The following is a 45,080-nucleotide window of genomic DNA, read 5'->3' as shown; positions in this document are numbered from 1 at the left end:
TGGCTGGATCTGTAGTAAAATGAAAGTGCTCTTGCATGGGGGATCTCTCCTTTCGAATGTTGGGTGACACTTTCATTCTACTGGAGATCCGCCAGCAAGGGCTATTTTTATGCTTGATCAAGTTTATCTAGCACCACGGGTGAAATAAAAAATTCTTTCTTTCAGCCCTGCTAGGGTGCGAAATGTGAGGTGAAATTTCATCAAAAAGGGGCTTTTGCGTCAGCCCCTTTTCGCTTGCGTTGATTTTATTTCCCCCACTCCTCCGGATTCTCCCGCCATTTTCGCAATGTCGCCAAGTCGTGCTCGCTGACGGCGCCAAGGCGGACGGCCGTTTCGATGAGGGTGTTGTAGTCCGTAAGCGTGTAGGCAGGCAAATTCTCTTCGGCAAACGCCTGTTTCGCTTTTTCGAGCCCGTATGTGAAAATGGCGGCGACGCCCAGCACCTCGCAGCCCGCCTCTTTCAAGGCGCGGACGGCCGCAAGCGAGCTGCCGCCCGTCGAGATCAAGTCTTCGATAACGACCACGCGCTGGCCCGGTTCGGCTTGGCCTTCAATTTGTTTTCCTTTGCCGTGCGCTTTCGCCTGGCTGCGGACGTAGCACATCGGCAGCCCGAGCCGTTCGCTCACCCAAGCGGCGTGCGGGATGCCGGCGGTTGCGGTGCCGGCGATGAGATCCGCTTCGGGAAACTGGGTGCGGATGAGTTCGGCGAGGCCGGCGGCGATCAGGCGGCGCACGTCGGGGTAAGCGAGCGTCAGGCGGTTGTCGCAGTAAATCGGCGATTTCAAGCCCGAAGACCATGTAAACGGTTCGTTCGGCTGCAGGGCGACCGCCCCGATTTGAAGCAGTTTGGCGGCGATGTCGTGTTTCATTCTTTCTCTCCTCCGTTCCATTCGTGCTGCAGGCGGGCATACGTCCTGAGCGGATCGGCGGCGCGGGTGAGGCTGCGGCCGATGACGATGTAGTCAGAACCAAGCGCACGCGCTTTCCTTGGGGTGACGACGCGCACTTGGTCGTGCGCTGCCTCATCGGCAAAGCGGATGCCCGGGGTGACGGCGAGGAACGAGGCGCCGCACCGTTCTTTGATGAGCGGCGCTTCGTTCGCCGAGCAGACGACGCCGTCAAGGCCGCTTTCGTTCGCCAAGGCGGCGTAATGGGCGACTGTTTCCGCAAGCGGGCGGGAAATCCACAGCTCCTCATGAAGCATTCGCTCGTCCGTGCTTGTCAGCTGGGTGACGGCGATGCAGCGCGGTCGGGCGGCGCCGCTTGGCGTGCCGGCGTCAAGCCCCTCGATCGCCGCTTCCATCATGCGCCGGCCGCCGGCGGCGTGGACGTTCACCAAATCGGCGCCGACACGGGCGAGCCCTTTCATCGCCTGTTTCACCGTATTTGGGATGTCGTGCAGTTTTAAGTCTAAAAAGACGGCATGTCCTTGTTCTTTGAGAAACGCGACGATGGCTGGACCTTCCTGATAGTACAGCTCCATGCCGACTTTGACGAACAGCGGCGTTCCGGCAAACGGCCGCAAAAACCGCTCCACCTCTTGTTTTGATGGGAAATCAAGCGCGACAATGAACGGCGTGTGCACCGGTCTTCCAGCTCCTTCCTATGCATTCGGAAATGTGGCCGATCCCGAGGTCGTCCAACAGCGCCGGCAGGTCGTTGATGATCGTCGGGCAGACGAACGGATCGACGAAGTTGGCTGTGCCGACCGCAACCGCGCTCGCGCCGGCGTAGAAAAACTCGAGCACGTCTTCCGCCGTTTGCACACCGCCCATGCCGATGATCGGAATCGACACCGCTTGGCTCACTTCATAAATCATGCGAATGGCGATTGGCTTGACCGCCGGGCCAGATAAGCCGCCGGTGCCGTTGGCCAAAACGGGCCGGCCTGTTTTCACGTCGATGCGCATGCCAACGAGCGTGTTGATCATCGTCAAGCCATCGGCGCCCGCTTGTTCAATGGCTTTCGCCATCGCGACGATGTCGGTGACGTTCGGAGACAGCTTCACGTAAACCGGCACGGCGGACACTTCTTTGACAAGCCGCGTCAGTTCCGCGGCCACGTCCGGCACGGTGCCGAACGCAATCCCGCCTTTTTTCACGTTTGGGCAGGAAATGTTGAGCTCTAACGCATGGACATTGGGCGCTTTGGAAATCGCTTCGGCTACCTCGACGTACTCTTCCACCGTCGAGCCAGCGATGTTGGCGATGATCGGTACGTCAAACTGTTCAAGCCACGGCAGTTCTTCTTCGAGCACTTTGTCAAGGCCGGGGTTTTGCAGGCCGATGGCGTTTAACATCCCGCCCGGCGTTTCTGCCACCCTTGGTGTCGGGTTGCCAAAGCGCGGCTCTTTTGTCGTCGCCTTGATCATAATGGCGCCTAACACGCTTAAATCGTAAAACCGGGCGTACTCGCGGCCAAATCCAAAACAGCCGGACGCCGGCATGATCGGGTTTTTGAGCGAAAGACCCGGCAGTTCGACCGCAAGCCGGTTCATAGCACCACCTCCCCGGCCCGAAACACCGGGCCGTCGCTGCATACTTTTTTATACGCCGTCTCGCTCCCTGGCACATGGCAGACGCAGGCGAAACACGCCCCGACGCCGCAGCCCATCCGCTCCTCGAGCGACACGTACACCGGCCGGTTCGGAAACCGTTCCGCAAGCGCCCGAAGCATCGGCTTCGGACCGCAGGCGTACAAGACGTCAAACTCAAGCGAACGCGCTTCGATCACATCGGTGACGCGCCCGGCCGTTCCGTGCGAGCCGTCATCGGTCGCGACATGCGTCTCGCCGAACGCGGCAAATTCCTCTTCGTAAAAGACCGCCGCTTTCGTTTGAAACCCGAGCACGCTCACCACTTTGACGCCGCGCTTTGTGAGCTGTTTCGCCAGTTCATAGAGCGGCGGGACGCCGATGCCGCCGCCGACCAGCAGCGCGCGGCCGCCGGCCGGCGCGGCCTCGAGCGGAAAGCCGTTGCCGAGCGGGCCGAGCACATCGACCGCATCGCCCGGCTGTTTTTGCGCCAACAGCGCGGTGCCTTTTCCTTCCTGGCGGTAGATGATCGTGCACTGTCCGCGCTCCCGATCGATATGGCAAAGGCTGAGCGGGCGGCGCAAAAGCGGATCGGCCGTTGCCGCTACCTTCACATGGACGAACTGGCCCGGCTGTTTCATCTGTTGCACGAGGCGACCAGCAAGCGTCAATTCATACGTCCGCTCGGCGATCCGCCGCTGGCTTGCGACCGTCATTCGTTCGCGGCCGATCATGAGCGCACCAGCCCTTCCGTCATCGCTGTCGTTGAAAACGTCATCGATTCGAGCACTTGCAGCATCGCCCGGGCCGTATCGAGCGACGTCAAGCACGGGATGCCGTTTTCGACCGCTTCGCGGCGGATGCGGAAGCCGTCGCTTTCCGGCTGCTTCCCTTTCGTCAGCGTGTTGATGACGACTTGCGCCTTCCCTTGGCGGATGACATCCAAAATGTTCGGTGACGCCGAGTGGATTTTATTGACGACCGTCACCGGAATGCCGGCCGCTTTCAACGTTTCCGCCGTGCCGTTCGTCGCCAACAGCTGGTAGCCGATGTCGGCAAAGCGGCGCGCCAGCTCGACGGCTTCTTCTTTGTCTTTGTCGGCCACCGTCAACAACACCGCCCCATGCGGCTGGATCTGGATGCCGGAGGCGACGAGCCCCTTATAGAGCGCTTTTTCAAACGTCACGTCTTTGCCGATCACTTCGCCGGTCGATTTCATTTCCGGGCCGAGCGAAATGTCGACGTTGCGCAATTTCGCAAACGAGAACACCGGCACTTTCACGTACACGCCGGGGCGCACCGGGCAGACGCCCGTCTCATAACCCATGTCGGCGAGCTTCGCCCCTAAAATGGCTTTCGTGGCGAGATTCGCCATCGGCACGCCGGTGATTTTGCTTAAAAACGGCACCGTGCGGCTTGAGCGCGGGTTCACTTCCAAGACGTAGACGTCGCTGCCTGCGACGACGAACTGGATGTTCAACAGCCCGACAATATGCAGCCCGCGCGCCAGTTTCACCGTATAGTCGGTAATTTTTGCGATGACGTCATCGCTTAACGTTTGCGGCGGATAGACGGCGATCGAGTCGCCGGAATGGACGCCGGCCCGTTCGATATGTTCCATGATCCCCGGAATGACGACCGTCTCGCCGTCGGCGATGGCGTCGACTTCGACTTCCTTGCCGGTGATGTACCGGTCAACGAGCACCGGGTGCTGCGGATTGACGCGCACGGCATGTTCCATGTAATGAAGCAGCTCTTCGCGGTTGTAGACAATTTCCATCGCCCGGCCGCCGAGCACGTACGATGGGCGGACGAGCACCGGATAGCCGATTTCTTCGGCGATGGCAACCGCTTCTTCGACCGAAACAGCCGTTTTGCCGGCCGGTTTCGGAATGCCAAGCTCTGAGAGCGCCTGTTCAAATTTGTCGCGGTCTTCGGCACGGTCCAAATCTTCAAGCGTCGTCCCAAGCAAGCGGACGCCGCGCGCTTCGAGTTCCGCCGCCAAGTTGATGGCCGTCTGACCGCCGAATTGGACGATGACGCCGACCGGCTGTTCGAGGTCGATGACATGCATCACATCTTCAGCCGTCAACGGTTCGAAATACAGTTTGTCCGATGTGCTGAAATCGGTCGAGACCGTTTCCGGGTTGTTGTTGATGATGATCGCCTCGTAGCCGGCTTGTTTGATCGCAAAGACGCAATGGACGGTCGCGTAGTCAAACTCAATCCCTTGGCCGATGCGGATCGGGCCGGAACCAAGCACGATGACACTCGGTTTTTCCGTCACGATCGATTCATTTTCTTCCTCGTACGTGCTGTAGTAGTACGGCGTTTCCGACGTGAACTCGGCCGCGCACGTATCGACCATTTTGTACACCGGCACGATGCCTTCCTGGCGGCGCAGCGCGTAAACGTCGCGCTCCGTTTTGTTCCATAATGCCGCTATCGCCGCATCGGAGAAGCCGAGCCCCTTCGCTTTTTTTAACACGTCAAGGTCGTCCGGGTGGTTTTTCAAGACCGTTTCCATCTCAATAATGTTTTGAATCTTATGCAGGAAAAAGCGGTCAATTTGGCTCCATTCATGCAACGTATCGACCGTCACCCCGCGGCGGAGCGCCTCGGCGATGTAAAAGAGCCGCTCATCGCCCGCCTTGCGGATCCGTTTTTCCATCACGTCGTCGGCGGCCGTTTTCGCCTCGTTCAATTCCAGATGATGCACCCCGATCTCGAGCGAACGAACCGCTTTTAACAGCGATTCTTCAAACGTCCGGCCGATCGCCATCACTTCGCCGGTCGCTTTCATTTGCGTGCCAAGGCGGCGGTTCGCCGATTCAAATTTGTCAAACGGAAAGCGCGGAATTTTCGTGACGACATAATCGAGCGCCGGCTCGAAGCAGGCGTACGTTTTCCCGGTGACCGGGTTGATCATTTCATCAAGCGTCAACCCGACGGCGATTTTCGCCGCCAGTTTCGCGATCGGATACCCCGTTGCTTTGGACGCCAACGCCGACGAGCGGCTGACGCGCGGGTTCACTTCAATGACGTAATAGCGGAAGCTGTCCGGGTCAAGCGCCAGCTGGACGTTGCAGCCGCCTTCGATGCCAAGCGCGCGGATGATCTTAAGCGACGCGTTGCGGAGCAGCTGATACTCGCGGTCGCTTAACGTCTGGCTCGGGGCGACGACGATCGAATCACCCGTATGAATGCCGACCGGATCGATGTTTTCCATGTTGCAGACGACGATCGCGTTGTCGTTGGCGTCGCGCATCACTTCGTATTCGATTTCCTTGTAGCCGGCGATGCTCCGTTCAAGCAAGCATTGGTGCACCGGACTCAGCTTCAGGCCGGTTGACACAATCTCGACAAGCTCTTCTTCGTTCGTGCAAATGCCCCCGCCCGTGCCGCCGAGCGTGAACGCCGGACGGACGATGACCGGATAGCCGATTTGTTCGACAAAGGCGTACGCTTCCTCCAAGCTGTGAATAATCGCGCTTTCCGGCACCGGCTCGCCAAGCTCGTTCATGAGGGCGCGGAACTGTTCGCGGTCTTCCGCTTTTTCGATTGCTTCAAGCTTCGTGCCGAGAATTTCGACGCCGCACTCCTCGAGCACCCCGGCTTTGGCCAGCTCCACCGCCAAGTTAAGGCCCGTTTGGCCGCCGAGCGTCGGCAAAATCGCGTCCGGCCGCTCTTTGCGGATGATGCGGGCGACAAAATCGAGCGTCAGCGGCTCCATATAGACTTTATCGGCGATTTCCGTATCGGTCATGATCGTCGCCGGGTTTGAGTTCACCAGAATGACTTTGTATCCTTCTTCTTTTAGGGCTAAGCACGCTTGCGTCCCTGCGTAGTCGAACTCGGCCGCCTGGCCGATGACGATCGGCCCCGAGCCGATGACTAAAATCGTTTCAATGTCGCGGCGTTTAGGCATGGATGACTTCTCCTTTCTTGTTGAACTGGCGGATGAGCGCCAAAAACTCGTCAAACAGCGAATTCGCATCTTCCGGCCCCGGCGACGCTTCCGGATGGTATTGCACCGTAAACGCCGGGAAATCGAGATGGCGGAGCCCTTCGACCGTGCCGTCGTTTAAGGCGACATGCGTCACTTCAAGACGCGTGCCGGCAAGCGATTCATGCGTGACCGTATAACCATGGTTTTGCGCCGTGATGGCGACTTTGTCGGTGCGCAAGTCTTTGACCGGATGGTTCGAGCCGCGATGGCCGAATTTCATCTTCTCCATATTCGCCCCGCATGCCAAGGCGAACAGCTGATGGCCGAGGCAGATGCCAAAGAGCGGCGCTTTGCCCAAGATCCCGCGGATCATCTCGATCGCTTCCGGCACGTCTTTCGGGTCGCCCGGTCCATTGGAAAGCATGACCCCATCCGGATGCCAGCTCAATACGTCTTCCGCCGTCGCATTGTACGGCAACACGATGACATCGCAGTTTCGCTTGTTCAGTTCGCGCAAAATGCCGTGCTTCATCCCAAAGTCGATCAAGACGACGCGCTCGCCGCGCCCCGGGCTTGGGTAGGCGCTTTTTGTTGAGACGCGCCGCACTTGGTCGCGCGGCCACTCCATCGCCCGCAGCTTGGCTGCTGCTTCCGCCGGATGGACATCCAGCCCGCAAATCATTCCTTTCAGCGTTCCGTGCTGGCGGATGACCCGTGTCAGTTTGCGCGTGTCAATGCCCGCGAGTCCCGGAATGTCTTTTTCTTTTAAATACTCATCCAGCGTCAGTTCGCCGCGCCAGTTGGACGGCATGAGGCACGCTTCTTTGACGATGAATCCGTGCACGGACGGGCGGATCGCTTCAAAGTCGTCGCGGTTGATGCCGTAGTTGCCGATCAATGGATACGTCATCGTCACAATTTGCCCGCAATACGACGGGTCGGTCAAAATTTCTTGATACCCGGTCATGCCGGTGTTAAAGACGACTTCGCCGGTCGTCTCTTTCGTGCTGCCAAACGCTTCGCCGACAAAAAACGAACCGTCTTCCAAAATGAGCTGCCGTTTCATGTCATTCTCTTCCTTTCTTCCATACGAGTGTTCCGCCGACAAACGTCATCACCGGCCAGCCTTGGCATTTCCAGCCGGCAAACGGCGTATTTTTCCCTTTTGAGGCAAACGTCTCGGGATCAATCGCTTCTTCCGTTTCCAAATCGATGACCGCAATGTCCGCCGGCGCCCCGACGGCAAGCCGTCCGGCCTTAAGGCCAAAACATTGCGCCGGCTTGATCGTCAGCCAGTCGACAAGCTGCTTTAATGTAAACACGCCTGTTTTGACGAAATGGGTATATAAGAGCGGAAACGCCGTCTCGAGCCCGACGATGCCAAACGGCGCCGCCTCGATGCCTTTCGCTTTTTCCACTGCTGTATGCGGCGCATGATCCGTAGCGATAAAATCGATCGTGCCATCGAGCAGGCCCTCAATGAGCGCCTCGCGGTCCGCGCGGCTGCGCAGTGGCGGGTTCATTTTGTAGTTTGCATCCAACCCTGGAATGTCTTCGTCGCACAAGAGCAAATGGTGCGGCGTCACTTCGGCCGTGACGCGGATGCCCGCCCGCTTCGCGTCGCGGACGGCGCGCACCGACTCTTTCGTGCTGATATGGCAGACGTGATAATGGCATCCGGCTGCCTCGGCAAGCAAGACGTCGCGGGCGATGTGCACCGCCTCGCAGACGGATGGAATGCCGGCGAGCCCATGCCGGCGGGCGAACTCGCCGTCATGCACCGCTCCGCCGTTTGTCAGCGTGTCGTCCTCGCAATGGGCAACGATCGCCATATCGAGCGCCGCCGCCTGTTTCATCGCTTCAAACATCATCCCGGCCGACTGGACGCCGACGCCGTCATCGGTAAAGGCGAACGCCCCTGCTTCTTTTAGTGCCGCAAAATCGGTCAGCTCCTCCCCTTTTTGCCCAATCGTGATCGCCGCGTACGGAAGCACGTTGACGCGCGCCGTTTCGCGGATGCGGGCTTGCAGCCATTCCATCTGCTCTTTCCGGTCCGGCACCGGATTTGTGTTCGGCATGGCGGCAACCGTCGTAAAACCGCCTTTCGCCGCGGCGAGCGTGCCCGTTTCAATCGTTTCTTTCGCCTCGCCGCCTGGTTCGCGCAAATGAACGTGCAAGTCAATCAAGCCGGGAGCGATGAGACGGCCGCCGACGTCGATCACGTCCTCCCCATCCGCTTCGAGCGGCTGTTCATACAGGATCGCCGCAATGGTTCCGTGTTCCATTTTGAGATGTGTCCGCACCAATTTCCCATCTTCATTGAACGACATGCCATTTTTCAGCCATACGTCCATGCTCCATTCTCCCTTCCATTGCCCGTTTTAAGACAGCCATCCGGACGTAGACGCCGTTTTCCATTTGTTTAAAAATGCGCGATGCCTTCGCTTCGACAAGTTCGCTGGCGATTTCGACCCCGCGGTTGACCGGCGCCGGGTGCAAGATGATGGCGCCCGATTTCATCCGCCGCGCCCGCTCAAGCGTCAGCCCGTACCGCGCATGGTACTCTTCTTTTGTCAGCCCCATCGTTTCCGCATGGCGTTCATGTTGGATGCGTAACAGCATTACGACATCGGCGCGGGCGATGGCCTCGTCGACTTCGACATACGTCCCGTACGGATTCGTTTCATCTTTCCACTCCGCCGGTCCGGAAAACAGGACGTTCGCGCCCAATCGTGTCAACACTTCCGCATTGGAGCGGGCGACGCGGCTATGACGGATGTCGCCGATGATCGCCACCGTCAAGCCAGTGAAGGCGCCAAACTCTTGGCGGATCGTCAATAAATCCAAGAGCGACTGGGTCGGATGGTGCCCGCAGCCGTCACCGGCGTTGATGATCGGAATGCCGACCGCATGGCGGAGCGCTTCGAAATACGCATCTTCGTGATGGCGGATGACAACCGCATCGACGCCGATCGCCTCAAGCGTCCGTACGGTATCGTACAGCGTCTCCCCTTTTTGCACGCTCGAGCGTTCCGGGTCAAATGGAATGACATGAAGCCCAAGCTTCCGTTCCGCCATCTCGAAGCTGCATTTCGTGCGCGTGCTCGGTTCGAAAAACAAGTTGGCGACGTACATCGGCGCGGCCGGGCGCCAAGCGCGGCCGCGGCGGAACGCTTCCGCTTCATCAAGCAGCCGGGTGATGTCGGAAAGCGGCAGTTCGCTCAATGTAAAAAGATGGGTCATTGGCCTCTCTCCCTTTCTTTTTTTTGCAAAAAAACACCTTGCCGGCTGGGCAAGGTGTGACGATCGGCGCATGGCAGAACCGGAGAAGGTGCACTCCGGCCCTGGATGCGCCTGTTTTCACACCTTTTTAAGCCTCACGGGACTTAATTAAAAGGTGTTTTGTATTCGATTTAGGCAACATCGCCGCTATCGTTTTCAGCTTCAAATAAGTTTTCCTCTTCTTGCGGACGCCCCGGCAGCACTAAGTTGAGCAGGACGCCGACAATGGCCGAGAGCGCCATCCCGGTGATTTGGAAGCTGTCGCTGATTTTCAGCACCGCTCCGCCGATGCCGATGACCAAGATGACCGAGGCGATGACTAAATTGCGCGTCTGGCCGAAATCGACGCGGCTGTCGATCAACATGCGCAGTCCGGACGAGGCGATGATGCCAAACAGCAAGATCGACACACCGCCCATGACCGGCGTCGGAATCGAGCTGATCAGCGCCGTGATTTTGCCGACGAAGCCGAAAGCGATCGCGATGACCGCCGCGCCGGCCAGCACGTAGACACTGTAGACGCGGGTGATCGCCAGCACACCGATGTTTTCCCCGTACGTCGTTTTCGGCGGACCGCCAAGCAAGGCGGAGATCATCGTCGCCGTTCCGTCCCCTAAAATCGAGCGGTGCAGCCCCGGTTTTTGAATGAGGTCGCGGCCGACGACTTTGCTTAACACAAGCTGGTGGCCGATATGCTCGGACAAGGTGACGATCGCCACCGGCACCATGAGCATGACGATCTCGGCAGTGATGCGCACCGGATAATCGGCAAACGGAATCAAGAAATCCGGCCATTCGAACCATTTCGCCGCCGCCACTTTCGACAAGTCAACCAGTCCGACAGCGAGGGCGTAAACGTAGCCGACAACGATGCCGACAAGCACCGGAATCAAGCTCAACATGCCGCGCGCAAGCACCGAGCAGACGATCGTGGCCGCGAGCGTCACAAGCACCACCGAGAAATGAAGCAGGCTGTATTTGCCGTCCGGGCCGTTCATCGCCATCCCGACCGCCGTGCCGGCTAAGCCGAGACCGATGACGATGATGACCGGACCGACGACAACCGGCGGCAGCAGCTTCATCACCCAGCGGTAGCCGGCTTTTTTAATGATGAGGGCGACAACCCCGTACACCAATCCGGCGAGGAAGCTGCCAATCATCGCCGCTCCCGGGCCGCCGGCCGTTTTCGCCGCGATGATCGGCGCGATGTAGGCGAACGAGGAGCCAAGATACGCCGGCACCTGCCATTTCGTAATGAGCAAAAACGCCAATGTTCCAAGCCCGCTTGTCAGCAAGGCGATCGACGGATCCAACCCGACTAAGTACGGCACTAAAATCGTCGCCCCAAACATGGCGAACAAATGCTGCAAGCTTAACGTCACCCATTGCCCCACAGTCGGGCGGTCTTGAATATCCAACACCGGTTTGTTCATCTTTCGCCTCTCCTTTCGCCAAATGAGCGAAGTTCGTTTTTTAGTGTGCACAAAAACACCCTCTTTGCCCATGAAGGCGCAAAGAGGGTGCAGAAACGCCCGAAACGATTCCGCCCCTTTTGCAGCCTCACGGGACTGCGCTTAAAAGGGAGCTGTTTTATTTCTCATGAATCGACACTTGGTCAACGCCGTCCACTTCGGAAAGCTCGACGACAATCAGCTCCGAACGGGAGGTCGGCACGTTTTTGCCGACGAAATCAGCGCGGATCGGCAGTTCCCTGTGGCCGCGGTCGACAAGCACGGCGAGCTGGATGCGCGACGGGCGGCCCAAATCCATGACCGCATCCATCGCCGCCCGCACCGTCCGGCCGGTAAACAGCACATCATCGACTAAAATGACATTCCGCTCGCTCACCGGAAACGGCACATTCGTTCCTTTCACAAGCGGTTCATGGTCGTCCGTCTTCACGGTCAAATCGTCGCGGTACAAGGTGATGTCAAGCTCACCGACGGGAACGGACGCCCCTTCAATTTGCTCGATCCGCTCCGCCAAGCGGCGCGCCAAGTAAATGCCGCGCGTTTTAATTCCGACAAGCACGCAGCCGTCAATGCCTTTGTTTCGTTCGATGATTTCGTGGGCGATGCGCGTCAAAGCGCGGCGAATCGCCTGTTCGTCCATCACGACCGCCTTTTGCATTCCGTCCACCTCCTAACAGCGCATGCACGCCGCGGCCAGCGTGTTTCCGCAGGCGGCGCGCCAACCAGGCCGTTCCCGCCTGTTTTCATAAAAAATCCCCCGCCTGTGAAGCGGGGGATGGCGCGCTTATCGCCAAACAAGATGGGCATACATCGCCCTTCTTTGTCATTCCGACCCCTTTTCAGCCTCACAGGACTGAACTTAAAGGTTCCTGTTCACCTGTTTTCATTGTAAAGGGGGCGTGTTCGTTTGTCAATCGTTTTTTCGCAGCCAGTCAAGCAGCTCGGCAAACTCCGGCGGCAGTGGCGCTTCGAATTCCAAATACTCGCCGCTTCTCGGATGACGGAAGCCGAGCACCCCGGCGTGCAGCGCCTGGCCGTCGATGGCGAGCGTTTTTTTCGGCCCGTATTGCGGGTCGCCAGCGAGCGGGTAGCCGATGTATTTCATATGGACGCGAATTTGGTGCGTCCGCCCCGTTTCCAGCTGGCACTCCACATACGTATAATGGCGAAACCGCTCGAGCACGCGGAAATGGGTGACCGCTTCCTTCCCGTTTTCTTCGGTGACGGCCATTTTCTTTCGATCGCGCTTGTCGCGGCCGATCGGGGCATCGATCGTGCCATAATCGTGCGGAATGACGCCGTGGACGATGGCCTTGTAGCGGCGCGTCACCGTTTTGTTCACCAGCTGCTCGACGAGCGAGCGGTGGGCGGCGTCGTTTTTCGCCACCATCAATAGTCCTGATGTGTCTTTGTCAATGCGATGGACGATGCCGGGGCGAAGCACGCCGTTGATCCAGGACAAGTCGCGGCAATGGGCGAGAAGCGCATTCACCAGCGTGCCGCGCATATGCCCGGGCGCCGGGTGGACGACCATGCCGCGCGGTTTGTTGACGACAAGGACATCCTCATCCTCATAATAAATGTCAAGCGGAATCGGCTCCGGCTCGACCTCGAGCGGCTCCGGCTCCGGCGGTGAAACGGCGACCGCGTCGCCTGCCTCGCATTTGTAGTTCGCCTTGACCGTCTCGCCATTGACGGTCACAAGCCCGCTTTTGATCCATTGCTGCACTTGCGAACGCGACCATTCGTCATTTAGCGCCGCGATCACTTTATCGATCCGCTCGCCGTCATATTCGTCTTCGATGTGAAACGTGATCGTGTCCATCTACTCATTCCCTTTCTCTGGTGTCGCGAAAAAAAACATATGGACAAACAGCAAGATGACGCCGACGGTCAGCGCCGAGTCGGCGATATTGAACACCGGAAAGCTGTACGTGCCGATGTACGTATGAATAAAGTCGACCACTTCTTTCCGGAATACGCGGTCGATAAAATTGCCGATCGCCCCGCCGAGCATCAGCCCAAGCCCCACGCCGGCCAGGCGCTCGGAAGGCTTCAGGCGGCGGATGTAAATCACGATCGCCGCCACGACGATCACCGTAATTAAATAAAAGAGCCAAAACTGCCCTTCTAGTATGCCCCACGCCGCGCCGCGATTGCGGTGCGACGTAATGTAGAGCACGTTGTCGATGATCGGGATGCTTTCCCCAAGCCGCATATAGCGGACGACAAGCCATTTCGTCCATTGATCGAGGATGATGACCGCCGCCGCGAGCCAATAGTATGCCACCGTGCCAAATCCCCCTGTCCTTCTCATTCATCCTTTTTGCATTGTAGCATAATTCGCCATGGTAAACAAATGAAGCGGCAAGGCTACCTTGGGGCAGCCTGCCGCTTTTCGTTACGCTGAATAATGTTCATTCACGATATGTGCGCAGCGCGGGCAAAGCGTCGGGTGGGATGGATCTTGTCCGACAGCTGGAGTCACCGTCCAGCACCGCTCGCACGTCTCGCCTTCCGCCGGGCGGACGAGGACGGCCACGTGGTCGAGCCGCTCGGCTTCGGCCGGCGCGGCGTCATACGGCTCATCGGCAACGGAAAACGCGGAAACGATGAGAAGCTGGCGCAAGTCGGCATTAAGCGACGCCAACAGCTTCCGCGCCTCGTCTTTCGGGTAGACGGTGACGCTCGCGGTCAGCGATTTGCCGATCACTTTTTCGTTGCGCGCGTTCTCGAGCGCTTTTAATATATCATCGCGCACATTCATAAACGCATCCCATTTCGAAAGCAGCGCTTCTTCGCCGTCGATTGCGATCGGCTCTGGCATATCGGTGAGCTGGATGCTTTCGACGTTTTCTCTTCGATTCGGGATATGCTCCCACACTTCATCGGCCGTGTGCGGCAAAATCGGCGCGATGAGCTTCGCCAATGCGACGACCGTTTCATACAATACGGTCTGCACGGCGCGGCGGGCGCGCGAGTCGGCCGCTTCGATGTACAAAATGTCTTTCGCCATATCCAAGTAAAACGCGCTCAGCTCGACGGTGCAGAAATGGTTCATCTCATGATAAACAGCAGCAAAATCATAGCTGTCATACGCCTTTTTCACTTTAGCGATGAGTTTATTTAATTTCGCTAACATGTAGCGGTCGACTTCGCCCAGCTCCCCGACCGGCACGGCGTTTTCGCTCGGGTCAAAATCGAATAAGTTGCCGAGCATAAAGCGGAACGTGTTGCGGATTTTTCGGTACACTTCCGACACTTGTTTTAAAATATGGTCGGAGATGCGCACGTCCGCTTGGTAGTCGACCGACGCGACCCAAAGGCGCAAAATATCAGCGCCGAACTGTTCCATTACTTTCGCCGGCACGACGACGTTGCCGAGCGACTTGCTCATTTTCCGCCCTTCGCCGTCCAAGACAAAGCCGTGGCTCAACACGCCTTTGTACGGCGCTTTGCCGGTGACGGCAACGGCGGTGGACAGCGATGAGTTGAACCAGCCGCGATATTGGTCGGACCCTTCCAAGTACAGATCAGCCGGGCGCGCGAGATCATCGCGTTCGACCAACACGGCTTGGTGCGACGAACCGGAGTCAAACCAGACGTCCATAATGTCCGTTTCTTTCGTAAAGATGCCGTTCGGCCTTGACGGATGAGTGAATCCTTCCGGCAGCAAGTCTTTCGCCTCGCGTTCAAACCAGACGTTCGACCCGTATTGGCGGAACAAGTTCGACACATGCTCAATCGTCTCATCGGTGATGATCGGTTCACCGTTTTCGCCGTAAAAGACCGGAATCGGCACCCCCCAGGCGCGTTGGCGGGAAATGCACCAGTCGCCGCGGTCGCGCACCATGTTGTGGATGCGGATTTCCCCCCACTCCGGAATCCATTTCGTTTCCTTAATCGCTTGAAGCAGCTCGCTGCGGATTTTATCGATCGACGCAAACCATTGCGTTGTCGCCCGGAAAATCGTTGGCTGCTTCGTCCGCCAGTCGTGCGGATACGAGTGGGTGATAAACCCAAGCTTCAGCAAAGCGCCGGCTTCCTCAAGCTTCTGTGTAATCGCCTTGTTGGCGTCTTCGTAAAACATTCCTTCAAACCCCGGCGCTTCGCTCGTCATATAGCCGCGCTCGTCGACCGGGCAAAGAACGGGAAGCCCGTATTTTTGCCCGACGAGAAAGTCGTCTTCCCCGTGGCCCGGCGCCGTATGGACGCAGCCCGTGCCGGCGTCGGTCGTGACGTGTTCGCCGCAGACGACAAGCGAGTCGCGCTCATAAAACGGATGTCTCGCCACGACGTATTCAAGCTCGTTTCCTTTGACCGTTTTGACGACCGACCATGCGTCCCAACCGATTTCTTTCGCCACCGATTCCGCCAAGGCGGCGGCGACGACATACCGTTTTCCGCTGACATCGACAACATGGTAATCCAAATCCGGATGAACCGCGATCGCCAAGTTCGCCGGAATCGTCCACGGCGTCGTCGTCCAAATGACGATTCGCTCATCGCCCTCAAGCACGCCTTTGCCGTCTTTCACCGGGAAGGCGACATAAATCGACGGCGAACGCTTGTCTTTATATTCGATTTCCGCTTCAGCGAGCGCCGATTCGCTTGACGGGGACCAATAGACCGGCTTCAACCCTTTGTAAATGAGCCCTTTTTTCGCCATTTCGCCGAACACTTTAATTTGCTGGGCTTCGTACTCCGGCTTGAGCGTAATGTACGGGTTGTCCCAGTCGCCGCGCACGCCGAGCCGCTTAAACTGCCGGCGCTGGTTGTCGATTTGCTCGTACGCGTATTGCTCGCACAACTTGCGAAACTCGGCGACGCTCATCGATTTGCGGTCGACGCCTTGCTTCGCGAGCGCCGTTTCGATCGGCAAGCCGTGCGTATCCCAGCCCGGCACGTACGGCGCGCAATAGCCGCTCATCGATTTGTAGCGGACGATGATGTCTTTTAAAATTTTGTTCAGCGCATGGCCCATATGAATATCCCCGTTGGCATACGGCGGGCCGTCATGCAGCACGAACAACGGACGCCCTTTCGTCCGCTCCTGCACTTTCCGGTAAATGTCCATTTCCTCCCATTTTTTTTGCATCTCCGGCTCCCGCTTCGGCAAGTTGCCGCGCATCGGGAACTCGGTTTGCGGCATAAGCAGCGTCTCTTTGTAATCCATCCTTGCTCCTCCTTCGAACGCTAGATTCCAAATAAAAAACCGTTCTCCCCCGGCAAGGGACGAGAACGGTCTCGCGGTACCACCCTTCTTGGCCATGCAAACGACGCACAGCCCACTTTTCATTCGTAACGGGAATGACGCGCCATGGCCTACTGGATGTTCGGCATGGAACTCCAGGGTGATGTTCACTCTTGCGCCGATGCCAGGCTTCCACCATCCCCAGCTCGCTGCGACCGGTCGTTCAAGAGCTACTATCCCTTTCATCGTCGATGACTATTTCGCTATTCATCCTGAAAAAAGCCAACCGCCTCCCACGGCGGCTGGTGCAGTGATTTTTGCCAATGATTATACCCGACATGGCCTCGGTTCGTCAAGGCTGAGACAACGGCTCTTTCACCTCTTCTTCGAGATCAGGCGTCTCGTATTCCATCAACTCGTCCCAGTCACGGCTGTTGATCATATCGAGCTGCGCCTCAACGAGCATGCGGAAGCGAGCGCGGAACACTTTCGACTGCCGCTTGAGTTCTTCGACTTCCAACGCGATTTTCCGCGATTTGGCCAACGCGTCGCCGATGATGCGCTCCGCGTTTTTCTCCGCTTCTTTAATGATCAGCTTCGCCTCTTTTTGTGCGTTGCGCTTCACTTCTTCCGCTGCTTCCTGAGCCACAAGAATCGACTTATTTAACGTTTCTTCAATGTTGGAAAAGTAATTCAATTTTTCCGTCAGTTCGGCCACTTTTTCCTCCAGCTGCTTTTTTTCACGGATGAGCATTTCGTAATCTTTAATAATTTGATCCAAAAACTCATTCACTTCATCTTCGTCATACCCGCGAAATCCGCGGCTGAATTCCTTATTGTGAATATCCAATGGCGTTAACGGCACAATGGCCACCTCCGTCTCCATCATTCCTTTTCTTCCTTCATTCGACACGATCAGCCCATTTCCTGCTGCGATTCGATTATTTTTGACGGCCCAGCCGGATGCGCCAGCGTTCTTTTTTCGTCATCCCCTCGACGGAAAACAGCTTGCAGCGACCAAACCCGCGCGCCGACAGGACATCGCCCGGCCCGCATACAAATTCGGGCTTGTCCACCACCTTCCAGTTCACTTTGACGAGCCCGCTTTCAATGAGCGTCTTCGCTTTCTCGCGCGCGAGGCGGAACGCCTGGGCAAGCACCGCATCGAGCCTTAGAGAAGACACCGTGACCGTTCCTTCCTCCCACGTTTCGGCAAGCGGCATGGCAGCTGACAGCGGCAACAGCTCAAGCGAAACCGGCGCTTTGCCGATCGTCCCGACATGGAGGCGAATGTAATCGGCCACCTCGGCGGCGGCAAAAAATTGGATCTCTCCTCCTTGGACGAGAATGTCGCCGAACTTGCCCCGCCGCAAGCCGAGCGACATGAGCGCTCCTAAGACGTCGCGGTGTTCAAGGGAAACGAATTTGCCTGGATAGCGGACAGCGAACAAGGCGATGTCATAATCCTCCTCATTCGGTTCGAAATACGGCGGATACAAAAGCGCCCGCTTCCGCTCGACAAACAAAGCGCCGCCGAAAAAGGACACGCGCACGTCTCCGTCGCTGCCGACGATGCTTTGCACGATTTGCTGCTCGCGCGGATCAAGAAAATCGGTCAGCTTCGGAGCGTACTGACGTTCTACCATTTCCTTCCATTCTATTACATGATCGATGAATTGATGTTCCTCTTTGCGGAAGTGCTGATACAGCTCCATTCCCATTCACCTTGCCTCATAAAGAAAGGAACCCGGAACGGATTCCTCCCGCTATTCCGCCCGCCTGCGCCGGGCCAAACGACGCGCGTTCCGTCCGGCTGCTAAAACTGCGCTTCGAGGATGTCAAACAACGCATACAGCCCTCTTGTCGCAAATTCAAGGACAATAAAGGCGATGATCGGAGAGATGTCAATGATGCCAAGCGGCGGAATGACACGCCGAAACGGTTCCAAATACGGCTCGCAAATGGCGGCAAGCATTTGTCCGAACCGCGTTTCGCGCGCATGCGGAAACCAAGACATCAAAATGTAAATGATCAAAGCGTACGAATATACTTGAATCAAGGTCGTTAAAAACGTAAGCACATAATCCAACGACTACCACCTCTTTATCGGTCTGTCATCCTCGCCGTCAAGCGAAATCGCGCCGCTGACGTCGACGTTGTCCGGGGTGCACAAAAAGATTTTCGTGCCAACTTGCTGAATGTCGCCGCCAATGGCGTACACCGTGCCGCTTAAAAAGTCGACGATCCGCTTCGCCTGCTCATGCTGGATGCGCTGCAAATTGACGATGACCGCCCGCCGGCTTTTTAAATGATCGGCGATTTCCTGCGCCTCCGCATACACCCGCGGCTCAGCGAGCACGACTTTCGCCGATTTTTGCACGCTTTGCAAGCTGACGACGTTCGCCTTGTTTGCCGCCTTCAGCAGCGGCGCCTCCTCTTCCGGCTGCGGCGCTTCGTATTCTTCTTCATAGTCTTCGTAATCTTCTTCTAAAAAATAATCGCGAAATTTTTTCATCAACCCCATCAAGTTCACCTCCTACAATGATCCGACAAGCGCGCTGCCGATGCGCACAAACGTCGCCCCTTCCTCAATGGCGATCTCGTAATCGTTCGACATGCCCATCGACAGCTCCGTGCACGGCGCATGCGGCCAGCGGAGCGCCTGAACGCGCTCTTTCAAGACCCGCAATTGCCGGAAGCAGGCGCGCAATACCGCCTCGTCATCCGTATGCGGGGCCATCGTCATCAATCCGACGACCTCAAGGTGCGAAAACGAACGGAGCTGATCGATGAACGGGACGGTCTCGTCAGGAGAGAGGCCGTGCTTCGTCGCTTCTCCCGATACATTCACTTGCACAAAACATTTCACCGGCCGCACCGCCCGCTTTTCAATTTCTTTCGCCAGCGACAGGCGATCAAGCGAATGGATGTAATCGACTTTATCGATAATGTCCTTCACCTTGCGCGACTGAAGCGTCCCGATAAAATGCCACACCGCCCGGTCCCCGATCCGTTCATACTTTTCAAGCAGCTGGCCGGCGCGGTTTTCGCCGAGGTCGGCAATGCCGGCGTCAAGCACATGAAGCGCCCTTTCGGCATCAATATATTTCGTGACAGCAACGATGCGTACGTCGGCCGGATTGCGGCCGACGCGGGCGCAAGCCGCCTCGATGCGCTGGCGAACGGCTGCCAAGTTGTCGCGTACGGTCATGCTGTTTCCTCCCTTCGGCCGATAAACGCCAACATCCGCCCTGTCGTCCCACGGTCGCGGCGGTGGGAAAAAAACAACGTCTCCTCACAGCTTGTACAGCGTTCCGACACATAAATATGGCAGTCTGGAATCCCGGCGGCCGCAAGCTGCAGCCGGTTGGCCTCTTTTAAATCAAGCGCATACTGCCCTTGGCTTGTTTCGCGCCACGGCAACGGGCCGCCCGCAGGAAGAGTCGGACGCAGGCCATCGATCACCCGGTCATCAACCGTGTAACAGCATGGGCCAATGGCCGGTCCAATCGCGGCATAGATGTCGGACGGGGCAATGTGTTCGCGCTCCTGCCAAAGCCGCACCATGTTTTGGACAATGCCGCCCGCCGTCCCCCGCCAGCCGGCGTGGGCAAGGCCGACTAGGCCCGCCGATGGCGCGATAAAATAGACAGGCACACAATCGGCAAAACAAAGTGCGAGCAATACCCCCGCCTTATCCGTATACAGCCCGTCAGCCCCCCGGACCGCTGCAGCGAAGTCGTGCGCCCCGCTCCCCCGATCGCCTTTCGTCACTTTCCGAATCACGGCGCCGTGCACTTGCTCACAGCACACCCAATGATCGAGCGGAACAGAAAGCCATTCAGCCAGACGGCGGCGGTTGTTGACGACATGCATGCGATCGTCGCCGACATGCAGCCCCATATTCAGCGAGGCGAACGGCCCTTCGCTTTCTCCGCCTTGTTTCGTTGTCAACCCGGCGACTGCTCCGGCAAACGGGGGCGCCCCGCAGCGGAGCCATCCTTGAGCTTCTTGTTGAAAAATGTCCGGCATTCGCGTCAACCTCACGCTGTTTTTGTAGGTTTTTATCACTTTTTTTCCTATTTTATCATAGTTTGTTCGTTTGTGATAACCTTTATTTGCGATTTTGTCGAAACATTGGTGCAATCCCGCCACTCAATATGCCGCTCATTGCGCGGGCCGCTCAGTCGGCATCATGCAGGCGGACTAAAATGACATCCGCTCCGATTTTGACGATGTTTTGCCACGGAATGACGACCGCTTCTTCACGCCCGAACAACCCGAGCATCTTTCCGGAGCCTAAAATAATGAGCGAACGGATTTTGCCTGTATCTAAATCGATGTCAATATCCCCGATGTTGCCAAGCTTCTTCCCGTTGGCCACATTGACGACATCTTTCGTTTGAAACTCAGAAATTCTCATCACGGTTCAGTCCCCCGCCTTTCCTCTCCTCTTTTTTCATCTATATGCACCGCCCAACCGGTTATGTGCCAAAGAAAAAAGGCTGCCCGAGCAGCCGTTCACACTTGGATGTTTTTATTCATTTGCCGGATCGCTGCCTTTTCAAGCCTGGACACTTGCGCCTGGGAAATGCCGATTTCCTCGGCGACTTCCATTTGCGTCTTTCCTTGGAAAAACCGTTTGCGGATAATCATTTTCTCTCGCTCATTCAACCGCCGCAGCCCTTCTTTTAAAGCGATTTCTTCGATCCATTGGATGTCGCGGTTGCGCTCGTCGCTAAGCTGGTCCATCACATAAATCGGATCGCCGCCGTCGTTGTATATCGGTTCAAATAAGGAAACAGGGTCTTGAATGGCATCAAGGGCAAACACCACTTCCTCGTGGGCGACGCCGAGTTCCCGCGCAATATCTTTCGTCGACGGCTCTTTCGCCGTCTCGCTCATGAGCCGTTCCCGCACTTGCAGCGCTTTGTAAGCGATGTCGCGCAGCGAGCGCGAGACGCGAATTGGATTGTTATCGCGCAAGTAACGGCGGATTTCGCCAATGATCATCGGCACCGCATAAGTGGAAAATTTCACATTTTGGTTAAGGTCAAAATTATCAATCGATTTCATGAGTCCGATGCAGCCAACTTGAAATAAATCATCAACAAACTCGCCGCGGTTGTTAAAGCGTTGAATGACGCTTAACACGAGGCGTAAGTTTCCGTTTACCAATTTTTCCCTTGCTTCTAAATCCCCTTCATGCATCCGGCGAAACAGCTCCCGCATTTCCTCGTTGTTGAGGACGGGAAGCTTTGAAGTGTCTACACCGCAAATTTCGACTTTGTTCCTCGTCAAGTTGTTCCCTCCCATCAGGAGATGCTAAGTCGTCAGTTTTCAGTATCTCCCTAGGAGGGAAAAATATGCACAGCCTGTCCGAGCGAAAAAAAGCGGCGGAGCGTCCACTCCCGCCGCTTGCTACATCATTTTGTTGAACTCTTTGCGCAACCGTTTAATGATCCGCTTCTCGAGCCGCGATATGTACGATTGCGAAATGCCGAGCAAGTCAGCGACATCTTTTTGCGTTTTTTCCTCCCCTCCTGACAAACCAAAGCGCAATTCCATAATCTGCTTTTCACGGTCGCTCAGCTGGTGCAAGGCGTTTAGCAGCAGCCGCCGGTCGACGTCCGCCTCCAAATCCTTTGTAATGACGTCGTCTTCCGTTCCCAGCACGTCGGACAGCAGCAGCTCATTGCCGTCCCAATCGATATTGAGCGGTTCGTCAAACGACACTTCCGCCCGCACTTTATTGTTGCGGCGCAAATACATTAAAATTTCGTTTTCAATGCAGCGTGATGCATAAGTCGCCAGCTTGATTTTTTTCTCCGGGTTAAACGTATTGACCGCTTTGATTAAGCCGATCGTTCCAATGCTGATCAAATCTTCGATGTGAATGCCGGTGTTTTCAAACTTGCGCGCAATGTAGACGACAAGCCGCAAATTGCGTTCAATGAGCAGCGACCGCGCCGTCTCATCACCGGTGGCCAGCCGTTCGATCAACTGCTCTTCCTCTTCTTTCGTCAACGGCGGCGGAAGCGCCTCGCTGCCGCCGATATAGTAAATTTCGTCGGCCTTCAACCCAAGTTTGGCCAGCAGCTTATACAGCCAATACATGAACCGAAGTTTCCATCTTTTCATCAAAATCCCCCTTCTAAACGGATAAAACGCGAGTATGATATAGTAACGACCTATGAAGCGGTCAGCTTTCTTCCCGCCTGCACCATTTTCGGGTGGATGATGCAATCGTATTCTCCGTCGGCTGAAAGCGGGTCTGCACTTAAGGCCATAAGCCCATGTTTCACCTCAAGCCACTCGTTTTCGTATGACAGCGCGATGCGGTCTAGTTTTACCGCCATCATCATTTGCGGGCCGCTGCCCACTGCGCGGTATGGAATGAGACGAAGACGATGGGCCCACTGTTCGGGCGGGTCGTCAACCGTCATGGCTGCCATATAGGCCATCAGCTCTTCGGGCAGCACGTCCTTCGCTTTTTCCCGGTCCACGATCATCACCGGCGTTTTGGACACTGGGTCAAACAGCTGGTTGCCGCTGTCGATGAGCCCTCTTAGGGCAAGGGGCCGGCCTTCCCAAACAGCAATGACATCTACAATATGTTCGAAGCGCAATTTTTTCTCGCGAATCTGTTCCACACGGCGGCGGGAAAAAAGCCACAACACCGGAAACCCGACGAGGACAAACAGCCAGCTTACCGGGTCGCCCGCCCCGGGGGGATGCATCATCAATAATCCGTTCTGCACGGACAGTTGCTCGGCGAAAAAATAATGAACCGCCAGCATGCCGCCCCCGACAGCGAACGTGGCAAAGTAAAACGCCAGCATGTTCTCGATCATATAGCGCGGCCGCTTAAAGCCAAAAGCGGAGAGCACAATCAAGATCGAGGCGGCCATTTTGGCAAGCGGGTGCTGGGCGATGGCGGACAACGGGGTGAACAGCAGCACCACAAGCAGCGACCCGATCAACGCTCCGGCCAACAGCCGCCACCAGACGATCGGGCGCTTAAGCATGAGCGCTGTCAGCCAAAGAAGCATTGCATCAAAACAGACGTTCAAAAGCCAAATGACATCAAGATACACAACCAACCGGCAAGCCCCTCCCCCGCCCCATCGGCTTTTGTCTGAAACAAGTATATAGCATATCCCGTTGGAAAGTCTGTCAATTGGTGGTGGTGAAAAACAGAATGTTTTGTCAAAGCGAGGGGAAACGTGCGAACGAGGAAAACCGCCCTTTGAAGCGCGGGGCGAGGGCAAAAAAAGAAGGCATGAACACGGCTTGTTCATGCCCGATAGCTCCTCAACGGCGACGGTTGCGGTTACGCAAGAACGCCGGAATATCGAGCGGGTCTTCCGCCTGCCCGGACCGGAGCGCCGCATAATCTTGCGCCGGTTCTTCGCGCTTTTCCCGCTTCGGCGCCGGCGTCACTTTCGGCGCCGTCCCGATGCCGGCGCGCGGCGGCCGCGGCTGCGAAGCAACGTTTTCGTTAAACCCGGTCGCGATGACAGTGACGACAATTTCGTCTTTTAAGTCTTCGTTGATGACCGAGCCGAAAATCATATTCACTTCTTGATCGGCCGCCGAAGCGACGATGTCGGCGGCCTCCTGCACTTCGTACAAACTTAAGTTCATGCCGCCGGTGATGTTCATGAGCACGCCTTGCGCCCCGTCGATCGACGTCTCCAACAGCGGGCTGGAAATGGCTTTTTTGGCTGCCTCCGCCGCTCGGTTTTCGCCGCTGGCAATCCCGATGCCCATCAGCGCCGAGCCTTTGTTGGACATGATCGTTTTCACATCGGCGAAGTCAAGGTTGATCAACCCCGGCACAGCGATCAAATCGGAAATGCCTTGCACCCCTTGGCGCAGCACATTGTCCGCTTCGCGGAACGCCTCAAGCATCGGCGTATTTTTGTCAACAATCTCAAGCAACCGGTCGTTCGGAATGACGATGAGCGTATCGACCGCCTCTTTCATGGCGGCGATGCCGCTTGCGGCCTGCGTCGCCCGCTTCCGCCCTTCAAACGTAAACGGGCGCGTGACGACACCGACCGTGAGCGCTCCTAATTCGCGGGCGATTTGGGCGATGACGGGCGCCGCCCCAGTTCCCGTGCCGCCGCCCATGCCAGCGGTGACAAACACCATATCGGCGCCGCGAAGCGCTTCTTCAATTTGCTCTTTGCTCTCCTCAGCTGCTTTTTTTCCAACTTCTGGGTTCGCTCCCGCACCCAAGCCGCGTGTCAGCTTCGCCCCGATTTGCAGTTTCGTCGGCGCCTTCGACAAATTGAGCGCCTGTGCATCGGTATTGACGGCAATAAATTCAACGCCTTGCACTCCGTGTTCAATCATCCGATTGACGGCGTTGTTGCCGCCGCCCCCGACCCCAATCACCTTGATCGTTGCCAACTGATCGACTGTTGTCTCAAACTCCAACATGGCCAAATCCTCCTAAAATTTCAATCTCTATTCAAAGAAAGAACCGAAAAATTTCTTGACCTTCTTCCCGAAATGGTCTTCTTTCTTTTTCGGTTTCGATGGTTGTTTTGGCGCCGGGTGCTCGGCCGGCTCCGCCGCGGCCGCCGCCGGGACGGTTTTCCCTTGCAGCTGCGCCTGCCGGTAGGCGAACTTGAGCAGGCCGACGCCGATCGTGTATTGCGGGTCGCGCACGCCGATGTAATCCGGCATGGCAACACGGACGCTCGTCCCTAGGACGACGTGAGCCAACTCCAACACTCCCGGCATATTCGCCACGCCGCCGGTCAGCACATAGCCGCCCGGAAGGTCGCGAAAGCCAAGCCGGCGCACTTCATGTTGAACCATTTGCAAAATTTCCTCCATCCTCGCCTCAATAATATCGGCGATCTCAAGCTGGCTGAACTGCTGGTGTTGATCGCTGCCTATGACCGGCACGCTGAACACTTCTTCGTCCGAAGCGTAGTCGTAAAACGCATACCCGTGCTTCAATTTGATTTTTTCCGCATCCTCCGTTGTTGTCCGCAGCCCGATGGCCAAATCTTTTGTAATATGCTCCCCGCCGACCGGCAGTGAAGAGACAGCTTGCAACGCCCCTTGCTCAAAGACAGCGACCGTTGTCGAACCGCCGCCCAGATCGACGAGCGCGGCGCCCAAGTGCCGCTCATCGTCGGATAATGCCAGCAAACCGGCCGCTAACGGCTGGAGGCAAATGTCGCTGATTTCCAAACCGGCACGTTCCACACAGCGAAGGAGATTATGTAAAATCGTCTTCGCTCCGGTCACCATCGTCCCTTCCATCTCCAAGCGGACGCCGATCATGCCGCGTGGGTCGTGGATGCCGTCTAAGCCGTCGACGATAAACTGGCGCGGAACGACGCTGATAATTTCCCGGTCCGGCGGGATGGAAACGACTTGCGCCGCATCGATGACGCGGGCAACGTCTTCATCGCTGATTTCGCGGTTTTCGCTGGCAACTGCAACGATGCCATGGCAGTCATGCAGCTGAATATGGCTTCCCGCCACCCCGACAATCACGCGGCGGATCGAAAGGCCGACCATCCGTTCCGCTTGTTCGACCGCGCGCTTGATCGATTGCACCGTTTTATCTATATCAACAATCGCGCCTTTTTTGAGCCCTTCTGATTTCACATTGCCGATTCCGATAATGTTAATCGAGCTGCCCAACATTTCCCCGATGATGACTTTGACGCTCGATGTTCCGACATCCAGGCTAACGACGATCTCATTGCTGCTCATCTTTTGGCATCTGCCTACTAAAAACGCGCCGATGTCAGCCGACGTTTCAGTAAGCAGCGACACCTCCTTTTTCGGCTGAAATTTCCCTGTCCATCTCTTCGTCTATATCCAGCTCGCGATTTTCGCAAGAACATCGCATTTTGTTTTACTCCATATAATTCAACACAGGAAGACACTTTCCTCTCTTCCGCTTAACTTTTTTCGCGATTTTCCCGCCGCTCCGCCCATTCGGCAAGCCAAAGGCGACGGATGATGGCAATGTTTTGAAACAGGCGGACGCCAAACGCGAAGACGGCCGCCAAATACAAGTCTACACCAAGATGCACCCCAAGAAAAGTCAAAGTTGTGGCAAGGATGATATTGAAAAAAAACCCGGTTATAAATACTGTTTCGTCGTACGTTCCTTGTAAATGGGCGCGCCATCCCCCTATTAATGTATCAAAGGCGGCCAAAATGGCAATCGACAAATAACTGGAATACTGATCGGGAACTTCCCAGCCGGCCAGGACGCCGACGGCAAACCCGAGCAACAATCCGAGAAGCGGAAGCCACATGCTATTTCTCCTCCTTGCCGGCGCTCGTCGTCTCCATGTATTTTACCTCCAGCCGCTCGGTTGACGGCGGAATGGCGATCATCGGTTTCGGCTTGGAAATCGAAAGCTCCAAGTTTTCGACGATGAAATCATCCCGAATCGGCGAAACCGTCAAACCGCTATACAGCTTGTCCGCATCGTCCGCGATCGCCTTCACCTCAACCGGCAGCTGAAGCGGCCGGCGACCGACTTTCGTCACCCCGTTGACATCGCGAATCGCCGTCTGGTTCGTCAGCCGCTCGTCGCTAATGGCGATTTCCTTTGCTCCATATTTGTTCAATTCATTTACCAACCGCTGCAGCAGCTCCGGCGACACCGTTTGGGCGACCGGACCGACGTAGCCGCCAGCCGCAAACGGCGCGATCGTCAGCACCACGCCGCGCCCTTTCACCTCGGTCAGTCCGGCTTCTTCCCTAAGCTCGGCGACCGTCTCCTCGAGCGCCGCCTCACCGTCTTCCTGCTCCTCGCGCCGGTAATGGCGCAATTTCGCCTCGTAGCGTTCCAGCTCCTCAAGCAGCTGCTGTTCAAGCTTCTGCTCCTTTGTCAAATCGGCGCGCAGCTCCCAAATGTCGCGCGTATCGCGCTCTTCCGAAGGCAGCGTCGTCCGCATCCCGACGGCCAGCATCAATCCGAACACGCCGGCAATCCCGGCAAAATACAGCTGTCTTTTTCGCTCCAATGCGCTTCACCGCTCCTTCCTGCCCGTTTTACGGTCTGGGCGCGAATACCGGATCGAGCGTAATCGCCTCTTGCTTTTCCACTTTTACATCGATATGGTCTTGAACAAGCTCGTCGACGACGCCGCCTGGCAGGACGAGCGCAGACGACAGCACATCTGGGTCGCCGATCGCCGAAATGACAAACGGAGCGGCATGTTGCGTCCCGTCAACCTCAATGACCGGACCGTTGCACACAATGTAGGAGCGATGGGAAATGCGCTGCCCGTTAATGGCGACCGCTTCGGCGCCGGAAATAAGCAGCTCGTGAACGATTTTCCATACGTGCTGTTCGTGAACGATATAATCAGTAGCACTCGCTTCAGAGGGGATGTAAGAGGAGTCGGAAAGCGTGACTGCTACACCCTTTCCTTTCACCCTCGCCTTTCCAACATACATGCGCAGCTGTTCTGCCTCTTTCGCCAGCCCGGCTTCGTTCGTCTGCCGGTCGGCCAGTTTTTTTTCCCAAGCGGCCAGTTCGTCTTGCTTTTCGACAAGCTGTTGCTTTAACGACCGGTTTTCCTTTTGCAAAGCGATCAGCGCCGAGCGAAACTCGTATTCCCTTTTCCACCCGCTGTCGCTCCATTCGCGGCGGGATGGATCGTTTTTGGCATGTTGGTAGGAAAACCCGAGCATGGCGCCGAATAAAAAGCAAATAAAAGTAAGGAGGATGCGGCTATGGGCTTGTTGTCTCATCGTCGTCCTCCTTTTTCGGCGGCTCGTACGGGACAAAGTAGCTGCCGACTTCGAGGTGAATGACCCCTTTGACATTTCGGTCAAGCTCGGCGACAATCGCCGGATAATGCGACAGCTTGTCCGCAAAACGATGAATCGTCGCACTTACCTCATACCCGTCGTTCATGTAGACGATGACGCGGTCTTCATACTCACTGTTCGGCTTGTAGTGAATTTCCGACATGGCGCCAAGCACCGGCGCCGGCAGTTCCGCCAGCTGTCCAGTCATCTCGGCGATGGCGTCGCCGTTTTTCCAACCGACGAGCACAGGCGCATCGCTCGGGGCTGTTTTCACCGCTTCCAGTTTTAACAGCCGTCCGTTCTCAAGCAGCGGGAAAAATGTTTGCCGGTCGTAGACATAAGCGATCCGCCGCCATTCGTGGACGCGGATGACAATCGTGTTCGGCAGCCTCTTTTCCACGGTTGCCTCTTTAATTTCCGGATGGCGGGCGATCCTCGTTGCCACACTTTGTTCGTTCACTTTCCAAAAGCTTGTCCGCTTCGTAATGCCGCTCAAGCTGATGATGCGCTCCGCCGGCAAATGGCGGTTTCCGCTCACCTCCACATGCCTGACGGCGCTTAACGGCGATTGGAAGTAAAGAACGCACAAAATAAACAGAAAAAAGAAGGACAAATACAAAATCAGCCGACGGTTCGCTTTTTGGCGGCGACGCTCTTTCAGTTTTGGGACGCGGTCTTCAAGAACAACAACCTTTCCCTTTTCCATTGCCTTCCCCGCTTTCCTGCCCGCGGGCAGCTCCATGGCTGCGCTCGAATAAAAACAAACGGCATCCGCTGCCGTTTTCTTGTTCTTTGCACTTGTTTTCATTATATCACAAATAGATCGCGAGAGAGACCGTTTTTTATAACATTTGCCGGCACTGTTTGACGGCAAGCCGCCCGAACAAACAAAAACAGCGGACGCCGCCGCCTGCCTAATAGCGGGCGTGTCTGCTAATATTGAGCAGCACGCCGATCGCCATCAGCATCAATGTCAACGACGATCCGCCGTAGCTCAAAAACGGGAGAGTAATGCCGGTGACGGGCATCAGCCCGGTGACAACGCCGATGTTGATCATCACTTGGATGGCAATCATCGAAATGATGCCAAGCGCCAAAAAGCTGCCGTACAAATCGGGGGCGCCAAGGGCGATGCGCACGCCGCGCCAAAGAAGAAGGCTGAATAAAAGAAGGACGAGCGATCCGCCAATAAAACCGAGCTCCTCGGCCAAAATGGCGAAAATAAAATCAGTTTGCGGCTCCGGCAAATAAAAAAACTTTTGCCGGCTTTGCCCGAGCCCCAGGCCAAACAGCCCGCCCGGACCGATGGCGTACAGCGACTGGATGATTTGAAATCCGCTCCCCAACGGGTCTTCCCACGGATTCAAAAACGATGTAATCCGCTTGATTCGATACGGCGCCGATAAAACGAGGGCGGCAAACCCGGCAAGCCCCAACACCCCAAGACCCACAAAATGGCTGAGGCGGGCGCCGGCGACAAAAATCATCGCCACACATGTGCCGACCATCACGGTGCCCGTCCCTAAGTCCGGCTGCAGCATAATCATGCCGAACGCCGCAAACACGAGCGCCAGCGCCGGCAGCAATCCTTGTTTAAACGATGTAATCTTCTTTTGGTTTTCGGATAAATATTTGGCCAAAAACGCGATCATCGCCAGCTTCATAAATTCGGACGGCTGGATGGAAAACGCCCCGACGCCGATCCAGCTGCGCGATCCATTGCCCACCATGCCGACGCCTGGGATCAACACGAGTACAAGCAGCCCGAAACAAACGATGAGCAACACTTTCGACCAGTCGCGCCACGTCCAATAATCGATGTTCATCACAAAAAACATGGCGATAATGCCGACGATGGCAAAGAACAGCTGGCGCTTGACAAAGAAAAACGAATCGTGAAACTTGTATTCCGCCCAAATGGCGCTCGCGCTGTACACCATAATAAGCCCGATGGCCAAGAGCGAAAACGTTAAAAGAATCAACAAAAAATCCGGCGCAGACCTTTTCCGCGGCAATGCCCAACACCTCTATTTTGTAAACTAGAAGGAAAGGGCTGTCCCTTTCCCTCTATTTCAACTTATGCACGGCGTCGATAAAAATGTCCCCTCTCTCCTCGAAAGTTTTGTATTGATCCCAGCTGGCGCAGGCCGGAGAGAGCAAAATAACATCGCCCGGCTCGGAAAGCCGGAAGGCAACCGGGACAGCTTTTTCCACATTATCGACATATTCGATCGTTTCTATTCCCGCCTCCCGGGCGATGCGCCCGATTTTCTCCGCCGTTTGCCCGAACAATACCGCCGCTTTCACCTGCCGCAAGTACGGAAGAAGCTTGTCAAACTCATTGCCGCGGTCAAGCCCGCCGGCCAGCAAAATCACCGGTTCACCGGCAAACGCCGAAAGCGCCTTTTGCGTTGCCAAAATATTCGTCGCCTTCGAGTCGTTGTAAAACCGCCGGCCGTCGACTTCGGCTACATATTGAAGCCGATGTTTTACGCCGGCAAACGTCGTCAACACTTGAACGATCGCCTCGTTGCTGGCGCCGGCCAGCTTGGCAGCCGCCACCGCGGCCAAAATGTTTTCCACGTTGTGCTGGCCGGGGAGGACAATGTCTGCTGTCTTGATGATCGGCTCTCCGTTCCAGCAAACGGCGCCATTGTCGACGTACGCCCCTTCACCGAGCGGCTTCGTCGCCGAAAACAGCACCTTTTGCGATCGAATCGAGGCGGCGATGTCCATCACGGTCTGGTCATCCGCGTTGACGACCGCATAATCTTGTTCTGTTTGGTTGCGGAAAATATTCGCCTTCGCCGCCGCGTATGCTTCTCTTGTGCCATGGTAGTCCAAATGGGCATCAAAAATGTTAAGCAAGACGGCGATCGTAGGACGGAATTGATCAATGCCGGCAAGCTGGAACGAAGACAGTTCGGTGACGAGCCATTGGCCCGGCTTCGCTTCCTTGGCCACCTCGCAGGCGACTAAGCCGATATTGCCGGCAAGCAACGGGTCTTGGCCATCCGCCTTTAACATTTCATAAATCAATGTCGTTGTCGTCGTTTTCCCGTTCGATCCGGTAATGCCGATAAACGACGCTTCGGAAATGTGATAAGCCAGCTCCACCTCGGTCACGACCGGAAGCCCTTTTTCAAGCGCTTTTTTCACTAACGGATTCGTATACGGGATGCCCGGATTTTTCACGACGAGGTCAAACGGCTCATCGAGCAGTTCGAGCGGATGGCCGCCGCAAACAACGCGGACGCCGAGCTCTTCAAGCTGCTTCGCCTCCGCGTTTTCCGCCAACGGTTTTTGATCGTTGGCGACGACTTCCGCCCCTAATTCAACGAGCAGGCGGGCCGCTGCCGCCCCGCTTTTCGCCAATCCAATCACAAGCACACGACGATGTTGATAGAAAAGAGTCGGTTTCAATTACATCCACACCTCGATATAAATTCCTAGCATGGCAAACAACAGGCCGACGGCCCAAAACGTCACGACAACGCGCCATTCCGACCAACCGACGAGCTCATAATGATGATGGAGCGGGCTCATGCGGAAAACGCGCCTGCCGGTCGTTTTGAACGAGGCGACTTGAATGATGACAGACAGCGTTTCAATGACAAAGACGCCACCAATAATGATCAGCAGCAGCTCGAGTTTCGTTAAGACAGCGACCGCAGCGATCGCCCCGCCAAGCGCGAGCGATCCGGTATCCCCCATAAATACTTTTGCCGGATGGGCATTAAACACTAAAAAGCCGAGCACAGCGCCGACAACGGCGACGCAAAACACCGCCACATCGTACTGACCTTGATTCCAAGCCAACACGGCATACGCGCCAAAGGCGATCGCCGCCGTGCCGGCCAAAAGCCCATCGAGCCCGTCGGTCAAGTTGACAGCGTTGGAGCCGCCGACAAGCATGAGCAAAAGCAGCACCCCATAAGCCCAGCCAAGGTCAAACGACCAGCCGGTCCCGGGGATATGTACTTCCGTCGAAAAGCCGCTTTGCCGGTAGACAAAAAAGAAAACAACGGCAATGATGAGCTGGCCGATAAATTTTTGCCGGCTCGTCAACCCCAGGTTCCGCTTCATCACCACTTTGATCATATCGTCCAAAAAGCCGAGCACCCCGTAGCCAACCGTAACAAGCAGCAATAAATATGTTTCCACCGACAGGACGGACAATCTCGATGTCATCCATAACGTTGTCGCCACGATCGAAAGCAAAATCATAATGCCGCCCATTGTCGGGGTTCCCGATTTTTTTTGATGCGACTTCGGCCCTTCCTCGCGAATGCTTTGCCCAAATTTTAACCGCCGCAAAAACGGGATGAACAGCGGCGACAAAATGACGGTGACCAAAAAGGAAACAGCCATCGCAATGACAATTATTTGTTCTGGCATGAATCGTCACATCCTTTTGCCTGCCGCGCGTCCAGCCACCGTTTCTGCAACTCGGCGAGCCGGAGGGGGATTGCTTCATCAGCAGGGACATACTCCCCGCCTTCTTCCGGGAACGAAAACGAAAATTCCGTTCCCCGGCCGCCTTCCCGCAAATACCGCTCAAGCAGCGCGGCGGCCGCCGCAAGCGGCGACGGGACGAAAAAGAGCGGAAACTGATTAGGAATGTAGCGCGGCAATGGCTCTCCGATCGGCCAAAACGAAGCGATCGCCCCGTGCTCGATGGCCGTTTTCAGCGTTTCCGCCGCATCTTCAAGCGGCACGAACAGCCCTTTTTTCACCTGTTCGGCCGGATTGACAAACACCGCGTGAAAACGAATCGTTTCGTCCACAATGCCGCTCGCTTCGTTCGCAATTTTCTGCACCATTCCGTACGTAACCATCGTCATGTTCTCTCCCTCACCGCCGCTCGGGCGACAGCGCGATCGTCAAACTCAATCACATTGCCGCCGATGATTTGGTACGTTTCATGCCCCTTACCGGCAATCAACACAACATCTCCTTCTTGCGCCTGCCGGATGGCGTAGCGGATCGCCTCTTCCCGGTCAGGAATCGTCACGTACCTTCCATCTTGATCACTTACCCCCGCTTCCATATCCCGCAAAATTTGCTGCGGGTCTTCCGAGCGCGGATTGTCGGAGGTGAACACGGCGACATCCGCGTGGCGCACCGCCACCTGCGCCATAAGCGGCCGCTTCGTCCGGTCGCGGTCGCCGCCGCAGCCAATGACGACATAGACGTTCCGCTTCGCAAATTGGCGCACCGTTTTCAGCGCGTTTTCCAAACTGTCCGGCGTATGGGCATAATCTACAATGATAGTAAAATTTTGCCCTTCATCGACCGTTTCAAACCGCCCGGACACCGGCTCGACATCCCTTAAAGCCGCCGCAATCGTTTCAAGCGAAAACCCGGAGGCAAGGCAGGCAGCGGCCGCCGCAAGCATGTTATAGACGTTGAACAAGCCGACGAGCTTCGTTTCCACCACTGCCGATCCGTGCGGCGTGCACAGCCGAAAGGCCATGCCGGACGGGGTCATGGCAATCTCTTCCGCCATCACATCGCTCTTCGTGCGAATACCGTAAGTGATGATTGGTGCTGCTGTCATATGTTTATAATATTGCGAAACAGGATCATCATGATTCAAAACGGCAAATTTCGGCCGCCGCTCGTCGTAGCGGTTGCCGAGCTGGGCAAACAACAGCCCTTTGGCGTTCCGATACTCGTCCATCGTTCCGTGATAGTCAAGATGATCTTGCGTCAAGTTCGTAAACACGGCCACATCGTAATCGCAGCCATGCACCCGTCCTTGGTGAAGGGCATGCGACGACACTTCCATGGCCGCAAACTCCACGCCCTCGTCGATCATCTGTTTAAACGTGCGTTGCAAGACGAGCGACTCCGGCGTCGTATTCGCCGCCGGGTAAGAACGGGCGCCGATTTTGATCCCGACCGTGCCGATCAGCCCCGTTTTTTTGCCGGCCTTTCTCGCGATCTGGTCAATGATATGAGTCGTCGTCGTTTTTCCGTTTGTGCCCGTCACGCCAATTAAATGAAGTCGATGGGTCGGGTGCCCGTAAAACGCATCAGCCAAAATCGCCATCGCCCGCCGGCTGTCCGGCACAAGGACAAGCGGCGCGTCCACCGCGAGCGGGCGCTCAGCCACGACCGCCGCTGCTCCGCGCGCCACCGCTTGTTCCGCAAAGTCATGCCCGTCCACCGTAAATCCTTTAAGGCAAAAAAACAGCGAACCGGGCGTGACATGGCGCGAATCCATTTCGAGCGCGACAATATCCGGATTGCCCCCGCGATGCACCCAAAAACCGGGCAAGCGCGACAGCAACGTTTGCAATTTCATCCTTAGTCATCCCTTTCGCTTATAAATAGCTCGCCCTATGAGCGGACAGCGGAAAAAGGGGCGCAACCAACCCGATGAGTCATCGCATCGGCCGTCCCTTGCAAGATCGTTTACCGCTCCTCTGCCGCTTCGCGTTTCGCCAAATAAATGCGAATCGTCGAGCCTTCTTTTACTTTCACCCCGGGCTCCGGCGATTGTTCGACAATGACATCGCCCTCGCCACTAACATCTAATTTTAAGTCAAAAAACTGTTCTTGCAAATCTTTTTTTGTCATTCCGATCAAATTCGGCACCTCAATGACTCTCGGCTCATCCCATCCCCGTTCCTTCTCAAGTTGGTCTTTGCGCGGCTTCACACCCATCACCCGCAGGCTGTCTTCTATAACCTTGCCAACGATCGGCGCCGCAACCGTGCCGCCGAATTGGACCGTGCCTTTCGGATTGTCAACAGCGACGTACACGACGAGCTGCGGGTCGTCCGCCGGCGCAAAACCGATGAACGACACGATATGGTTGTTTTGCAAATAGCGGCCGCCTTGCGCTTTTTGCGCCGTTCCAGTTTTCCCGCCGACGCGGTAGCCTTCGACATACGCCTTTTTCCCTGTGCCTTGGGCGACAACGCTCTCAAGCGCATAGCGGACTTGTTTCGACGTTTCCTCGGAAATGACGCGCCGTTTCGCCTTTGGTGTATTGCGGCGTACGACTTCCCCTGTTTCCGGGTCGATCCATTCTTTGGCGATGTACGGGGTGTATAGAGTGCCGCCGTTGATCGCGGCCGATACGGCGGCGACTTGCTGGATCGGCGTCACCGACACCCCTTGGCCGAACGCAGTCGTCGCCAATTCGACCGGCCCGACCCGCTTTAAGTCAAACAAAATGCCAGTCCCTTCCCCTTGCAGGTCAATGCCGGTTTTCTCACCGAAGCCAAACTTCTTAATATAACGAAACAGCGTTTCCTTTCCGAGCCGCTCCCCCAAATCGACAAATCCCGGGTTGCACGAGTTTTGTACGACTTCCAAAAACGTTTGCTCCCCATGGCCGCCCTTTTTCCAGCAGCGGAGCGTAGCGCCGGCCACTTTAGCGTAGCCCGGATCAGAGAAGTGGTCTTTAAGGAGGTTGACTTTATGCTCCTCAAGCGCTGCAGCCAACGTAATGATTTTAAATGTCGACCCCGGTTCATACGTGCTCCAAATCGGCAAATTGCGGTTGTAAATTTCCGGAGGGACGTTGCGGTAATCGGCCGGGTCAAACGTCGGCCGGCTCGCCATCGCCAAAATTTCCCCCGTATTCGGGTTCATGGCAATGGCGATGATGCCGTCTGGATTGTATTTCGCCTCAGCAATATCGAGCTCCCGCTCTATGATCGTCTGAATGCGTGAGTCAATCGTGAGCACCAAGTTCAAGCCGTCGGTCGGCGGCGTATAGTCATCCGCCATATCGGGCATGCGCCGCCCTTTTGCATCGGAGTAAAACTGCACCGAACCGCGTTCTCCGCTCAGTTCTTTGTCATAATACAGTTCAAGCCCTGTGAGCCCTTGGTTGTCAATGCCAGTAAAGCCAAGCACATGCGATAAGTAGCTGCCAAACGGATAGTAGCGCTTCGTGTCTTCAGCAATGTACACCCCGTCCAAATCGAGCGCGCGCACGTCCGCCGCTTTCTCGTCGGAAATTTTCCGCCCTTCTTTCAAGCGGACGATCGAGGTGTTTTTTGTCATTTGTTTATAAACGGATTCGACCGAAGCGCCCAAAACCGCCGCCAGCTTTTCTGCCGCTTCCGCCGGATTTTTCACTTGCCGCGGGATGACATACACCGTCGGCGCGCTCATATTCGTCGCCAGCGGGACGCCGTTGCGGTCCAAAATTTCGCCGCGCTTCGGCTCAAATGGGATGTTCCGACCCCACAGCCCTTTCGCCCGTTCCGCTAATAGATCGCCGAGCCAAAATTGGACATAGCCGAGACGGAGATCGATAATGGCAAAAACCAAAACGCCGATCAAAAAGACGATCGTCAACCGTTTGCGCACGGTCACGTACGATACGCGCATATGGCGGAACCTCCTTCATGATGGGCTCGTTCCACTATATGCTTGTACGCTCCGTTATAGAACGGCAAAAAATCACTCGTGAGGCCCGGTCTCTTTCCGTTCAGCCGCCTCTTGTTCTTTCTTTGCCGCCATTTCTTCCCACTGGCGCGGCGGAGCCAGTTCGACGATCAAATAATCCCCTTGCCGCACTCGCGCTCCCGGGCGGATGTTTTGGCTGACGACATAGCCGGTTCCTTTCGTGCTTGGCCGCAGGCCGAGTATATGAGCCACTTTCATGGCGTCCCGCAGCGAAAACCCGCGCAAGTCCGGCATCGTCGCCGCTCCATCCGTTTTCAACACGACCCGCTCGCCGGGAAGAAGACGATCTCCGCCGCGCGGAAGCTGCCGCTCAACGTACCGGCCGGTGCCGATGACGACCGGCACATAGCCGTTTTTCTTCAACTGCTCCGCCGCCGTGACGGCTGCCTCGCCGACCAGCGAATCGAGCGCGCGTTGCGCCGCTAGTTTCGTTTCCACCGATTTTTCTTTGCTCGGTTCAATATGCAAATATTGCAGGCTGCTTTTCATCACCGTTGTAAAAATTTGCGAAACAGGCGCCGCTCCGGTTTCCGTCACATCCAACCGCGGCTGCTGAACAGCTACATACATGAGAAGGCGCGGATCATCCGCCGGCGCCATGCCTAAAAACGAGAAAATATAATTTTCCCGTCCGGTCAAATAGCCGCCGGAAGCGGATGGAATTTGCGCCGTCCCCGTTTTGCCGGCGACGCGGTAGCCGTCAATTTGGTACGGGCGGCCGGTGCCGTGCTCTGAGGTGACAACCGTTTCCAAAATTTCCCTCACCTTCCGCGCCGTTTCAGCCGTAATCGGTTCACCGACGACAGTCGGCTCGTGGTCGAGAACGACTTTGCCGCTGTCTGGATCGACCACCTTTTCAATGACGTACGGCTTCATCATTTTTCCGTCGTTGGCGATCGCTGTCGCCGCCTGGATTTGCTGAATCGGGGTCACTGACGTCCCTTGCCCGAACCCGGTCGTAATCCGTTCGATCGGATAACGGTAACGAATTTGCCCTGTCGCCTCATTCGGCAAATCAATGCCCGTTTTCTGATCGAAATGGAAACGATGCAAATACTGCAAAAACCGGTCTTCCCCGAGCTTTTCTTTCACCAAAATGGAAAAAGCGACGTTCGAAGAGCGCTGCACCCCTTCATTGAACGTAATCGTCCCCCAACCGACATCGTTATGGTCGCGGATGATGTTCGGCCCGACTTTGTATGAGCCGGAACGGTACGTTTCATTGCCGTTGTACACTCCTTCATTAATGGCGGCAGCAAGCGTAAACACCTTCATCGTCGACCCCGGCTCATACGGGTAGGAAATAGCGTCATTTAAAAAGTTCGCAATATCGCGTTTGTTCGGGTCAAAACTCGGGCGAGTCGCCATCGCTAAAATTTTTCCTGTTTTCGGATCAGCCACGATGGCGATGATCTTTTTCGGCTTGTACTGCTTTTCTACGCCGTTCATGGCGTCTTCCAAAAACGTCTGGATTTTCGCGTCAATCGTTAAATACACGTTCGCGCCGTTGTCCGGCTTTGCAATCGTGCGCTCTCTCGCCTCCGGCAGACGGAACCCCTTCGCATCGCTGGCAAACGACACATAGCCGTCTTTTTCGCGCAAATAACGGTCAAGCGATTTTTCTACTCCCATTTTGCCGACCGTTTCGTTTTTCGCATTTTTTTGCGCGTAGCCGATGACGTGCGAGGCGAACACGCCATTCGGGTAAAACCGGGCAGTGTCGCGGGTAAAGATGATGCCCGGCAAATGGAGCGCTTCAATTTTCCGCTTCAGCTCGAAGCTGATATTGCGGCCATAGGAGCCGAACTCGACTTGTTTCGCCTTTTTGGTCAAAATGCGCTCCATTTGCTCGACGTCCATGCCAAGCAGCGGAGCGAGCTTTTCCGCTGTTTCCTCTGGATCGGCGACACGGCGCGGATCATCCGGGTCCACAATGGCGGCGACTGTATACGACGGCACGTCTTGGGCTAAAATGGCGCCGTTGCGGTCAAAAATCGTCCCGCGTTTCGCTTCAATCGTGCGCGTCTGCTTATGCTGCTGCTGCGCGATCTCCGCCAGCGCTTCGCCTTCTGCTTTTCCCGTCCACTGCACTTGCACAAAGCGGGCAAACAAAAGAAAAAAGGCAAAGCTGAACACGCAAAACAAAATAAACGCCCCGCGATGGGTGTTGCGATGCTTTTTTGCCTCCATCGCCCATCAGTCCTGTACGACTTTGATGTGGTTTTCGTTGAGCGACAAACCGAGCTCTTTCGCCTTTTGCAAAATACGCTCGTACGAGCTCAGCCGCTGCACTTCGACGTACAAGTCATTATTTTCTTTCTTTTGTTCATCAATGGCCGATTCCAACTTTTGGACATCTTTATTAAGCTCATAAATTTGCACTTGGGTTGAGACGGTATGGACCGCCGCGTAAAAGACAAACAGCAAAAACGAAACGATCAACAGCTTCTCAGCCAGCGTCAGCCGAAGGCGCCGTTTTCGCTGCGGCTTCTGGCTCGGCGGCGCGGCCGGATGCTTTTGTTCGCGTGCTACTTTGACTGCCAAATGGTTCACAAGCGTTTCCCTCCTGTTTCTCCTCACCTATTTTCTCAGCCGCGCGGTAGTTTTTCAGCAATGCGGAGTTTGGCTGAACGGGCGCGGCGGTTCCGTTCCACCTCTTCAGCAGAAGGAACGACCGGTTTTTTTGTAATAATTTTCAACACAGGACGGTAGTCATTGGGGAGAACTGGAAGCCCTGGAGGCAATGGCGGGTTCTCGCTTGCTTTTTTAAACGTCTCCTTGCAAATGCGGTCTTCGAGCGAATGAAACGTAATGACGCTCACCCGTCCTCCCGGCGCCAACAAGTCAATCGCCTGCTCAAGCGCTTCGCGAAACGCCTCGAGCTCATCGTTGACTGCGATGCGGAGCGCCTGGAAAATGCGTTTGGCCGGATGTCCGCCGCTGCGGCGCGCCGGCGCTGGAATCGCCTCCTTAATGACCTCAACGAGCTCCCCGGTCGTTTCAATCGGCTTCTCGCGCCGCACCTCCTCGATTTTGCGCGCTACTTGCTTTGAAAATTTTTCTTCGCCGTACCGAAAAAAAATGCGCACAAGCTCCTCATATGGCCAACGGTTGACGATCTCCGCCGCCGTCAGCTGTTGCTTGCGGTCCATCCTCATGTCAAGCGGCGCGTCGTGCTGGTAGCTGAAGCCGCGCTCCGGCTCATCGAGCTGCGGCGATGAAACGCCCAAATCAAACAGCACGCCGTCGACGGCAGCGACGCCGCGGGCGGAAAGCTCCTCTTGCAAAAACCGGAAGTTGCGGTGCACAAACTGCACTTGCTGGCCATAACGGGCGAGCCGTTCACGCGCATACGAAATGGCGGTTTCGTCTTGATCGAAGGCAAACAGCTTTCCGCGCTTTGAGAGGCGGGAAAGCAAATAGTCGCTATGGCCGCCGCCGCCCAACGTACAATCGACATAGACGCCGTCCGGGCGGATGTTCAGTCCGTCAACCGCTTCTTTTAACAGCACCGTTGTATGTTCAAACACATGTCCACCACCTTTGCTGCTTCCAAACGCTGCTTCCTTAATTATATCGCAAAGACGGACAAAATTTTAGCTTTTTTTGTAAAAAAAACGTCCCTTTTTGTTTATTTTTGTCGGACATCCCCAGATGGAGCCATTAGTTCCAACCTCCTTTTACTTTTATTTCCAAACCCATAGCGATTGTTTTGTTACTATTTCATTCCACAAAAAAAAAATCCTGCTCGAAACAGGATTTTTCTTTTCGACTTTTTCTTTGAAAAAGCTTTATATATATACAATTTTATGCATTCCGTTTCCAGGGGCGTCGATCAGCGAAAGTTTTTTTACAAAATCAAATCCGTAACGATTCACGTAGTAAAACACGTTCCAAACCCGTTCCTGAGGCGCTCCGTTCGGCCGCAGCGCCGTTTCGACGCGCCAAAACTTGCGCCATGTCATCTCATGTTTGCGCAAAAGCGCCCGCTCCAACGTTTGCTGAAGAAACTCGATTTGTGACTCAATGATGGCGGCATTTTTCGCCACCAATCCTTCCAATCCGCGGTCAATCTCCATGCCAAGCGCGCGCAGCGGCTGATGCGCCGCCTCGATGTCGGCTTTCGCTTTCGCAAACGCCTTGGCAAGCGGAACTTCAGCCGTCTCCTTCCGCCATCGCTCCTTGGCCGCTTCGAGCCGCCCGGCCAATACGTCGGCGGCTTCGAGACCGAGATCAGCGAGATCGGTTTGCAGCGAACGGCCGACGATCGTCGCCTGCAGGCGCGGCGCCAGCGGCGGCATTTCGAATCCGAACAGCGAAAACGCCTCCTTCAACTCCGCCCAATAGGCGATTTCTCCCGGGCCGGCGACAAAAGCGAGCGTCGGCAGCAAATACTCTTGCATAAGCGGACGAGTGACAACATTGTTGCTTAAACAGTGCGGCTTCGTCTCGGCAAGCTCAAGCAGCTGCTGTTTCGCAAAGACGATATGCCCGGCCTTGTCGCGGAACGCGCCGCGCTCTTCGTCATAGTGCAAAAGCAGGCGCTCATGGCCGTTGTAATAAAACAAGTTGGCCGCGTTGGGCGCTATCTCAATGAGCGGCGCATACCCGAGCGCGCGCAGCGCCTCTTGCTGCGCCAACACGGCCGATGTCACGCTGCGATGGCAGTCAATGAGCGCGGCGAAAAAACGGCGCTCAAGAAGGCGCACCGCCGCATCGCCGGCATTCAAGACAACCAATCCGTCAGCAGCAAACAGGCGCAAGACAATCGCCGCAAAAAAGTCGACAAACGTGCGCGCCTCATCCAAACATGTCTTGAGAAAGGAAAGCAGTTCGTTCGTCGCGTCCGTCTCCCCGTACGTTTTCACGACACGTTCGATCCACGCGCCGGCAAGCTCATGATCAAGCGGGACGTCGGCTGCCATCCGCCTTTCCTTCCGCTTGTGCGGATATAGCGCTTTCCTCACTTCGCCGCCCTCTACCACATACACATGGTCGATTTCCGCGATGTCATGATCCTCGCCGGCGATCCAAAACAGCGGCACGACCGGCACGCCAAGCTTCCGTTCCTGTTCTTTGGCGAGCTGGATGATAGTGATGATTTTATAGATCGTATAAAGCGGACCGGTCAACAGCCCGGCTTGCTGTCCGCCGACAACAACGACGCTGTTCTCCTGCCGCAGCTTGTCGATATTGTGCATCGTCGCCCTGCTTGCCGAGAACCGACGGTGATAGGCGTCTAAATAATCGGCAAGCCCGCTCCGGTCGTATGTCCGTTTTTGCAAATGAGACAACCGGCGGCGAAACGCCTGATCATCAGCCCAAACGTAGTCAAACCCTTTCTCAGCCGGAAACGCGCCGGTTATGTAATCGGCCGCCAGCTTTGTCGCCGCCGGCAGCGGAATTTCGTGAACCTCCATGGCGAAAACTCCCTTTCTTATGTATTCTTTCATGAGTATAGCACGTTCGGCGCCAAGAGAAAAAAATGATTGCTCAAAGGACGGCAGCGATGCGCGCCATCATGCCATAGACGAGCAGGCCGGCGTAAAGGGACGCAAAAATGAGAAAACTGGCCCGCCAAAATAGACGAAACACCGCCGCCAGGTGAAAATCCGCCTTTTTCCGCCAGTAGCCGAGTGCGATGGCGGCGTGCAATCCGAGCAAAAAGAGAAGAAGATGGACAAAATATGACTTTCCGAACAGCACGGCAAGCAAAAAATAGACGGCGGCGATGAAAAATGCGGTCGCCGCGTTGACCGCCGCGTAAAACGCCGCCCGTTTCCGCCCGCCAAACAGGCGCATGGCCGCATAGACGAGCCAAAACAGCAGCAGCGGCAGTGTGACGAATGTCGCCAACACCGGCGCGAGCCAGTCACCCATCGCGGCTCCCCCCTTCCTTCCCTTTCAGCGCGCAATACACAAAGCGGACGAGCGGCAACGCAACGCCGCGCGCTTCCCCTTGCTTCAGCACATAGCCCAAAATGGCGTCAATTTCCGTCCGACGCCCGTTTGCCACATCCATATACATCGACGAATAGTTGTCCACCGTGTTCCGGCATATATGAACGACCCGCTCCCACGCCCGTCCGGCGTCACGAAGCGGCAACACCCGCCGCACTTCATCAAACAGCTGCGCCATCATGTCCCGATACGGCGCCACCTCAAGAAGCTCGCCGTTTTTCACTTGCAACAGCGCCGTCAACGGGTTGATGACCGCATTGACGACAAGTTTGTCGACAAGAATGCGCTCCCAATCGTTCGCCCATTCAATGGGAAACTCTCGATCTCCAGCCAGCCCGGCGGCCGCAGCAGGCGACCCATAGAAGGGGGCAAGCGTCAGTTTGCCGGCGCCTGTGTGCGCAACCGTCCGATCGTCAAGCTTGAACGCGCCGTGCTCCACAACGCCGACGACGATGTTTTTGTCAGCAAAAACAGACAGCTGTTCGAGATGGCTCATCCCGTTTTGCAAAAAAACAATCGTGCCGACGCGGCGGAACGAATCACGCTGGGAGCAGACATCCGCCACATCATATTGTTTAACCGTCACAAACACAAGCGGCTCAACGAGTTCCGTCCCGGCAAACGGCCTTGCTTGAACGGCAGTCTCCGTTGTTTTTCCTTCTTTTTTCAGGGCGACACCGCATTCAGCAAGCTGCCTCGCCTGAGACAAGCGCCTTGTATACACCGTGACCTTATGGCGCCGCCCGAGATAAGCGGCAAGAAGCAGGCCGACCGCCCCGCCGCCGACAATGCCAATGTTCACATGTCTCCCCCGCCTTCCTGCCAAATTGCGTTAGCCTTATTTTAGCAAATGTCCCCGTCATCCGTTAAGAAAAAAAAAGCCGGCCCAAAGGCCAGCTTTTATCCTTCCCCGGCGCCCTCAGCCGCCGGCTCCGTTTGTTTTTCGGCGCCCGCCACTATTTTCCGCGCCCGCTCCATAATGGCGAGCAACGTTTTATACTCCTCTTGGACGGCCACCAGCTGCTTTTGCAACGCTTCCTTTTCCATTTGCAACTTTGTCACCATTTGTTGCAGCTGCTCCATATCGTTTTTTAACGCCCGATTTTCATCCGCTGTCCGCCGGGCGTCGCGCGCTTTTTGTCCTTCCGCTTGCAAAAAAGCGAGCACTTCCGTCCATGACAGTTTGCTCTCTGCTGCCGCTTCCATCTCCGTTTGTCCCCCTCCTTCTTTTACCGATGCCGCCTCTTTTTTTCGCGTTTTCCGTTCTTGCTTTGCCTGTTCAATTTCCTCTTTATACTGCTTGCGAACGTACGAATTCCAGCGGAACCCGCACGCTGCCGCTGTCCGCGACAAGCGCCGCCCCACCTCAGCAAACGCTTCTAGCTGGGTGCCGCCCTCGCGAATATATTGAAGCACAACGTTGGCCAACAGTTCATCTTCCTCTTTCGTCCAAGCATCCTGGCGTACTCCGGTCATCTCCCTTCCCTCCTCATCGCCGCTTTGTCATTATATGTATGCGGCTAATAGAAACAGTAGAAGGAAAAAATTACTGCTTGCGAAAAAAAGGATGCAACGCCTGTTCATGTTCAACCGACCCCATAGTGCGGCGCAACGGTCGATTTCAGCGAAAAATTGCTCACGAAACCAAACTGTTCGCCATTTTTCGCCCGCTGCCGCCTTATAGGCTTCTAAAACAGCGAGCGACCGCGCGGCATAAAGGGTGAGCCGCGCCTGCCATTGCTCGCGCCAGTGGTCAGCCGCCAAGACCGCATCAGCCCACCCGCACGCTTCCATATCTTCCGCTGTCATCGGTTCAGCGCGCAGCAATAGATCGAGGGCCCGCGCGTACGGCAGTTTGCCGAACAGCATCGAGGCGCCGCCCCAGCCGGTTGTGATGCCGAGCCGCCCTTGAATGAACCCGATTCGGCTTCCTTCTTTGACAAAACGGAAATCGCAGGCCGTCGCCAGCTCGCAGCCCCTCCCATCGCGGCGCCATTGACGAGCGCGGCCGTCGGTTTCGGAAACGTCAGCAGCCGGTAGAGCACCTCCCCCATGCGCGTCAGCATCTGTTTCGCCTCAGCGCCGCGCAAAGGCCCGAACTCGTGTAAATCGCCGCCCGAGCAAAAAGCCTCATCACCAGCGCCCGTGATGGCAAATATTTTGACCCGCTCATCCGTTTCCGCCTCGCTCAGCGCTCCCTCAAGCGCCTCCATCACTACAAAATTGACTGCATTCCGTTTTTCGGGACGGCAAATCGTAAACAAGGCGACGCCGTCACGCTGCTCCATCATCGCTTCCATCAGCACTCCTCCCTCTAGAAATGTTGATTTATCAAGGCTTTTCGGCCCCTCAGGGGTGTCCAAAAAATATTTTTCGACAAAATCCCTTACATCCTTTTTCAGTTTTGTGGATATCTTACAGACCTAGGGTGCGCTTCGCGGCCACG

The 45,080-nt window shown here is 56.1% G+C and carries 42 protein-coding genes, 1 pseudogene and 1 other annotated feature; all 43 genes and pseudogenes read right to left on the bottom strand.

Going from position 1 to position 45,080, the window contains the following annotated elements; all coding sequences use genetic code 11:
- Nucleotides 1–245: 245 nt before the first annotated feature.
- On the bottom strand, nt 246–869 hold the full coding sequence (gene pyrE / locus IKE44_RS03020) for an orotate phosphoribosyltransferase (RefSeq protein WP_287464973.1): 624 nt from the start codon (nt 867–869) through the stop codon (nt 246–248).
- A complete protein-coding gene (gene pyrF / locus IKE44_RS03015; RefSeq protein WP_287464971.1) occupies nt 866–1,585 on the bottom strand; it encodes an orotidine-5'-phosphate decarboxylase in 720 nt (239 codons plus the stop codon). The genes pyrE and pyrF overlap by 4 nt, the downstream gene beginning before the upstream one ends.
- Entirely contained in the window at nt 1,557–2,498 is a 942-nt protein-coding gene (locus IKE44_RS03010; RefSeq protein ID WP_033016100.1) for a dihydroorotate dehydrogenase, read from the bottom strand. Before IKE44_RS03010 ends, pyrF begins: the two co-directional genes overlap by 29 nt.
- Nucleotides 2,495–3,268: a dihydroorotate dehydrogenase electron transfer subunit gene (locus tag IKE44_RS03005; protein WP_049624358.1), complete on the bottom strand. Its 774-nt coding sequence runs from the start codon at nt 3,266–3,268 to the stop codon at nt 2,495–2,497. Before IKE44_RS03005 ends, IKE44_RS03010 begins: the two co-directional genes overlap by 4 nt.
- On the bottom strand, nt 3,265–6,462 hold the full coding sequence (gene carB, locus IKE44_RS03000) for a carbamoyl-phosphate synthase large subunit (RefSeq protein ID WP_049624357.1): 3,198 nt from the start codon (nt 6,460–6,462) through the stop codon (nt 3,265–3,267). Before carB ends, IKE44_RS03005 begins: the two co-directional genes overlap by 4 nt.
- Nucleotides 6,455–7,549, bottom strand: coding sequence for a carbamoyl phosphate synthase small subunit (locus tag IKE44_RS02995; protein WP_287464969.1), 1,095 nt, complete (start codon nt 7,547–7,549; stop codon nt 6,455–6,457). Before IKE44_RS02995 ends, carB begins: the two co-directional genes overlap by 8 nt.
- 1 nt (nt 7,550) lies before the next feature.
- The gene (locus IKE44_RS02990) at nt 7,551–8,837 is read right to left on the bottom strand and encodes a dihydroorotase (RefSeq protein WP_287464967.1); all 1,287 of its coding nucleotides are present in this window, start codon (nt 8,835–8,837) and stop codon (nt 7,551–7,553) included.
- Entirely contained in the window at nt 8,800–9,726 is a 927-nt protein-coding gene (locus tag IKE44_RS02985; protein ID WP_033016126.1) for an aspartate carbamoyltransferase catalytic subunit, read from the bottom strand. The genes IKE44_RS02990 and IKE44_RS02985 overlap by 38 nt, the downstream gene beginning before the upstream one ends.
- 170 nt (nt 9,727–9,896) lie before the next feature.
- Nucleotides 9,897–11,198, bottom strand: a complete 1,302-nt coding sequence (locus tag IKE44_RS02980; protein ID WP_287464966.1) for a solute carrier family 23 protein — start codon at nt 11,196–11,198, stop codon at nt 9,897–9,899.
- A 157-nt stretch (nt 11,199–11,355) separates the two neighbouring features.
- Entirely contained in the window at nt 11,356–11,895 is a 540-nt protein-coding gene (gene pyrR / locus IKE44_RS02975; protein WP_033016128.1) for a bifunctional pyr operon transcriptional regulator/uracil phosphoribosyltransferase PyrR, read from the bottom strand.
- A gap of 252 nt (nt 11,896–12,147) precedes the next feature.
- Nucleotides 12,148–13,062, bottom strand: a complete 915-nt coding sequence (locus IKE44_RS02970) for an RluA family pseudouridine synthase (RefSeq protein ID WP_287464964.1) — start codon at nt 13,060–13,062, stop codon at nt 12,148–12,150.
- The gene (gene lspA / locus IKE44_RS02965; protein WP_080706535.1) at nt 13,063–13,554 is read right to left on the bottom strand and encodes a signal peptidase II; all 492 of its coding nucleotides are present in this window, start codon (nt 13,552–13,554) and stop codon (nt 13,063–13,065) included.
- Between the two features lie 84 nt (nt 13,555–13,638).
- Nucleotides 13,639–16,413 (bottom strand): isoleucine--tRNA ligase, encoded by a 2,775-nt coding sequence (gene ileS / locus IKE44_RS02960; RefSeq protein ID WP_287464963.1) that lies wholly within the window; start codon nt 16,411–16,413, stop codon nt 13,639–13,641.
- Nucleotides 16,414–16,465: 52 nt separating this feature from the next.
- Nucleotides 16,466–16,686, bottom strand: a binding site (T-box leader).
- 97 nt (nt 16,687–16,783) lie between these two features.
- Complete coding sequence (locus tag IKE44_RS02955; protein WP_147432129.1) at nt 16,784–17,296, bottom strand: DivIVA domain-containing protein; 513 nt, start codon at nt 17,294–17,296, stop codon at nt 16,784–16,786.
- 76 nt (nt 17,297–17,372) lie between these two features.
- Nucleotides 17,373–18,146: a YlmH family RNA-binding protein gene (locus tag IKE44_RS02950; RefSeq protein WP_033016137.1), complete on the bottom strand. Its 774-nt coding sequence runs from the start codon at nt 18,144–18,146 to the stop codon at nt 17,373–17,375.
- Between the two features lie 101 nt (nt 18,147–18,247).
- Nucleotides 18,248–18,520 (bottom strand): YggT family protein, encoded by a 273-nt coding sequence (locus IKE44_RS02945; protein WP_287464962.1) that lies wholly within the window; start codon nt 18,518–18,520, stop codon nt 18,248–18,250.
- A 3-nt stretch (nt 18,521–18,523) separates the two neighbouring features.
- A complete protein-coding gene (locus IKE44_RS02940) occupies nt 18,524–18,955 on the bottom strand; it encodes a cell division protein SepF (RefSeq protein WP_033011296.1) in 432 nt (143 codons plus the stop codon).
- 12 nt (nt 18,956–18,967) lie between these two features.
- Complete coding sequence (locus IKE44_RS02935; protein ID WP_033011299.1) at nt 18,968–19,642, bottom strand: YggS family pyridoxal phosphate-dependent enzyme; 675 nt, start codon at nt 19,640–19,642, stop codon at nt 18,968–18,970.
- Nucleotides 19,639–20,463 (bottom strand): peptidoglycan editing factor PgeF, encoded by an 825-nt coding sequence (gene pgeF / locus IKE44_RS02930; protein ID WP_033016140.1) that lies wholly within the window; start codon nt 20,461–20,463, stop codon nt 19,639–19,641. Before pgeF ends, IKE44_RS02935 begins: the two co-directional genes overlap by 4 nt.
- Before the next feature lie 151 nt (nt 20,464–20,614).
- Nucleotides 20,615–20,857 carry a YlmC/YmxH family sporulation protein gene (locus IKE44_RS02925; RefSeq protein ID WP_033011301.1) on the bottom strand — a complete coding sequence of 81 codons (243 nt, stop codon included), beginning with the start codon at nt 20,855–20,857 and terminating at the stop codon, nt 20,615–20,617.
- A gap of 95 nt (nt 20,858–20,952) precedes the next feature.
- Nucleotides 20,953–21,732 carry an RNA polymerase sporulation sigma factor SigG gene (sigG, locus tag IKE44_RS02920; RefSeq protein WP_033016141.1) on the bottom strand — a complete coding sequence of 260 codons (780 nt, stop codon included), beginning with the start codon at nt 21,730–21,732 and terminating at the stop codon, nt 20,953–20,955.
- Nucleotides 21,733–21,852: 120 nt separating this feature from the next.
- Nucleotides 21,853–22,572, bottom strand: a complete 720-nt coding sequence (sigE, locus tag IKE44_RS02915) for an RNA polymerase sporulation sigma factor SigE (RefSeq protein WP_033011303.1) — start codon at nt 22,570–22,572, stop codon at nt 21,853–21,855.
- 50 nt (nt 22,573–22,622) lie between these two features.
- Nucleotides 22,623–23,534 (bottom strand): sigma-E processing peptidase SpoIIGA, encoded by a 912-nt coding sequence (gene spoIIGA, locus IKE44_RS02910; protein WP_033016138.1) that lies wholly within the window; start codon nt 23,532–23,534, stop codon nt 22,623–22,625.
- A gap of 211 nt (nt 23,535–23,745) precedes the next feature.
- Entirely contained in the window at nt 23,746–24,879 is a 1,134-nt protein-coding gene (gene ftsZ, locus IKE44_RS02905; RefSeq protein ID WP_033011308.1) for a cell division protein FtsZ, read from the bottom strand.
- Between the two features lie 27 nt (nt 24,880–24,906).
- Complete coding sequence (gene ftsA, locus IKE44_RS02900) at nt 24,907–26,175, bottom strand: cell division protein FtsA (protein ID WP_287464974.1); 1,269 nt, start codon at nt 26,173–26,175, stop codon at nt 24,907–24,909.
- A 191-nt stretch (nt 26,176–26,366) separates the two neighbouring features.
- Nucleotides 26,367–26,729 carry a small basic family protein gene (locus tag IKE44_RS02895; protein ID WP_033011310.1) on the bottom strand — a complete coding sequence of 121 codons (363 nt, stop codon included), beginning with the start codon at nt 26,727–26,729 and terminating at the stop codon, nt 26,367–26,369.
- Between the two features lies 1 nt (nt 26,730).
- Complete coding sequence (locus tag IKE44_RS02890) at nt 26,731–27,447, bottom strand: DUF881 domain-containing protein (RefSeq protein WP_287464958.1); 717 nt, start codon at nt 27,445–27,447, stop codon at nt 26,731–26,733.
- A 28-nt stretch (nt 27,448–27,475) separates the two neighbouring features.
- On the bottom strand, nt 27,476–28,180 hold the full coding sequence (locus IKE44_RS02885) for a DUF881 domain-containing protein (RefSeq protein WP_049624354.1): 705 nt from the start codon (nt 28,178–28,180) through the stop codon (nt 27,476–27,478).
- Complete coding sequence (divIB, locus tag IKE44_RS02880) at nt 28,161–28,946, bottom strand: cell division protein DivIB (protein WP_080985645.1); 786 nt, start codon at nt 28,944–28,946, stop codon at nt 28,161–28,163. Before divIB ends, IKE44_RS02885 begins: the two co-directional genes overlap by 20 nt.
- Nucleotides 28,947–29,154: 208 nt before the next feature.
- Complete coding sequence (spoVE, locus tag IKE44_RS02875; RefSeq protein WP_287464955.1) at nt 29,155–30,255, bottom strand: stage V sporulation protein E; 1,101 nt, start codon at nt 30,253–30,255, stop codon at nt 29,155–29,157.
- 52 nt (nt 30,256–30,307) lie between these two features.
- Nucleotides 30,308–31,663 (bottom strand): UDP-N-acetylmuramoyl-L-alanine--D-glutamate ligase, encoded by a 1,356-nt coding sequence (gene murD / locus IKE44_RS02870; protein ID WP_033016151.1) that lies wholly within the window; start codon nt 31,661–31,663, stop codon nt 30,308–30,310.
- A complete protein-coding gene (gene mraY, locus IKE44_RS02865; RefSeq protein ID WP_033016152.1) occupies nt 31,664–32,638 on the bottom strand; it encodes a phospho-N-acetylmuramoyl-pentapeptide-transferase in 975 nt (324 codons plus the stop codon). It abuts the gene before it with no gap.
- The gene (locus IKE44_RS02860) at nt 32,623–33,084 is read right to left on the bottom strand and encodes a hypothetical protein (protein WP_049626390.1); all 462 of its coding nucleotides are present in this window, start codon (nt 33,082–33,084) and stop codon (nt 32,623–32,625) included. Before IKE44_RS02860 ends, mraY begins: the two co-directional genes overlap by 16 nt.
- Nucleotides 33,081–34,550 carry a UDP-N-acetylmuramoyl-L-alanyl-D-glutamate--2,6-diaminopimelate ligase gene (locus IKE44_RS02855; protein WP_033011329.1) on the bottom strand — a complete coding sequence of 490 codons (1,470 nt, stop codon included), beginning with the start codon at nt 34,548–34,550 and terminating at the stop codon, nt 33,081–33,083. The genes IKE44_RS02860 and IKE44_RS02855 overlap by 4 nt, the downstream gene beginning before the upstream one ends.
- 110 nt (nt 34,551–34,660) lie before the next feature.
- Entirely contained in the window at nt 34,661–36,595 is a 1,935-nt protein-coding gene (locus IKE44_RS02850; protein ID WP_033016155.1) for a stage V sporulation protein D, read from the bottom strand.
- 72 nt (nt 36,596–36,667) lie between these two features.
- Nucleotides 36,668–38,863, bottom strand: coding sequence for a penicillin-binding protein (locus IKE44_RS02845; RefSeq protein WP_287464952.1), 2,196 nt, complete (start codon nt 38,861–38,863; stop codon nt 36,668–36,670).
- A 6-nt stretch (nt 38,864–38,869) separates the two neighbouring features.
- Nucleotides 38,870–39,226: a cell division protein FtsL gene (gene ftsL, locus IKE44_RS02840; RefSeq protein ID WP_049624352.1), complete on the bottom strand. Its 357-nt coding sequence runs from the start codon at nt 39,224–39,226 to the stop codon at nt 38,870–38,872.
- Between the two features lie 35 nt (nt 39,227–39,261).
- Nucleotides 39,262–40,203: a 16S rRNA (cytosine(1402)-N(4))-methyltransferase RsmH gene (rsmH, locus tag IKE44_RS02835; RefSeq protein ID WP_033016164.1), complete on the bottom strand. Its 942-nt coding sequence runs from the start codon at nt 40,201–40,203 to the stop codon at nt 39,262–39,264.
- A 261-nt stretch (nt 40,204–40,464) separates the two neighbouring features.
- Nucleotides 40,465–42,093, bottom strand: a complete 1,629-nt coding sequence (bshC, locus tag IKE44_RS02830) for a bacillithiol biosynthesis cysteine-adding enzyme BshC (RefSeq protein WP_049624351.1) — start codon at nt 42,091–42,093, stop codon at nt 40,465–40,467.
- A gap of 73 nt (nt 42,094–42,166) precedes the next feature.
- Entirely contained in the window at nt 42,167–42,553 is a 387-nt protein-coding gene (locus IKE44_RS02825) for a DUF3397 domain-containing protein (protein WP_033010250.1), read from the bottom strand.
- On the bottom strand, nt 42,546–43,436 hold the full coding sequence (locus IKE44_RS02820) for a 2-dehydropantoate 2-reductase (RefSeq protein WP_287464950.1): 891 nt from the start codon (nt 43,434–43,436) through the stop codon (nt 42,546–42,548). Before IKE44_RS02820 ends, IKE44_RS02825 begins: the two co-directional genes overlap by 8 nt.
- Before the next feature lie 98 nt (nt 43,437–43,534).
- The gene (locus IKE44_RS02815; RefSeq protein WP_049624349.1) at nt 43,535–44,110 is read right to left on the bottom strand and encodes an RsfA family transcriptional regulator; all 576 of its coding nucleotides are present in this window, start codon (nt 44,108–44,110) and stop codon (nt 43,535–43,537) included.
- Nucleotides 44,111–44,180: 70 nt separating this feature from the next.
- A pseudogene (locus tag IKE44_RS02810) lies at nt 44,181–44,934 on the bottom strand (enoyl-CoA hydratase/isomerase family protein).
- Nucleotides 44,935–45,080 lie beyond the last annotated feature (146 nt).

The sequence above is a fragment of the Geobacillus sp. genome, from assembly GCF_017515625.1.
Classification (GTDB): domain Bacteria; phylum Bacillota; class Bacilli; order Bacillales; family Anoxybacillaceae; genus Geobacillus; species Geobacillus stearothermophilus.
This window is presented reverse-complemented; position numbering and strand designations above follow the sequence as displayed.

Excerpts from the sequence above, each read along its gene's own strand:
- pyrR (WP_033016128.1), bottom strand. The coding sequence starts at position 11,895 with ATGCAAAAGGCGGTCGTGATGGACGAACAGGCGATTCGCCGCGCTTTG.
- IKE44_RS02950 (WP_033016137.1), bottom strand. The coding sequence starts at position 18,146 with ATGGAGCTGTATCAGCACTTCCGCAAAGAGGAACATCAATTCATCGAT.
- IKE44_RS02885 (WP_049624354.1), bottom strand. The coding sequence starts at position 28,180 with ATGAGACAACAAGCCCATAGCCGCATCCTCCTTACTTTTATTTGCTTT.
- IKE44_RS03010 (WP_033016100.1), bottom strand. The coding sequence starts at position 2,498 with ATGAACCGGCTTGCGGTCGAACTGCCGGGTCTTTCGCTCAAAAACCCG.
- IKE44_RS02990 (WP_287464967.1), bottom strand. The coding sequence starts at position 8,837 with ATGGACGTATGGCTGAAAAATGGCATGTCGTTCAATGAAGATGGGAAA.
- IKE44_RS02815 (WP_049624349.1), bottom strand. The coding sequence starts at position 44,110 with ATGACCGGAGTACGCCAGGATGCTTGGACGAAAGAGGAAGATGAACTG.
- IKE44_RS03005 (WP_049624358.1), bottom strand. The coding sequence starts at position 3,268 with ATGATCGGCCGCGAACGAATGACGGTCGCAAGCCAGCGGCGGATCGCC.
- ileS (WP_287464963.1), bottom strand. The coding sequence starts at position 16,413 with ATGGATTACAAAGAGACGCTGCTTATGCCGCAAACCGAGTTCCCGATG.
- IKE44_RS02845 (WP_287464952.1), bottom strand. The coding sequence starts at position 38,863 with ATGGAGGCAAAAAAGCATCGCAACACCCATCGCGGGGCGTTTATTTTG.
- divIB (WP_080985645.1), bottom strand. The coding sequence starts at position 28,946 with ATGGAAAAGGGAAAGGTTGTTGTTCTTGAAGACCGCGTCCCAAAACTG.
- IKE44_RS02895 (WP_033011310.1), bottom strand. The coding sequence starts at position 26,729 with ATGTGGCTTCCGCTTCTCGGATTGTTGCTCGGGTTTGCCGTCGGCGTC.
- IKE44_RS02940 (WP_033011296.1), bottom strand. The coding sequence starts at position 18,955 with ATGGGGTTGATGAAAAAATTTCGCGATTATTTTTTAGAAGAAGATTAC.
- IKE44_RS02970 (WP_287464964.1), bottom strand. The coding sequence starts at position 13,062 with ATGGACACGATCACGTTTCACATCGAAGACGAATATGACGGCGAGCGG.
- IKE44_RS02980 (WP_287464966.1), bottom strand. The coding sequence starts at position 11,198 with ATGAACAAACCGGTGTTGGATATTCAAGACCGCCCGACTGTGGGGCAA.
- bshC (WP_049624351.1), bottom strand. The coding sequence starts at position 42,093 with ATGGAGGTTCACGAAATTCCGCTGCCGGCGGCGACAAAGCTGGCGGCC.
- IKE44_RS02850 (WP_033016155.1), bottom strand. The coding sequence starts at position 36,595 with ATGCGCGTATCGTACGTGACCGTGCGCAAACGGTTGACGATCGTCTTT.
- pyrE (WP_287464973.1), bottom strand. The coding sequence starts at position 869 with ATGAAACACGACATCGCCGCCAAACTGCTTCAAATCGGGGCGGTCGCC.
- ftsA (WP_287464974.1), bottom strand. The coding sequence starts at position 26,175 with ATGAGCAGCAATGAGATCGTCGTTAGCCTGGATGTCGGAACATCGAGC.
- IKE44_RS02825 (WP_033010250.1), bottom strand. The coding sequence starts at position 42,553 with ATGGGTGACTGGCTCGCGCCGGTGTTGGCGACATTCGTCACACTGCCG.
- ftsZ (WP_033011308.1), bottom strand. The coding sequence starts at position 24,879 with ATGTTGGAGTTTGAGACAACAGTCGATCAGTTGGCAACGATCAAGGTG.
- mraY (WP_033016152.1), bottom strand. The coding sequence starts at position 32,638 with ATGCCAGAACAAATAATTGTCATTGCGATGGCTGTTTCCTTTTTGGTC.
- pgeF (WP_033016140.1), bottom strand. The coding sequence starts at position 20,463 with ATGCCGGACATTTTTCAACAAGAAGCTCAAGGATGGCTCCGCTGCGGG.
- sigE (WP_033011303.1), bottom strand. The coding sequence starts at position 22,572 with ATGAAAAGATGGAAACTTCGGTTCATGTATTGGCTGTATAAGCTGCTG.
- carB (WP_049624357.1), bottom strand. The coding sequence starts at position 6,462 with ATGCCTAAACGCCGCGACATTGAAACGATTTTAGTCATCGGCTCGGGG.
- IKE44_RS02995 (WP_287464969.1), bottom strand. The coding sequence starts at position 7,549 with ATGAAACGGCAGCTCATTTTGGAAGACGGTTCGTTTTTTGTCGGCGAA.
- IKE44_RS02860 (WP_049626390.1), bottom strand. The coding sequence starts at position 33,084 with ATGACGATGGTTACGTACGGAATGGTGCAGAAAATTGCGAACGAAGCG.
- IKE44_RS02935 (WP_033011299.1), bottom strand. The coding sequence starts at position 19,642 with ATGACCGTACGCGACAACTTGGCAGCCGTTCGCCAGCGCATCGAGGCG.
- lspA (WP_080706535.1), bottom strand. The coding sequence starts at position 13,554 with ATGAGAAGGACAGGGGGATTTGGCACGGTGGCATACTATTGGCTCGCG.
- IKE44_RS02985 (WP_033016126.1), bottom strand. The coding sequence starts at position 9,726 with ATGACCCATCTTTTTACATTGAGCGAACTGCCGCTTTCCGACATCACC.
- IKE44_RS02855 (WP_033011329.1), bottom strand. The coding sequence starts at position 34,550 with ATGAAATTGCAAACGTTGCTGTCGCGCTTGCCCGGTTTTTGGGTGCAT.